The 57671-nt window shown below is 62.9% G+C and carries 49 protein-coding genes, 2 tRNA genes and 1 riboswitch (1 of these 52 only partly in view); of the genes, 29 read left to right on the top strand and 22 right to left on the bottom strand.

Features of this window, described 5'->3' with window-relative positions; genetic code table 11:
* On the bottom strand, positions 1-1178 hold the 5' portion of the coding sequence (ahcY, locus tag AC3WJP_RS07135) for an adenosylhomocysteinase (RefSeq protein ID WP_493720468.1). It extends 232 nt beyond the left edge of the window; only the first 1178 of its 1410 coding nucleotides appear in the window; the start codon lies at positions 1176-1178; its stop codon lies beyond the left edge, outside the window.
* A gap of 21 nt (positions 1179-1199) precedes the next feature.
* Positions 1200-1298, bottom strand: a riboswitch (S-adenosyl-L-homocysteine riboswitch).
* Between the two features lie 321 nt (positions 1299-1619).
* Here ahcY and AC3WJP_RS07130 point away from each other — a divergent pair.
* On the top strand, positions 1620-2015 hold the full coding sequence (locus tag AC3WJP_RS07130; RefSeq protein ID WP_493720469.1) for an acyl-CoA thioesterase: 396 nt from the start codon (positions 1620-1622) through the stop codon (positions 2013-2015).
* A gap of 103 nt (positions 2016-2118) precedes the next feature.
* Here the strand turns inward: AC3WJP_RS07130 and AC3WJP_RS07125 are convergent, their stop codons facing one another.
* Entirely contained in the window at positions 2119-3375 is a 1257-nt protein-coding gene (locus AC3WJP_RS07125; RefSeq protein WP_493720470.1) for a cation:proton antiporter, read from the bottom strand.
* Between the two features lie 183 nt (positions 3376-3558).
* Entirely contained in the window at positions 3559-4728 is a 1170-nt protein-coding gene (locus tag AC3WJP_RS07120) for an MFS transporter (protein WP_493720471.1), read from the bottom strand.
* Positions 4729-4916: 188 nt separating this feature from the next.
* Between AC3WJP_RS07120 and AC3WJP_RS07115 the strand changes: the two genes are divergently transcribed.
* A complete protein-coding gene (locus AC3WJP_RS07115; RefSeq protein ID WP_493720472.1) occupies positions 4917-5750 on the top strand; it encodes an EamA family transporter in 834 nt (277 codons plus the stop codon).
* A 27-nt stretch (positions 5751-5777) separates the two neighbouring features.
* Entirely contained in the window at positions 5778-6164 is a 387-nt protein-coding gene (locus AC3WJP_RS07110) for an MAPEG family protein (RefSeq protein WP_493720473.1), read from the top strand.
* A gap of 124 nt (positions 6165-6288) precedes the next feature.
* Here the strand turns inward: AC3WJP_RS07110 and AC3WJP_RS07105 are convergent, their stop codons facing one another.
* From AC3WJP_RS07105 to AC3WJP_RS07090, 4 genes are all read right to left on the bottom strand, one after another.
* Positions 6289-6681, bottom strand: a complete 393-nt coding sequence (locus AC3WJP_RS07105; protein WP_493720474.1) for a DUF1090 domain-containing protein — start codon at positions 6679-6681, stop codon at positions 6289-6291.
* 81 nt (positions 6682-6762) lie between these two features.
* Positions 6763-8472, bottom strand: a complete 1710-nt coding sequence (ligB, locus tag AC3WJP_RS07100; RefSeq protein WP_493720475.1) for an NAD-dependent DNA ligase LigB — start codon at positions 8470-8472, stop codon at positions 6763-6765.
* A 174-nt stretch (positions 8473-8646) separates the two neighbouring features.
* Positions 8647-9837, bottom strand: a complete 1191-nt coding sequence (gene metK, locus AC3WJP_RS07095) for a methionine adenosyltransferase (protein ID WP_493720476.1) — start codon at positions 9835-9837, stop codon at positions 8647-8649.
* 18 nt (positions 9838-9855) lie between these two features.
* The gene (locus tag AC3WJP_RS07090; RefSeq protein ID WP_493720477.1) at positions 9856-10851 is read right to left on the bottom strand and encodes an ArsR/SmtB family transcription factor; all 996 of its coding nucleotides are present in this window, start codon (positions 10849-10851) and stop codon (positions 9856-9858) included.
* Positions 10852-11061: 210 nt separating this feature from the next.
* Here AC3WJP_RS07090 and tkt point away from each other — a divergent pair, with 210 nt between their 5' ends.
* The 7 genes from tkt to fba all read left to right on the top strand — a co-directional run bounded on the left by tkt (position 11062) and on the right by fba (position 17811).
* Positions 11062-13059: a transketolase gene (gene tkt / locus AC3WJP_RS07085; protein WP_493720478.1), complete on the top strand. Its 1998-nt coding sequence runs from the start codon at positions 11062-11064 to the stop codon at positions 13057-13059.
* Between the two features lie 236 nt (positions 13060-13295).
* Complete coding sequence (gene epd / locus AC3WJP_RS07080; RefSeq protein ID WP_493720479.1) at positions 13296-14354, top strand: erythrose-4-phosphate dehydrogenase; 1059 nt, start codon at positions 13296-13298, stop codon at positions 14352-14354.
* A 12-nt stretch (positions 14355-14366) separates the two neighbouring features.
* Positions 14367-15530 carry a phosphoglycerate kinase gene (locus AC3WJP_RS07075; protein ID WP_493720480.1) on the top strand — a complete coding sequence of 388 codons (1164 nt, stop codon included), beginning with the start codon at positions 14367-14369 and terminating at the stop codon, positions 15528-15530.
* A 32-nt stretch (positions 15531-15562) separates the two neighbouring features.
* The gene (locus AC3WJP_RS07070) at positions 15563-15790 is read left to right on the top strand and encodes a hypothetical protein (RefSeq protein ID WP_493720481.1); all 228 of its coding nucleotides are present in this window, start codon (positions 15563-15565) and stop codon (positions 15788-15790) included.
* Positions 15791-15987: 197 nt separating this feature from the next.
* Positions 15988-16200 carry a hypothetical protein gene (locus AC3WJP_RS07065; RefSeq protein ID WP_493720482.1) on the top strand — a complete coding sequence of 71 codons (213 nt, stop codon included), beginning with the start codon at positions 15988-15990 and terminating at the stop codon, positions 16198-16200.
* 36 nt (positions 16201-16236) lie between these two features.
* A complete protein-coding gene (locus AC3WJP_RS07060) occupies positions 16237-16593 on the top strand; it encodes an MliC family protein (RefSeq protein ID WP_493720483.1) in 357 nt (118 codons plus the stop codon).
* Between the two features lie 153 nt (positions 16594-16746).
* Positions 16747-17811, top strand: a complete 1065-nt coding sequence (gene fba, locus AC3WJP_RS07055; RefSeq protein WP_493720484.1) for a class II fructose-bisphosphate aldolase — start codon at positions 16747-16749, stop codon at positions 17809-17811.
* A 71-nt stretch (positions 17812-17882) separates the two neighbouring features.
* Here fba and AC3WJP_RS07050 read toward each other — a convergent pair whose 3' ends face one another.
* Positions 17883-18554 carry a polysaccharide lyase family 7 protein gene (locus tag AC3WJP_RS07050; RefSeq protein WP_493720485.1) on the bottom strand — a complete coding sequence of 224 codons (672 nt, stop codon included), beginning with the start codon at positions 18552-18554 and terminating at the stop codon, positions 17883-17885.
* A gap of 458 nt (positions 18555-19012) precedes the next feature.
* Between AC3WJP_RS07050 and AC3WJP_RS07045 the strand changes: the two genes are divergently transcribed.
* The 4 genes from AC3WJP_RS07045 (at position 19013) to AC3WJP_RS07030 (ending at position 23047) form a co-directional block, all read left to right on the top strand.
* Positions 19013-21133 (top strand): putative bifunctional diguanylate cyclase/phosphodiesterase, encoded by a 2121-nt coding sequence (locus tag AC3WJP_RS07045; RefSeq protein WP_493720486.1) that lies wholly within the window; start codon positions 19013-19015, stop codon positions 21131-21133.
* An 82-nt stretch (positions 21134-21215) separates the two neighbouring features.
* A complete protein-coding gene (locus AC3WJP_RS07040; protein WP_493720487.1) occupies positions 21216-21722 on the top strand; it encodes a M48 metallopeptidase family protein in 507 nt (168 codons plus the stop codon).
* 19 nt (positions 21723-21741) lie between these two features.
* Positions 21742-22038, top strand: coding sequence for a winged helix-turn-helix domain-containing protein (locus tag AC3WJP_RS07035; RefSeq protein ID WP_493720488.1), 297 nt, complete (start codon positions 21742-21744; stop codon positions 22036-22038).
* A gap of 238 nt (positions 22039-22276) precedes the next feature.
* Positions 22277-23047 (top strand): substrate-binding periplasmic protein, encoded by a 771-nt coding sequence (locus tag AC3WJP_RS07030; protein ID WP_493720489.1) that lies wholly within the window; start codon positions 22277-22279, stop codon positions 23045-23047.
* 9 nt (positions 23048-23056) lie between these two features.
* On the opposite strand, the gene yccS is transcribed toward AC3WJP_RS07030, so the two are convergent.
* From yccS to AC3WJP_RS06980, 10 genes are all read right to left on the bottom strand, one after another.
* Positions 23057-25243, bottom strand: a complete 2187-nt coding sequence (gene yccS / locus AC3WJP_RS07025; RefSeq protein WP_493720490.1) for a YccS family putative transporter — start codon at positions 25241-25243, stop codon at positions 23057-23059.
* Between the two features lie 175 nt (positions 25244-25418).
* Complete coding sequence (locus AC3WJP_RS07020) at positions 25419-26597, bottom strand: BaiN/RdsA family NAD(P)/FAD-dependent oxidoreductase (RefSeq protein WP_493720491.1); 1179 nt, start codon at positions 26595-26597, stop codon at positions 25419-25421.
* Positions 26598-26713: 116 nt separating this feature from the next.
* Positions 26714-28093 (bottom strand): ATP-dependent RNA helicase DbpA, encoded by a 1380-nt coding sequence (dbpA, locus tag AC3WJP_RS07015; protein WP_493720492.1) that lies wholly within the window; start codon positions 28091-28093, stop codon positions 26714-26716.
* 60 nt (positions 28094-28153) lie between these two features.
* On the bottom strand, positions 28154-29578 hold the full coding sequence (gene mdtD / locus AC3WJP_RS07010; protein WP_493720493.1) for a multidrug transporter subunit MdtD: 1425 nt from the start codon (positions 29576-29578) through the stop codon (positions 28154-28156).
* A 112-nt stretch (positions 29579-29690) separates the two neighbouring features.
* Entirely contained in the window at positions 29691-31022 is a 1332-nt protein-coding gene (locus AC3WJP_RS07005; protein ID WP_493720494.1) for a TldD/PmbA family protein, read from the bottom strand.
* The gene (locus AC3WJP_RS07000) at positions 31022-32464 is read right to left on the bottom strand and encodes a TldD/PmbA family protein (protein WP_493720495.1); all 1443 of its coding nucleotides are present in this window, start codon (positions 32462-32464) and stop codon (positions 31022-31024) included. Before AC3WJP_RS07000 ends, AC3WJP_RS07005 begins: the two co-directional genes overlap by 1 nt.
* Positions 32465-32486: 22 nt before the next feature.
* Complete coding sequence (locus AC3WJP_RS06995; RefSeq protein WP_493720496.1) at positions 32487-34265, bottom strand: cyclic-di-GMP receptor FimW-related protein; 1779 nt, start codon at positions 34263-34265, stop codon at positions 32487-32489.
* Positions 34266-34473: 208 nt separating this feature from the next.
* Entirely contained in the window at positions 34474-35343 is an 870-nt protein-coding gene (gene asd, locus AC3WJP_RS06990; RefSeq protein ID WP_493720497.1) for an archaetidylserine decarboxylase, read from the bottom strand.
* Positions 35344-35346: 3 nt separating this feature from the next.
* Positions 35347-36162: a rhodanese-like domain-containing protein gene (locus AC3WJP_RS06985; RefSeq protein WP_493720498.1), complete on the bottom strand. Its 816-nt coding sequence runs from the start codon at positions 36160-36162 to the stop codon at positions 35347-35349.
* Between the two features lie 45 nt (positions 36163-36207).
* Entirely contained in the window at positions 36208-37728 is a 1521-nt protein-coding gene (locus tag AC3WJP_RS06980) for an HDOD domain-containing protein (protein ID WP_493720499.1), read from the bottom strand.
* A 148-nt stretch (positions 37729-37876) separates the two neighbouring features.
* Between AC3WJP_RS06980 and motA the strand changes: the two genes are divergently transcribed.
* A complete protein-coding gene (gene motA / locus AC3WJP_RS06975; protein ID WP_493720500.1) occupies positions 37877-38728 on the top strand; it encodes a flagellar motor stator protein MotA in 852 nt (283 codons plus the stop codon).
* A 3-nt stretch (positions 38729-38731) separates the two neighbouring features.
* Positions 38732-39736, top strand: coding sequence for a flagellar motor protein MotB (gene motB, locus AC3WJP_RS06970; protein ID WP_493720501.1), 1005 nt, complete (start codon positions 38732-38734; stop codon positions 39734-39736).
* A gap of 113 nt (positions 39737-39849) precedes the next feature.
* Here the strand turns inward: motB and rsgA are convergent, their stop codons facing one another.
* Complete coding sequence (gene rsgA, locus AC3WJP_RS06965; protein WP_493720502.1) at positions 39850-40881, bottom strand: small ribosomal subunit biogenesis GTPase RsgA; 1032 nt, start codon at positions 40879-40881, stop codon at positions 39850-39852.
* Between the two features lie 160 nt (positions 40882-41041).
* Here rsgA and orn point away from each other — a divergent pair, with 160 nt between their 5' ends.
* The gene (gene orn, locus AC3WJP_RS06960) at positions 41042-41584 is read left to right on the top strand and encodes an oligoribonuclease (RefSeq protein WP_493720503.1); all 543 of its coding nucleotides are present in this window, start codon (positions 41042-41044) and stop codon (positions 41582-41584) included.
* Between the two features lie 86 nt (positions 41585-41670).
* Here orn and queG read toward each other — a convergent pair whose 3' ends face one another.
* Complete coding sequence (queG, locus tag AC3WJP_RS06955; protein WP_493720504.1) at positions 41671-42738, bottom strand: tRNA epoxyqueuosine(34) reductase QueG; 1068 nt, start codon at positions 42736-42738, stop codon at positions 41671-41673.
* A gap of 66 nt (positions 42739-42804) precedes the next feature.
* On the opposite strand from queG, the gene AC3WJP_RS06950 reads away from it, so the two are divergent.
* From AC3WJP_RS06950 to AC3WJP_RS06895, 12 genes are all read left to right on the top strand, one after another.
* Entirely contained in the window at positions 42805-43677 is an 873-nt protein-coding gene (locus AC3WJP_RS06950) for an NAD(P)H-hydrate dehydratase (RefSeq protein WP_493720505.1), read from the top strand.
* Positions 43665-44135 (top strand): tRNA (adenosine(37)-N6)-threonylcarbamoyltransferase complex ATPase subunit type 1 TsaE, encoded by a 471-nt coding sequence (gene tsaE, locus AC3WJP_RS06945; protein WP_493720506.1) that lies wholly within the window; start codon positions 43665-43667, stop codon positions 44133-44135. The genes AC3WJP_RS06950 and tsaE overlap by 13 nt, the downstream gene beginning before the upstream one ends.
* Before the next feature lie 5 nt (positions 44136-44140).
* Positions 44141-45565, top strand: a complete 1425-nt coding sequence (locus AC3WJP_RS06940) for an N-acetylmuramoyl-L-alanine amidase (RefSeq protein ID WP_493720626.1) — start codon at positions 44141-44143, stop codon at positions 45563-45565.
* Positions 45562-47496, top strand: coding sequence for a DNA mismatch repair endonuclease MutL (mutL, locus tag AC3WJP_RS06935; protein ID WP_493720507.1), 1935 nt, complete (start codon positions 45562-45564; stop codon positions 47494-47496). Before AC3WJP_RS06940 ends, mutL begins: the two co-directional genes overlap by 4 nt.
* Position 47497: 1 nt before the next feature.
* Positions 47498-48469 (top strand): tRNA (adenosine(37)-N6)-dimethylallyltransferase MiaA, encoded by a 972-nt coding sequence (miaA, locus tag AC3WJP_RS06930; RefSeq protein WP_493720508.1) that lies wholly within the window; start codon positions 47498-47500, stop codon positions 48467-48469.
* 91 nt (positions 48470-48560) lie between these two features.
* Complete coding sequence (gene hfq / locus AC3WJP_RS06925; RefSeq protein ID WP_493720509.1) at positions 48561-48824, top strand: RNA chaperone Hfq; 264 nt, start codon at positions 48561-48563, stop codon at positions 48822-48824.
* 12 nt (positions 48825-48836) lie between these two features.
* Complete coding sequence (gene hflX / locus AC3WJP_RS06920; RefSeq protein WP_493720510.1) at positions 48837-50138, top strand: ribosome rescue GTPase HflX; 1302 nt, start codon at positions 48837-48839, stop codon at positions 50136-50138.
* A 96-nt stretch (positions 50139-50234) separates the two neighbouring features.
* Positions 50235-51413 carry an FtsH protease activity modulator HflK gene (hflK, locus tag AC3WJP_RS06915; RefSeq protein ID WP_493720511.1) on the top strand — a complete coding sequence of 393 codons (1179 nt, stop codon included), beginning with the start codon at positions 50235-50237 and terminating at the stop codon, positions 51411-51413.
* Positions 51413-52279 (top strand): protease modulator HflC, encoded by an 867-nt coding sequence (gene hflC / locus AC3WJP_RS06910; protein ID WP_493720512.1) that lies wholly within the window; start codon positions 51413-51415, stop codon positions 52277-52279. Before hflK ends, hflC begins: the two co-directional genes overlap by 1 nt.
* 286 nt (positions 52280-52565) lie before the next feature.
* A complete protein-coding gene (locus AC3WJP_RS06905) occupies positions 52566-53753 on the top strand; it encodes an ATP phosphoribosyltransferase regulatory subunit (RefSeq protein ID WP_493720513.1) in 1188 nt (395 codons plus the stop codon).
* Between the two features lie 54 nt (positions 53754-53807).
* Positions 53808-55100 carry an adenylosuccinate synthase gene (locus AC3WJP_RS06900; RefSeq protein ID WP_493720514.1) on the top strand — a complete coding sequence of 431 codons (1293 nt, stop codon included), beginning with the start codon at positions 53808-53810 and terminating at the stop codon, positions 55098-55100.
* A 139-nt stretch (positions 55101-55239) separates the two neighbouring features.
* Positions 55240-57174 (top strand): methyl-accepting chemotaxis protein, encoded by a 1935-nt coding sequence (locus AC3WJP_RS06895; RefSeq protein ID WP_493720515.1) that lies wholly within the window; start codon positions 55240-55242, stop codon positions 57172-57174.
* 157 nt (positions 57175-57331) lie between these two features.
* Here AC3WJP_RS06895 and AC3WJP_RS06890 read toward each other — a convergent pair.
* Both AC3WJP_RS06890 and AC3WJP_RS06885 read right to left on the bottom strand, forming a co-directional pair.
* Positions 57332-57418, bottom strand: a tRNA-Leu gene (locus AC3WJP_RS06890).
* A gap of 174 nt (positions 57419-57592) precedes the next feature.
* A tRNA-Leu gene (locus AC3WJP_RS06885) sits at positions 57593-57671 on the bottom strand.

The following is a 57671-nucleotide window of genomic DNA, read 5'->3' as shown; positions in this document are numbered from 1 at the left end:
TTGGCGAACGAACCGTCCATGATGCGGCTTGGGTGACCCGTGGCGTTGCCCAGGTTCACCAGGCGGCCTTCGGCCAGCAGGATCAGGTAGTCGTCGTTCTGGGCGTCGAACGCACCAGCACCGGTGCGGTGGATCTTGTGCACCTGCGGCTTGACCTCTTCCCATGCCCAGTTCTTGCGCATGAAGGCGGTGTCGATTTCGTTGTCGAAGTGACCGATGTTGCAGACCACGGCACGCTTTTTCAGGGCCTTGAGCATGTTCGAGTCGCAGACGTTGACGTTACCGGTGGTGGTGACGATCAGGTCGATCTTGCCCAGCAGGGCCTTGTCGATGCTGCTTTCGGAACCATCGTTGATACCGTCGATGAACGGCGACACCAGTTCGAAACCGTCCATGCAGGCTTGCATGGCGCAGATCGGGTCGACTTCGGTGACCTTGACGATCATGCCTTCCTGACGCAGCGACTGGGCCGAGCCCTTGCCCACGTCGCCGTAGCCGATCACCAGGGCTTGCTTGCCCGACAGCAGATGGTCGGTGCCGCGCTTGATGGCGTCGTTGAGGCTGTGGCGGCAACCGTATTTGTTGTCGTTCTTGCTCTTGGTCACCGAGTCGTTGACGTTGATGGCCGGGATTTTCAGCTCGCCCTTGGCCAGCATGTCCAGCAGACGGTGCACGCCGGTGGTGGTTTCTTCGGTCACGCCGTGGATTTTTTCCAGCATGGCCGGGTATTTGTGGTGCAGCAGTTCAGTCAGGTCGCCACCGTCGTCGAGGATCATGTTGGCGTCCCATGGCTGACCGTCCTTGAGGATGGTCTGCTCCAGGCACCACACGTACTCCTCTTCAGTTTCGCCCTTCCAGGCGAACACCGGGATACCGGCAGCGGCGATAGCGGCAGCGGCCTGATCCTGAGTGGAGAAAATGTTGCACGACGACCAGCGCACTTCGGCACCCAGGGCAACCAGGGTTTCGATCAGCACGGCGGTCTGAATGGTCATGTGGATGCAGCCAAGGATTTTCGCGCCGTTGAGTGGTTGCTCACCGGCATATTTGCGGCGCAGGCCCATCAGTGCTGGCATTTCCGATTCGGCGATGATGGTTTCACGACGGCCCCAGGCAGCGAGGGACATGTCGGCCACTTTGTAGTCGGAAAAATCTGCAGGCGTGATTACAGCGCTCATAAAGAGCCTCCATTCGTAGTGTGCGAATGGGCGCCGTTGTGCGTTTGTGCCGGCAAGTCCGGCGATCAACGCCCCATCCGAGCCTGACAGGATAGACCTGCTGCAGCGCCCCTCGGACAGGTGGCGGGAACGGCCCGGTTGAAGAGAGGGCCGTCGAAGTGAAGCGAGGGGGATTATATATGGGCGGGCAGTGCTTCCCAAGGGTTATGTGCAAATCCTGCCGGGTGGTGGGTCGCCTAGTCCTGTAGCGAGGGGGCTTGCCCCCGACTGGCGTGCCAATCCTCTCGCGATCTTTGAACCACCGGATCGGGGGCAAGCCCCCTCGCTACCCCGCGCTGTGGCAGCGCTGCCTAATCGACCCCATAGACAAACGCCATATAGAGTCACGCCGTCGTGTCTGCGATGATGGTCGCATCCCCGGTCGAACAGTCAGGAGCGAGCATGAATTTCCACACGCGCAAATGGGTCAAGCCCGAAGACCTCAACCCCAACGGCACGCTGTTCGGTGGCAGCCTGCTGCGCTGGATCGACGAAGAGGCGGCCATCTACGCTATCGTCCAGCTGGGCAATCAGCGGGTGGTGACCAAGTACATCTCGGAGATCAACTTCGTCAGCGCCTCGCGCCAGGGCGACATCATCGAGCTGGGGATCACCGCCACCGAGTTCGGCCGCACCTCCATCACCCTGACCTGCGAAGTGCGCAACAAGATCACCCGCAAGAGCATCCTCACGGTCGACAAACTGGTGTTCGTCAACCTCGGTGAAGACGGCCTGCCGGCGCCCCACGGGCGCACGCAAATTCGCTATATCAAGGATCAGTTCGAGCAGCCTGAGTAGCCGTTACCCTTGTAGCGAGGGGGCTTGCCCCCGATAGGCCGGCACTGACACAAAGCGGTGTCCCAATGCCGGCCTATCGGGAGCAAGCCCCCTCGCTACAGTGTCAATGCCCGGCGTTTTCCGATGCGGAGGCGCGTGTCACCGATTTCACCAGCGGCCCGATGGTCAAACCCTGCAGCAGGATCGACGACAGCACCACGATGTAGGTGATACTTAGCACCAGGTCACGTTCCGGACCCAGTGGCAGGGCCAGCGCCAGGGCGACCGACACCCCGCCGCGCAAACCACCCCAGGTCAGCACCCGGATGGTCCCGCGCGGCACCGTGCGCCAGCGCCGCAACAGGGCGATCGCCGGTGCCACGGTGAGCCAGCGCGACAGCAGAATGGCCACCGCCAACAGGCCCGCAGCGCTCAGGTGCAGCCACGAGAATGGCAACAGCAGCAACTCCATGCCGATCAGCGCAAACAGCAGCGCATTGAGAATATCGTCCAGCAGCTCCCAGAAACCGTCCATATAGCGGCGGGTCATGTCGTTCATCGCCAGGTTGCGCCCCAGATTGCCGATGATCAGGCCCGCCACCACCATGGCGATCGGCGCCGACACATGCAGCTCTGCGGACATCGCCGAGCCGCCGATCACCAGCGCCAGTGTGAGCATCACTTCAACCTGATACTGCTCGATGCTCTTGATCATGCGATACACCACATAACCGATCAGCCAGCCGAACAGCACGCCGCCCACGGCCTCGTGCACGAACAGCATGGCGGTGGCGCCCAAGGTCGGCGTCTCGCCCAATTGGGCGATGCCCAGCAGCACGGTGAACACCACTACGGCGGTGCCGTCGTTGAACAGCGACTCGCCGACAATGGTGGTCTTCAGCGGCTTGGAGGCGTTGGCCGTACGCAACACGCCGAGCACCGCGATCGGGTCCGTGGGCGAGATCAGCGCGCCGAACAGCAGGCAATAGAGAAAGCTCACATGCCAGCCGAACAGGCCGAAAATCCAGAATGCCAGGGTGCCGATCACGAAGGTGGCGATCAGTACGCCAAAGGTCGCCAGCAAACCGATCGGCCAGCGGTAGCTTTTCAGGTCGGCCAGGTTGACGTGCAGAGCACCGGCGAACAGCAGGAACGACAGCATCCAGTTCATCAGCAGATCCCCGAAGTCGATCTGGCCGATCAACGCCCGCACTTGATCTTCCAGGCCGGGAAAACCGAGAAAGCTCAGAACCTGCAGAATCAACGAAAACAGCATGGCAGTGACCATCACCCCGATGGTCGGGGGCAGGCCGATAAAGCGGAAATTCACGTACGTCAGGAGGGTGGTCAAACAGATAAACGCGGCGACAAGCTCAAGCATCAGACATCCTGTAGCAGTTGCATAAAAAATACATGAAAGCACATATGGCCGGCCTGCGCCGATCCTGTGGAGAAGGGGCTTGCTCCCGAGAGGCCGGCACTGGTTCACCTTGGGGTGTCAGCCGAGGCCTCTCGGGAGCAAGCGCCCTCTCCACCGAATCAGCCCGCGAGCGCCGACATCAGCTCAAGGCGCCGTCTCTGCCTGTGCAGCCCAATGCGGCTGGCGATAGATGAAATACGCCGCGGTCAGCAACGTCATCAATCCACTCGCGGCGCCCACCCAAGGCAGTTGCGCGAGATTGGCGCCACTGGCAACCACCGCCCCGCCGAGCCCGGCACCCAGCGCATTGCCGAGGTTGAAGGCGCTCTGGTTGAGGGTCGAGCCGAGGTTGGGCGCCTCCACCGCCTGGTCGATGATCAACAACTGCAGGATCGGGCACAGCGCGAATGCGGCCACACCCCACAGCACCAGCGATATCGCCGCTGGAATCACCGAGCGGCTGGTCTGGGTGAACATCACCATGACCACCACCACGGCAATCGCCATGGCGATCAGCGCCGGCAGCAACTTGGTGTCCGCCAGGCGCCCGCCCAGCAGACTGCCACCGGTGAGGCCGACGCCGAACAGCAGCAGCATGATGGTCACCGCATGGGGACCGATGCCGGTGACGTCCTGCAGGATCGGGGCGATGTAAGTGAACACGCTGAACAGGCTGGTGGAAGCCATCACGCTCATGGTCAGCGGCAGCAACACGTTGGGTTTGCCCAGCACCTTGAACTCGCTCATCAGGTTGCCGCGCTCCATGGTAATGAAGCGTGGCAGCCAGATGGCCTGGGCGATCAGCGCGATGATACCGATGGCCGATACCGCCCAGAAGGTCGCACGCCAGCCGGCGACCTGGCCCAGCGCCGTACCCAGCGGCACGCCGAGCACACTGGCGAGGGTCAGGCCGGTGAACATCAAGGCGATCGCCTGGGCCCGCTTGTTCGGCGCCACCAGGCCGGCGGCCACCACCGAGCCGATGCCGAAGAAGGCACCGTGGCAAAGCGCCGTGACTACCCGCGCCGCCATCAGCGAAATGTAATTGGGGGCGACGGCGCACAGCACGTTGCCGAGGATGAACATCCCGGTCATGCCCAGCAGGGTCGCCTTGCGCGGCATGTTGGCGGTGGCGACCGCCAGGATCGGCGCACCGAACACCACGCCCAGGGCATAGCCGGTAATCAACAGGCCGGCACTGGGAATGCTGACGCCCAGGTCGGCCGAGACTTGCGGAAGCAGCCCCATGATGACGAATTCCGTGGTGCCGATGCCGAATGCGGCGATGGCCAATGCATATAAAGCGAGTGGCATGCGGAGTGATCCCTATGGTTGATACGATCAGGCGTGCGCATGCCGACGGCCCGAACGGGCGAAGGACTTATTGGAATTGTTGCGAAGCGCTACTGAATATGACGGATTAAGGCCTAGTATATCGGGCCGATAAATGGGGGCGACCTCAGGAACGCCTCATCCGCTCACACGACAACAAGGAACTTTGCGTGCTCGCGACAACGCTGGTACTGATTGCCGCCGTCCTTCATGCGACATGGAACACCTTGGTCAAGTTCAGTGCCGAACGGGTGCTGGTGATTGCAAGCATGGACGCCGTGGCACTGGTCTGTGCGTTGCTGCTGATGCCCTTCGTGCATATCCCGCCTGCGCAAATCTGGCCCTGGATGCTGGCGTCGGCTGGTTTCGAATTGCTCTACCGCTATCTGTTGATCAAGGCCTACCGCGTCGGTGACCTGGGCCTGGTGTACCCGTTGATGCGTGGCCTGTCGCCGGTGGTGGTGCTGGGCTTGACCCTGCTGTTCGCCGCCGAGCCGCTGACGCATCGGCAGGTGATCGGTATTCTGCTGATCCCTTGTGGCATGGCGGCGTTGCTGTGGCAGGGCGGCGGTGGCGATCGCTTGCCGTGGAAGCTGCTGCCGGTGGTGGGGCTGATCGGCCTGAGCATCGGTTGTTATACGTGGCTCGATGGTCAGGCGCTGGCCCGCTGGGGCAACACTCTGGATTATCTCGGCTGGCTGACGCTGATCAGCGCCTGGCCGTTTCCGCTGTATGCCGTGGTGCGCCAGCGTTCGGCGTTTCGCCACTTCTGGCAAAGCCAATGGCGCCTGGGCGTAGCGGTAGGGGTGTGCGTACTGGCCAGTTACGCGCTGGTGCTGTGGGCAATGGCCTTGGGGTCGGTAGCCGAAGCGGCGGCGCTGCGTGAGGTCAGCGTGATACTGGTAGTACTGTTCGGCATGCGCTATCTGCGAGAACCTTTCGGCGGTCCGCGCCTCCTGGCCTGTGCCTTGGTGCTGGCGGGCATGCTGATAATGAAACTTTGATGATCAACTGAAGACAAGGAAATCCTGATGACTGTCGCCTTCTGGTGTGTATTGATTGCGATCCTACTGCCCATCGTCTGTTCGTCGATCGCCAAGTACGGGGGCGGCAAATTCAATCTCGGCAATAACCATGACCCGCGGGCCTTCCTCAATGGCCTGCAAGGTTTGCCCAAGCGCGCCCATGCCGCTCAGCTCAACAGCTTCGAAGCGATACCGGCATTCGCCGCGGCGGTGATCATTGCCGATATCGTCGGCAACGCCGCGCAAACCACCATGGATGTGCTGGCGGTGGCGTATATCACCAGTCGGCTGCTGTACATCATCTTCTATCTGGCGGATCTGCCGATGCTGCGGTCGCTGGTGTGGTTCGTGGGGTTGGGGATTGTGGTGAGCTTCTTTTTCGTGTCGATCTGATTGGTTGGCTGATTGCGCCGGCCTCTTCGCGGGCAAGCCTGGCTCCTACAGGTGCAGGCTGATCCTTAGTCGTGCACTTGTGGGAGCAAGGCTTGCCCGCGAACGGCCGCAAGCTCACCGCGGATTACTTGTCCAACTCGCTCATCGCATCCTGCAATTCCTTCTGCGATTCAGCCAGCTTGGCCTTGCGCTTGCCGATCTTGTCGGCATCGCCTTTCTGGGTCGCCTCGGCCAGATCCGCCTGACGCTCGCTCACCTCATGCTTGGCGTCGGCAATCTTCTTCTCCCGCTCCTGACGCAGCGATGCGTCAGTGCAGTGGGCATTCACTTCATCCAGCGCCTTTTGCAGACCCGCCTGCTGATGATTGTTGTCGTGCGCGCGGGCGTAGTCGATCTGAGTCTGCAGATTGGCCTTCTTGGCGGCGCAGCCCTTGAGTGCAGTGGCGTCGGCCGCGAGGGCAAGAGGCGTGAACAATCCACAGGCGGCAAGCAGTGCTACACAAGACAAGGTTTTCATCGTGAATCCTCGGGGGAAAGTGTTTCTATTGAAGACCAGGATCGGGCGGGCGTCTTTAGGACAAAACTGAAAATCACCGCTTCAGTGAAAACCGTCGACCTTCGCTTCAGCTAGCTGCATCGCCAGTCTCTGAACCTCTGGATGGTTGAAAAAATCCCCAAGCTGCTGCGCCCGCAAGGCGCCGATCCCGGGCACGGCCTGCCACTGTTGCGGGCTGTAGGCGACCAACTGTTGCCAGCGGCTGCCACTGACAGCTTCATCCATGGGACTTGGCAACGCCTTCACGGACGGCACGCCGAGCGCCATCAGCCATCGGCTGAACGGTTGCTCGCGAGCCTGGGCGAAGGCGTTGAGCAAACGCTCGCGGCTGGCGTCCTTGATACCGGGTATGTCCTGCAAACCCGCAGCATCCAGCGTCAGCCAGTCCAGCAGCCCCTCCACCTTGCCGTTGGTGATCAAGGTATCCCAGGCGCCAGGGCCAACGTGCGCCATCTTCAATCCCTGCTTGCCGCCGAGCCAGGTCAGCCGCGCTCGGAATTGCTGGGCGCAATCGACCGATGCGCGCCAGCAACTGAGCGGATGATAGTGCTGAGGATCAGGCGCGCTGACCGCCGCACGAGCCGGGCTGCGCCATACCACCCCGGCAAAGCGCGGAATGGTCAGCCCGGCCAGATCGACCGCGACCTGATCACCGGGCTGCACATCCTGGTGTTCCCAGCGTTGCAGCGAGGCCATGCTCACCCGGCGCACCTGGCGATCATCCAACTGCACCGCCTCCAGCTCCAACACCGGGGTGATCCGACCGGTGCGGCCGATGCTGAAGGTGACCTCCCGCACCCTGGCCAGCGCTTGCGCGACCGGATATTTCCACGCCGCAATCCAGAACGGCACCTTCGCCTCCCAGCGCTCGGCGGGTGGCCGCTGGCCCTGACGCAGAATCAGCCCGTCACTGGCGAAGGGCAGGGCGGCGGCGTGCCAGTGGTTGTACCAGCGCAAGGCATCGTCGAAGCGCTTGACCGGCTCGGTATAGGCTGAAGACTCCGGAAAACCCAGCGCCTTCAACCCCGCCAGCCGTTCAGGCAGTTGCGCCGGCCCCGCCGGCCAGTCCCACACGAACAACCCCACCACCGAGCCCTGCTCGGCGCTCAACACCTTGCGCGCCATCAGCCCCGCGACCTTGCCCCGGGCGTTGCTGCTGCCGGCTTTGGCCTGAACATGATCGTCCAGCCGCCAATACAACTCGCCCTGCAGCACCAGATCGATCGCCTGCGGCAGCGCTGCGGGGATCGCCGCGACGGACCTCGCCGGCCGTGTCCAGTCATGCCCATGGCTACCATCTCCCCGGCTGAGCACCTGATGCAGCTTGCCTGCGCGGTACTCCAGCGTCACCGCCACCCCATCGATCTTCGGTTGTGCCCACACATCCTCACGGCCCTTGAGCCAGCCCCGTACCGCCGCTTCGTTGGCGAGTTTGTCGACACCGGTATGGGGAATGGGATGCCTGATCGGCCCCTTTGCGGTGGCCAATGGAGATTTCTCCGGCCCACTGCTGGCCGGGAAGCACTGCAGCCAAGCGTTCAACTGCAGGCGAGATTGATCGTAGATCTCGTCGGCAACGGCGGAGTCGCCGAGACGGTGGTAGCGGTCGTCCCAATCGGCGAGGCGGGATTGGAGGGTACGGATTTCGCTGGTGGCGCGGGTGGCGGACCAGTCGGGGCAGGGGGCGGCTTGCGCCGTGGCCGTGGCGAACATCAGGCAAGCGGCAAGTCCGGTGCGTAACGGTGTCAACATGGAGGAGCTTCCTTGCTCGCGGGGTTGATGCCAAGCATACAAACAGTCGCGCCTTGCGTGCCTCGCCAGAGCGTTACGGTATTTTTCCGTGTACAGATCCGAGTCTTTTCATCCGGCAGAAAAAAGCCCCGACCAGCATCACGCCAGTCAGGGCTCCTTCAACAACCGCGCCGCTTACAACTTGGCAGCAGCCCGCAGCGCTTCAGCGCGATCGGTCTTCTCCCAGGTGAACGCGGTGAAGGTGTCGTCCCCCACGGTCATCTCTACCGGCGTACGGCCGAAGTGGCCATAAGCGGCAGTCGCCTGATACATCGGGTGCAGCAGATCCAGCATGGTGGTGATCGCGTATGGACGCAGGTCGAAGTGCTCGCGGACCAGTTGCACGATCTTGCTGTCGCTGATCTTGCCGGTGCCGAAGGTGTTGATCGAGATCGAGGTCGGCAGCGCCACGCCGATGGCGTAGGAGACCTGGATTTCGCAACGGTCGGCCAGGCCGGCGGCAACGATGTTCTTGGCCACGTAGCGACCGGCGTAGGCGGCCGAGCGGTCGACCTTGGATGGGTCTTTGCCGGAGAACGCGCCACCGCCGTGGCGGGCCATGCCGCCGTAGCTGTCGACGATGATCTTGCGGCCGGTCAGGCCGCAGTCGCCCACTGGGCCACCGATGATGAAGTTACCGGTCGGGTTGATGTGGAACTGGGTGTCCTTGTGCAGCAGTTCGGCCGGCAGCACGTGTTTGACGATCAGCTCCATCACGCCTTCGCGCAGGTCGGCGTAGGAAACGTCCGGGTTGTGCTGGGTCGACAGAACCACCGCATCGATACCCACGACCCGACCGCCTTCGTACTGGCAGGTGACCTGGGACTTGGCATCCGGGCGCAGCCACGGCAGCAGGCCGCTCTTGCGCGCTTCAGCCTGGCGCTCGACCAGGCGATGCGAGAAGCAGATCGGCGCGGGCATCAGTACGTCGGTTTCGTTGCTGGCGTAGCCGAACATCAGGCCCTGGTCGCCGGCGCCCTGGTCTTCAGGACGGCTGCGGTCAACGCCTTGGGCGATGTCGATGGACTGCTTGCCGATGATGTTCATCACCGCGCACGTGGCGCCGTCGAAGCCGACGTCGGAGCTGTTGTAGCCGATGCCGGTGATGACGTTGCGCACGATGTCTTCGAGGTCGACCCAGGCCGAAGTCGAGACTTCGCCGGCGATGATGGCGACGCCGGTCTTGACCATGGTTTCGCAGGCTACGCGGGCGAACTTGTCTTCAGCGATGATGGCGTCCAGTACCGCGTCGGAAATCTGGTCGGCGATTTTATCCGGATGTCCTTCAGACACGGACTCGGAGGTGAAAAGGGAGTATTCGCTCATCTGGACTATTTCCTGAATTTACCGATGGTGAGTGTCGCCAGCCGGTCGCTGAAAATGGCGGACCTGGATCTGGAAACCATTACGTAAGCCCACATAGAGGCTTTCCCCGGGCACAAGGCCCGCAGCGGTGGCCCAACGGGCCAGATCTTCCTGTTCAAACCCTAGCCAGAGATCACCGCAGGCCTCCCTGGCCCATCCCTGGTTGTGGCTGCACAACTCGGTTACCAGCAGGCTGCCGCCGGGTTTCACGTGCTCGCCCAGTTGCACGAGTGCGTGGGCGGGGTCGCTGAAATGGTGCAGCACCATGTTCAGCACCACGCAGTCGGCCGCAAGGGCCGGTGCGCTCAAGGCATCGGCCAGGCGCAGTTCTACGTTGTTCAGTCGTTCGCGGGTGCAGACCTCCCGGGCCAGATCGAGCATCTCGGCGCTGTTGTCCAGCGCGGTGACCTGGGCGAAGCGGCTGGCCAGTTCGGGCAAAAAGCCGCCATCGCCCGGGCCGACTTCCAGCGCGCTGGCACTCGGCGCGAAGTTGAGCTTGTCGAGCAGCGCCAGCAGGCTGTCGCGGTACTGCGGCAGGCCGGCGATGAGGTCTTGCTGGGCGCGGAAGTTCGCTTCCATGCGCGAGAAGAAGTTTTTGCTGGCTGTCGCCCGCTGGCGCTGGACCAGGGCCATGCGCGCCTGCACGTCGCTGGGCAGGTCAAGGTCGTCGACTTCGATCAGCAGCGCCGCATGGATGCGCCCACCGGTGGCCGCGAGGTCGGGCAGGGCGCGGCGGTAGAAGATCGCGTTGGCCTCGCGGCGTGTCGCCACCAGGTCGGCCTGGGCCAGGACCTTCAAGTGGTGGCTCATGCCCGACTGGCCAATGGCGAAGATCTGCGCCAGTTCGAGTACGCCGAAGGAGTCACAGGCCAGCGCGCGCAACACATTCAGCCGCAGAGGATCGTTGCCGGCTTTGCACAGGGCAGCCAGGTCATCGAAGGGCTCGGGGCCGATAGTGGGAATTTGTAGGCTCATGGGATCGCAGTCTAGAGTCGAGCCGCGTGGCTCGCAAGGGCAATATCAAAAAGTTTTGATATTGCGTGATCGGCGGTGCCAACGGCCGGACGCCGCGTAAATCCGCAAAAAATCCGCGGGAATCGTTATCTCCGATTGCCCCATGGGCTCCGCCTAGGGGAAAATGGCGCTCTTTTTCGTTCTTCCTTACAAGCCTTCAGGAGATCAGCGATGCCCAGCCGTCGTGAGCGTGCCAACGCCATTCGTGCCCTCAGCATGGATGCCGTGCAAAAAGCCAACAGCGGCCACCCCGGTGCGCCGATGGGGATGGCAGACATCGCCGAGGTCCTGTGGCGCGATTACCTCAAGCACAACCCCGCCAATCCGTCGTTCGCCGACCGTGACCGCTTCATCCTGTCCAACGGCCACGGCTCGATGCTCATCTATTCGTTGCTGCACCTGACCGGCTACGACCTGTCGATCGACGACTTGAAGAACTTCCGCCAATTGCACAGCCGCACCCCGGGCCACCCGGAATTCGGCTACACCCCGGGCGTCGAGACCACTACCGGCCCGCTGGGTCAGGGTCTGGCCAACGCCGTGGGCTTCGCCTTGGCCGAAAAGGTGCTGGGCGCGCAATTCAACCGTCCTGGCCACAGCGTCGTCGACCACCACACCTATGTGTTCCTGGGCGATGGCTGCATGATGGAAGGCATTTCCCATGAGGTCGCTTCCCTGGCCGGCACTCTGGGCCTGGGCAAGCTGATCGCCTTCTACGATGACAACGGTATCTCCATCGACGGCGAGGTCGAAGGCTGGTTCACCGACGATACCCCCAAGCGTTTCGAAGCCTACAACTGGCAGGTGATCCGCAACGTCGACGGCCACGATCCGGAAGAAATCAAGACCGCCATCGACACCGCACGCAAGAGCGAGCAGCCGACCCTGATATGCTGCAAGACCACCATCGGCTTCGGTTCGCCGAACAAGCAGGGCAAGGAAGACTGCCACGGCGCCCCGCTGGGTGATGCGGAAATCGCCCTGACCCGCGAAGCGCTGAAGTGGACCTACGGCCCATTCGAAATCCCGGCCGACATCTACGCCGAGTGGAACGCCAAGGAAAAAGGCCTGGCCGCCGAAGCCGAGTGGGACCAGCGTTTCGCTGCCTACTCCGCCGCATTCCCCGAGTTGGCCAACGAACTGGTGCGTCGTCTGGCCGGTGACCTGCCTGCCGACTTCGCGGAAAAATCCGCTGCCTACATCGCTGAAGTCGCGGCCAAGGGCGAGACCATCGCCAGCCGCAAAGCCAGCCAGAACACCCTCAACGCCTTCGGCCCATTGCTGCCGGAAATCCTCGGCGGCTCGGCTGACCTGGCCGGTTCCAACCTGACCCTGTGGAAAGGTTGCAAGGGTGTCTCGGCCGAAGACGCCAGCGGCAACTACATGTACTACGGCGTGCGTGAGTTCGGCATGAGCGCCATCATGAACGGCGTGTCTCTGCACGGCGGCCTGGTGCCTTACGGCGCGACCTTCCTGATGTTCATGGAATACGCCCGCAATGCCGTGCGCATGGCCGCGCTGATGAAAAAGCGGGTGATCCATGTCTACACCCACGACTCCATCGGCCTGGGCGAAGACGGCCCGACGCACCAGCCGGTCGAACAACTGACCAGCCTGCGGACCACGCCGAACCTGGACACCTGGCGCCCAGCCGACGCGGTGGAGTCCGCCGTGGCCTGGAAGCACGCCATCGAGCGCAAGGACGGCCCTTCGGCGCTGATCTTCTCTCGCCAGAACCTTCAGCATCAGGTGCGTACCGATGCGCAGATCGCCGACATCAGCCGTGGCGGCTATGTGCTCAAGGACTGCGACGGCGAGCCGGAGCTGATCCTGATCTCCACCGGTTCCGAAGTGGGCCTGACCGTTCAGGCGTACGACAAGCTGACCGAGCAAGGCCGCAAGGTGCGTGTGGTGTCGATGCCGTGCACCAGCGTGTTCGAAGCCCAGGACGCCGGCTACAAGCAAGCGGTGCTGCCGTTGCAGGTCAGTGCGCGGATCGCCATCGAAGCGGCCCATGCCGACTACTGGTACAAGTACGTGGGCCTGGAAGGTCGCGTGATCGGCATGACCACCTACGGTGAGTCGGCGCCGGCGCCAGCGTTGTTCGAAGAGTTCGGCTTTACCCTGGAGAACATCCTGGGCAACGCGGAAGAGCTGCTGGAAGACTGATCCTCTGCGGGGCTTGGCTTGTTGGCGATGGTGATCTTCAGATCGCTTCGCGGGCAAGCCTTGCTCCCACTGGGTTGGCAGATCGAGCGGCGCGCTCCTGCGGGAACAAGCTTTGCTCTTACTGGGTTGGCAGATCGAGCGGTGTACTCCTGTGGGAGCGAAGCTTGCTCGCGAAGAGGTCCTCCCAAACGACGCAATATCCTAGCTACCCCTCGAATTCACATACGAGCTCGACCATGCCTCAGCCACGCCCTTTCAAAGTTGCTCTCAACGGTTACGGTCGCATTGGCCGCTGTGTGTTGCGAGCGCTGTACGAACGCGGCAGCGAAGCGGGCTTCGAAGTCGTGGCCATCAACGATCTGGCCGACATGGCCAGCCTCGAATACCTGACGCGCTTCGACTCCACCCACGGGCGTTTTCCCGGCAAGGTGGCGATCGATGGCGATTGTGTGCAAATCAACGGCGATCGCATCCAGGTGATGCGCAGCGCGACCCCGGAAGGCATCGACTGGCGCGCCCTGGGCATCGATCTGGTGCTCGAGTGCTCCGGCGCCTACCACACCCGCGAAGACGGCGAGCGCTTCCTTGAAGCTGGCGCGCCGCGGGTGCTGTTTTCCCAGCCTATGGCCAGTGAAGCCGACGTCGACGCCACCATAGTGTTCGGCGTCAATCAGGCCTGCCTGACCGGCAGCGAACGCCTGGTGAGCAACGCTTCCTGCACCACCAACTGCGGTGTGCCGCTGCTTCGCCTGCTGGATCAGGCCCTGGGGCTGGAGTACGTCTCCATCACTACCATCCACTCGGCCATGAACGACCAGCCGGTGATCGACGCCTATCACCACGAGGATCTGCGCCGTACCCGCTCGGCATTTCAGTCGGTGATTCCGGTGTCCACCGGCCTGGCGCGCGGTATCGAACGTCTGCTTCCGGAACTTGCCGGCCGAATTCAGGCCAAAGCAGTGCGCGTGCCGACGGTCAACGTGTCTTGCCTGGATATCACCTTGCAGACCGCTCGGGACACTGACGCCGTGGAGGTCAACCGGATCCTGCGCGAGGCCGCCACCAGCGGCCCGCTGCACGGCCTGCTGGCCTACACTGAGCTGCCCCACGCCAGTTGTGATTTCAACCATGATCCGCACTCGGCCATCGTCGATGCCAGCCAGACCCGCGTGTCCGGCCCTCGGTTGGTCAACCTGCTGGCCTGGTTCGACAACGAATGGGGTTTCGCCAATCGCATGCTCGACGTCGCAGAGCACTATCTGCACGTCATAAACCAACAATCTCCAAAGGCATGAAGGACTGACTCAATGACCGTGTTGAAGATGAGCGACCTCGATCTCAAGGGTAAGCGCGTACTGATCCGCGAAGACCTCAACGTGCCCGTCAAGGACGGCAAGGTCACCAGCGATGCGCGGATCGTCGCATCGCTGCCGACCATCAAGCTGGCCCTGGAAAAAGGCGCCGCGGTGATGGTCTGCTCGCACTTGGGGCGCCCTGTCGAAGGTGAGTTCTCTGCCGAGAACAGCCTCAAGCCGGTAGCGGACTACCTGAGCGAGGCGCTGGGCCGTGACGTGCCGCTGGTGGCCGACTATCTGGGCGGCGTCGAGGTCAAGCCCGGCGACGTGGTGCTGTTCGAGAACGTGCGCTTCAACAAAGGCGAGAAAAAGAACGCCGATGACCTGGCCCAGCAATACGCCGCTCTGTGCGACGTGTTCGTGATGGACGCCTTCGGGACTGCTCACCGCGCCGAGGGCTCAACCCATGGCGTGGCCAAGTTCGCCAAGGTTGCCGCCGCAGGCCCGCTGCTGGCGGCCGAGCTGGAAGCGCTGGGCAAGGCGCTGGGCGCGCCGGCCAAGCCGATGGCGGCCATCGTCGCGGGCTCGAAAGTGTCGACCAAGCTCGACGTACTCAACAGCCTGAGCACTATCTGCGACCAATTGATCGTCGGCGGCGGCATCGCCAACACCTTCCTCGCTGCAGCGGGTCACAAGGTCGGCAAGTCGTTGTACGAGCCGGATCTGCTCGACACCGCGCGCGCCATCGCCGCCAAAGTCAGCGTGCCATTGCCGGTGGACGTGGTCGTCGCCAAGCAATTCGCCGAAACCGCCGAGGCTACCGTCAAGGACATCGCCGATGTGGCTGACGATGACATGATTCTGGATATCGGGCCGAAAACGGCGGAGAACTTCGCCCAACTGCTGAAAACTTCGAGAACCATCCTGTGGAACGGCCCGGTCGGCGTGTTCGAGTTCGATCAGTTCGGCAACGGCACCAAGGTGCTGGCCAAGGCCATCGCCGAGAGCTCGGCCTTTTCCATCGCCGGCGGTGGCGACACCTTGGCGGCGATCGACAAGTACGGCATCGGCAGTGATATTTCCTACATCTCCACTGGCGGTGGCGCGTTCCTCGAGTTCGTCGAGGGCAAGGTCCTGCCAGCGGTGGAAATGCTCGAACAGCGCGCCAAGTCCTGACTGACATGAACAGTGGACCAGGGAATCTCCCGATGTTCAAAAGCCTGCCGGCGGCGCTGCTGATCGCCCTGCTGGCGGGTTGCTCCAGTACGCCGGCGGACCAGGCGGTAACGCCCGCGAAGGCCGAAGTGGCCAAACCCAACGGCGGCTGCGCGCAGTCCGACTGGCAGGCGCAGACCGCTCCGGTGATCAGCAAGCGCCAAGGCAACGAGGCGCTGGAAAAGTACAACAGCGAAGAGCCCGGTAACGGTTGCCACTAGGCAACCACTGACCCGGAATACGGTCCTACCCTACAGGTACCGATATTCGCGCGGATGCTGTTGTAGCGAGGGGGCTTGCCCCCGATGGGTTCTGTCGGTTGCATTGATGTCGTGCGCAGAGTTATCGGGGGCAAGCCCCCTCGCTACAGGTCTGCCGGGCTCGGCTTTGGATCAGGGATGGGCTGGAGGCAATTGCGATGAAGACGTCGACGGGTGTGCTGGCGAGCGGTGTGTTTTTGGCTGTACTGATGGTGACCGGATGTTCCGGGCCGAATGGCGCGAAAAGTGCGTGTGAAGTCTTCAGTCCGGCGACGGTCACGGTTCCGACCTCGCAAAACGATCAGCGCGTGGCGACCAATGCCACGGGTGTCCAGAGCGAAGCCGGCGGCCGGGAGCAGAACTGTAACTAGGTGCCACCGGTCGGTGGCGGCCAGCGAGGAGAGGCAATGAAAGGATCGATCGCCCCGGCGATGTGTGCAGTGCTGGGGATGACCCTGCTGGCCGGTTGCAGCACGTGGTGGCCGTCATGGCCGTCGTCTGCGGCGGTATCCGAACCGGCTCCGACGCGCTGGGTCTGTGACAGCCAGGTCGAAGTGTTCTGGCGGTACACCGATGCGGCGCGCGGTAAGGTCGATGTGCGTCTGGGAGGCAAAGACCAGGTCTATCACCTGTCAACCGAGCCCGGCGCCGATGGCCAGATGTTCAGCGATGGCGTGCTGGCGTTCAACGTCAATGACGATCAGGGCCTGGTGTACTGGGTCGCTACCAATGATCTGATTGGCCGAGGCTGCAAGGCGCCCTGAAGCAAGCTCCGTGAAAATCGGGTCTCACCGGTCAAGTGCCGCGCGGTGACCGCACGGTGTTAACCGCAACACTGCAATGCCAATATTGAACAGCGGCCGCCAATACGGCAGGCTTGCACGATTAACGACCCTGGATCGGGAGATACAAATACAATGGCACTCATCAGCATGCGCCAGATGCTGGACCACGCAGCCGAGTTCGGCTACGGAGTCCCCGCTTTCAACGTCAACAACCTTGAACAGATGCGCGCAATCATGGAAGCCGCGGACAAGACCGATTCGCCGGTTATCGTTCAAGCCTCGGCGGGTGCACGCAAGTACGCGGGTGCTCCGTTTCTGCGCCATTTGATTCTCGCCGCGATCGAGGAATTCCCGCACATCCCGGTGTGCATGCACCAGGACCACGGCACCAGCCCCGACATCTGCCAGCGTTCGATCCAGCTGGGTTTCAGTTCGGTGATGATGGACGGCTCCCTGGGCGTCGACGGCAAGACCCCGACCGACTACGAATACAACGTGCGCGTGACCTCGCAGACCGTCTCCTTCGCCCACGCCTGTGGCGTGTCGGTAGAAGGCGAGCTGGGCTGCCTGGGTTCGCTGGAAACCGGTCAGGCTGGTGAAGAAGACGGCGTTGGCGCCGAGGGCATCCTCGACCACAGCCAGATGCTGACCGACCCTGAAGAAGCGGCCGATTTCGTCAAGAAGACGCAGGTCGATGCCCTGGCCATCGCCATCGGTACCAGCCACGGCGCCTACAAGTTCACCAAGCCGCCTACCGGTGACATCCTGGCGATCGACCGCATCAAGGAAATCCACAAGCGCATCCCCAATACCCACCTGGTGATGCACGGTTCGTCCTCGGTACCTCAGGACTGGCTGGCGATCATCAACGAGTACGGTGGTCAGATCAAAGAGACCTACGGCGTGCCGGTCGAAGAAATCGTCGAAGGCATCAAGTACGGTGTGCGCAAGGTCAACATCGATACCGACCTGCGTCTGGCCTCCACCGGTGCGATCCGCCGCTTCATGGCGCAAAACCCGAGCGAGTTCGACCCGCGCAAATACTTCTCTGAAACCGTGAAGGCCATGCGTGACGTGTGTATCGCTCGTTACGAAGCCTTCGGCACCGCAGGCAACGCTTCCAAGATCAAGCCGATCTCTCTGGAAGGCATGTTCCAGCGTTATGTCTCGGGTGAATTGGCCGCCAAGGTCAACTGATTCCTGCAGGCCTAAAAAAACCCCGCGAAGTGCGGGGTTTTTTATTTGAAACGTCCATGCCTCGATTTTCCTTAACCCTGGGTGTGACCGATCACCAGTTTGGAGAAGGAAGTCGAGCCGCCTTCGGTGGCGTATCCGGTGTTGTCCTGAACATAGACGCCAGCCTTGAAGTACAGCGGCTTGACCGCCCAGGCCGGGTCGACCTTGGTGTTCCACTTGAAGTTGTAGGCGGTCACGCTCAAGGTGCCGGATTTGGTCAGGTGGATCATGTAGTTGAGGTTCTTCTTCATCGGCACGCCGGTGGCGATGGTGATGACGGTTGGGTCATCCTGGCCGGGAGTCTGCCGCAACTTGGCGACGATGTTGCCGGTGCCGAGTTTTTCCTTGTACTGGTATTCCACTTTCAGCAGTGGCTCGTTGCTGCCGTTGACGTGGATCTGGCCGATCACGACTTTGCCGGACGACGGTACCTGGTTGACCATCATGGTGGCGGTCAAGGTGTTATCGGCGGCGGTATACAGCCAATTGTGCACGGAGCCGTCGGGATTGGTCTCGCGCAGCTCGCTGCGAGGGTAGATGGCGCTGGCGGTCTTGCTGCCCGTGACCGGTGCCCAGAAGAACAGGGTGCCGGTGTCGGCATGGAAGTATTCGTCTTTGAAGCCCTTGACCAGTGTCGGGGTATCAACGGTGGTAGCGACGCTGCCGACGGGAATGCTGAGGTTCCAGGTGGATAAATCGATCATTGGACTACCTATATGGTTAATTTATGGCGGCACGGACGCCGGATATAAAATTCGAACTTGCCGCGTCGAGAGTTGTCAGAGGCGGCGTCTTTTCCACAGGACCTAGAATATCGATTTGACGAGCGTTCGCCATTATGATGGCGCCAGCCGTTTGTCGACCTCGTGTAAGCCTTTGATTACAGAGTGTCAATCGCCTGACCGTTTATCGGGCGTCAGTTTTTGAGCGCCAATGATGGCACTATTTGGCTGACGCGCCGGTCCATAAGGGTCTAGAGTCAGAGAAAGCTTTAACCCGCGAAAACGCCTCCCTCTGGGCGCCTTTAGCGGTTTGCGTGGTACGGAATCTCGCTTTTTATCGATGTTGCACTGGCCGCTAAGGCTGATACCGTAAAGACACGGATACGCTTGATAGAAGGCGCCGATGTAAGCCGACTGGCCCTCAACACAAGAGAAGCAGCATGGAATGCGCGCAACCCAAAAATACTGAAGGTGGATCGACCCTGCTCGTCGTCGACGATTACCCTGAAAACCTGATCAGCATGCGGGCGCTGCTCGAGCGTCAGGACTGGCAGGTCGTCACGGCTGCGTCAGGCGTCGAGGCATTGGGCGTATTGCTCGAACAGGAAGTCGATCTGGTGCTGCTGGATGTACAGATGCCCGGCATGGACGGTTTCGAGGTGGCGCGCTTGATGCGCGGCAGCCAGCGGACCAAGCTCACGCCGATCATCTTTCTGACCGCCAACGAGCAATCCCAGGCCGCAGTGCTCAAAGGCTATGCCAACGGCGCCATCGACTATCTGTTCAAACCTTTCGATCCGCAGATTCTGCGGCCCAAGGTTCAGGCCCTGCTCGAGCAACAGCGCAACCGCCGCGACCTGCAGCGCCTGACCCGCGATCTCGAAGCCGAACGTGCGTTCAATCAGTCGGTGCTGGAAAACGCCGCCGAGGGCATTCTGGTGGTCTCCGAAAACGGCTCGATCCGTTTCGCCAATCCGGCGATATCCCGGTTGCTGGGCGCTACCCTGGCGGAGCTGCAAGGCAGCTTCCTGCAAGAGCACGTACAAAAACCGGCGCCGCTGGTGTGGGAGGAGTCGGATTTCTTCCGCGCCTACAGCCTGCGCGACACCCTGCGCATCCATGACGCCTTTCTGCGCAACCACGCCGGGCAGCAGATTCCCGTCGCGCTCTCCTGCGCGCCGCTGCCCCTCGAGCAGAAAGCCATGGTGGTGACGGTGCAGGACATGTCGGTGGTGCGCAACCTGCACCAGCAGCTGGAATACCAGGCCGTCACCGATCCGCTGACCGGGCTGCTCAATCGTCGCGGCTTCTATCAGACCGTTGACAGCGCGCTGGTGCGCAACGAGCGTCAGGACAAGACCCAGGCCCTGCTTTATCTGGATCTGGATGGTTTCAAGCGCATCAACGATACCCATGGCCATGACGCCGGAGATCGGGTACTGCGCTGGGTCGCGGAGCAACTCAAGGAGTGCTTGCGGCCCTATGACATCATCGCGCGCATGGGCGGTGACGAGTTCACCGCGTTGCTGGATACCCTCGAATACCCCGAGCAGGCCGCCAAGGTCGCGGAAAAGATCATGGAGCGGGTGGCAACCTTGCAGGAAATCGACGGCATCGAGGTTTCCCTCGGGGTGAGCATCGGTATCGCCACTTACCCCGAGAGCGGCCATCATCTTGACGGTTTGATGCGTGCCGCCGACATCGCCATGTATGCCGCCAAGCAGGCGGGGCGTCAGCAGTATCGTTATTACGATCAAGACATGAACGTTCGTGCACGTTCGCGGATGCTGCTCGAAGAAAGCGTGGCCATGGCCATCGAGAATCATGACTTTTCCCTGGTGTATCAACCGCAAGTCTCGATTGCCGATGGGCGTTTGCGCGGTTTCGAGGCGTTGCTGCGTTGGCAGCACCCCAGCGTCGGCGATGTGCCGCCCGGTCTGTTCATTCCGCTGCTGGAGGAGGCACGGCTGATCAGCCGGCTGACCAGCTGGATCTATCAGCAAGGCGCGGCGCAGCGCAGCGCCTGGAATGCCACCTTTCGCAAGGAGTTGGTGCTCAGCATCAGCTTGAGCAACGCGCAGTTCAGCATGCCCAACCTGGTGACCGAGTTGCAGCGAGCCATTGCCGACAATCATCTGTGTGCCGATCAGCTGGAAATCGAAGTGGTCGAGGCGTCGCTCATGCACAACCCGGCGCATGCCCGGGAACAACTGCAGCAACTCCACAGCCTGGGGGTGAAGATTGCCCTGGACGATTTCGGCAGTGGCAACTGCTCGGTGAAAATGCTTCGCGACCTGCCCATCGATACCCTCAAGCTCGATCGCCAACTGATTTCCCGCCTGCCCGATTCGGCGCACGACGCGGCGATGGCCAAGGGCATCATCGAAATGTGCCTGGCCTTCGATATCACGGTTATCGCCGAGGGTGTCGAAACCCACGAGCAATATCAGTGGCTGCGAGACAACGGCTGCCAGTTCGTGCAGGGTTTCGTGGTGGCCAGGCCGATGACCTCGGCTGATGCCGGGCAGTTTTCCGAGCCGTTCCGGTGGGCGTTGCACTAGGCGCGCGGCAAGAGTCAGGGGCGATGCGCAGTGGCGCTCGCCCCGGTAGACTGACGGCTGATCCTCGGCCAGTCATCGCGCAATGAATCCTTTGAAGTATCTGCAAGCCTATCCCTCATCGCTGCAAGAACAGGTCCGCCAGATGATCGCTCAGGATCGCCTGGGGGATTATCTGCGCCAGCGCTATTCTCAGCGCCACGACGTGCAGAGCGACAAGGCGCTGTACAGTTACGCCCAAGGCTTGAAGCAGGAACACCTGCGCAATGCGCCGAATATCGACAAGGTGCTGTTCGACAATCGCCTGGACCTGACCCACCGCGCGCTGGGCCTGCACACGGCCATTTCGCGGGTGCAAGGTGGCAAGCTCAAGGCCAAGAAGGAAATCCGCATCGCCTCGCTGTTTCGCGATGCCGACCCGCAATTCCTGCGCATGATCGTGGTGCATGAGCTCGCGCACCTCAAGGAGTCGGACCACAACAAGGCCTTTTATCAACTGTGCGAGTACATGCAGCCCGGCTACCAGCAGCTGGAGTTCGACCTGCGCCTGTACCTCACCTTTCGCGATCTTCCGGCGCCCGACCGGCCCTGACCCCAAAAAGGCTTTCGCAATGGATGTGAGCAAGACCAAAACCAGCTTTTATCGCCGCTTGTACGTGGCCTGGCTCATCGATAGCCAAACGGCCAGCAGTGTCCCGGCGCTCACCGAGGTCACTGGGATGCCGCGGCGCACGGCTCAGGACACCATCGCAGCGTTGGCCGATCTCGACATCGTCTGCGAGTTCGAGCAGGGCGATGGCGCGCGGCAGAACGCCGGTTGCTACCGCATTCGTGACTGGGGCGCAGTGCAGCCACAATGGATCGAGGCCAACTTGGCCGGCATCAAGGCGGTGCTGGGCTATCCCTGAACGAGGGCAATAGGGGCCGGCGCTTACTAGCTGTCCTGAAAGATGGTCTATCACCGACCCTCGGGCATTAATGTAACGAAATTGTCTCAGTCCCCGGCTAATTGCCATCACCGGGCTATGCTCGCGCGTTGTTCTTTGTGTAATCTGGGTTGGCTACCCGGTGCATCGATTCCCCTGGGCCGACTGGCCCGTGGACAAAGACAACGCAGGGCGCGGGCCCGTTGATAGGATCAAGAGCATGGGGCGTTTGCATCGAGCCTGTTGTTCACTGGGATTGGGTTTGTTGGTGCCATGCCTGCTGGGGCTGATGTTGCAGATGCCGGCGGCCCAGGCGCAGACGCTCCGATTGGTGGCTGACGCCTGGCCGCCTTTCACTGACGCGACCATGGTCAATGGCGGTTTGGCGACCGACCTGGTCACCCGGGCACTGGTGCGGGCCGGCTACGCCACGCAATTCGAACAGGTGCCTTGGGCGCGTGCCCTGCAGGGTGTGGGCGAAGGGCGCTACGACGTGCTGGTCAACGCCTGGTTCAGCGATGATCGTACCCATCTTGGCCAGTTTTCCGCGCCCTATCTGATCAACCGTATCCGCCTGGTGCGGCGCAAGGGCGACACTCTCGGGTTTCAGGGCGATATCAATACGCTGCATGGTCAGTCCGTGGCGGTGGTCCGTGATTACGCCTACTCCCCTGGTTTCGATGCCGACGAGCAAATCACCAAAGTGCCTGTGCACAATTTTTCGATGGCCGTGCGCATGCTCGCCGCCGGTCGCGTCAACCTCACCCTCGAAGACGAATACGTTGCGCGCTACTACCTGCAGCAGGAGTCGCCGAAAGTGCGCGGCGCCGTCGAATTTTTCGGCCAGCCGCTGACGGAAAACACCCTGCACATCCTGGTCAGCCTGAAAAATCCTCAGCATGACCAGATCGTCGCCGGCTTCGACTCGGCCATCGCCTCGATGAAAGCCGATGGCAGCTACGCCCGGCTGATGCACGATTACGGCATGTAGCGCTGCGGCTCAGGCAGCCTTCTCGTGTTCCTTGATCAAATGCGCCGCCATGGTCCGCAAGGGGCCAAGTTGCCGGCAGATCATCGCCAACTGGCTTTGCACCAGGCGCTGGCCTTCATCGATTTCGTCGGGCATCTGCTCCAGCTCGTTGGCCAGCGCTTCTTCGGCATCGCTGTGCACCGCCACCGCGGTCTTGTTGACCAGGCTGTTGGCGATTTCGTCGATGCTGCCTGACAGCGTCTCCCCTGCGCCCTCGATCAGATGCCTGCGCACCGGCTCCGGCAGTTCGGTGCCGCGGTGTGCGCCCAGGCCCGACAGATAGCTGAGCAGGGTGTGGGACAGCACCAGAAAGCGGAAGCCGACGTCGGCTTCTTTGCGAAAGTGCCCTGGCTCCATCAGCATGTTGGCCAATGTGGTGGAGAGCGCGGCGTCGGCGTTGTGCGCGTTGCGCCGGGCCAGGCGGTAGGCGAGGTCGTCGCGCTTGCCTTGCGCATACTGCTGCATGATCTGGCGCAGATAGATGCTGTTGCAGGTAAGGGTGTTGGCCAGCACCTTGTTGAGCTTGCGACCCTGCCAGTCGGGCAGGAACAGGAACACCGCCATGCCGGCGATCAGGCTGCCGATCAGGGTATCGAACAGCCGCGGCAGGAACAGCCCGTAGCCGTCGCCCGTCTGGTTGAAGCAGAACAGCACCATCAGCGTGATACCGGCGGTGGCCACGGTGTAGCGGGTGGTGCGATTGACGAAGAACACCAGCCCCGCGAGGATCGCGAACAGCGACTGCACCAGCGGGCTGGGGAACAGATCGAACAGCGCCCAGCCGATGGTCAGGCCCACGGCGGTCCCGAGGATCCGCTGTCCCAGCTTGCGCCGCGTGGCGCCGTAGCTCGGCTGACAGACGAATACCGTGGTGAGCATGATCCAGTAGCCCTGGTTGGGGTGAATCAAATGCACCATGGCGTAGCAGATGACCAGCGCCAGCGGCAGGCGCAAGGCATGGCGGAACAGCAGGGAGGTGGGCGTGAGGTTCTGGCGGATGCGTGCCCAATAGTCCTTCAATCCCCGTGGCGAGCGATCCAGCAGGCTGCTGTCGGTGTTGTCCGCCAGTTTGTCCGGGTTGCTGGCGTCGCTGAGCAGGCGATCCAGGGTTGCAAGGTTGTTGGCCAGGGCCCGCAGCGAGCGCAGCAGTCCGCGCCAGGCCGGATTGTTCTGCTCGCGAAGGAAATTCAGCGAGGCGTGCAGATCGTCCAGCGCCTCGGCGAAGTTGGCGTCGTAGTTGAACGGCTGGCGCAGCTGGATCGACTCCGACAGGCGCCGGCACGCCGCCCCTTGCTGGCGCAGCAGGCGCTGGCAGCGATACAGCACATCGCTATGAAAAAACGCTTCGGTCAGGGCGTTGTAGGGGTAGTGCGAGGAGCTTGCCCGTTCGTGGATGTCCTGGGCCAGAAAGTACAGCTTCAGGTAGCGGCTTACCTTGGACCCCGGCCGCGTGCTGCCGACCCGGTGCAGGATGATTTCCTTGGAGGCGTTGAGCGCCGCCACCACGCGGCCGTTCTGCTTGGCCAGCTCCAAACGCCGGGCTTCGATGTCGAGGCCGCGGATGGGTTCGAACAGCGAGGACTTGAGCTTGAGGTATTGGCCCAGCTCGCGGAACAGTCGGGCCAGGCTCTGCTGCACCGGCTGGTTGGAGAACAGCGCCTGCCACAGGACCGAGAGCATGCCGTACCAGCCGGCACCCGCGACCAGCAACATGGGCTCGTGCCAGAAATCCGTGACCTCGCCGCCGCGCTGGTCGACACCGATCATGGTGTACACCGAGAGGATCAGCGTGGCATAGGCGATGGCGCCGTAGCGTTCGCCCAGCGAGCCGAGCATGGTCAGGGCGAAGGCCGCCACCGCCAGGGCGCAGACGAACAGGATTGGATAGGGAAATAACAGCTCTACCGCCAGTGCGCCTACGCTGAAGCACAGTAGCGTCACTATCAGGGCGGTCAGACGGCCTTGCCAGTTGTCGTCTGTCTCGGCCAGAGCGCTGGCGATAATCCCCAGAAACAACGGGATCAGCAAGCGCATCTCGTTCTGCCACCAGCACAGCGCCATGCTGCCGGTCAGGGCGATGAATACCCGCACGCTATAGCTGAACTTGTCGAGCGCCCATACGCGGCGCAGGGTCTGGCGAAAAGAGGTCGATGCCATGGGGTGGGGCGAACCAGTGGGGCAGAGGGAGCTATCTTAATGGAGGCAGCAGTAGGGCCGATACAGAAAAAATCCCACATGTAGCGAGGGGGCTTGCCCCCGAAAAATGATCGAGACACCTCGGAGTGCCTGATCCACCGAATCGGGGGCAAGCCCCCTCGCTACAGGAAGATCATCAAACATACTGCGCCGCCGCGTACCCCGAGGCCCAGGCCCACTGGAAGTTGAAGCCACCCAGATGTCCGGTCACGTCCAGTACTTCACCGATAAAGTACAAGCCGGGGCTTTTCAGCGATTCCATGGTCTTGGACGACACCTCACGGGTATCGACACCGCCCTGGGTCACCTCGGCTGTGCGATAGCCCTCCGTCCCCGCCGGTACCAGGCGCCAGGCTCCCAATTGCCCGGCAATTTCAGCCAGTTGCGCCGGGGTGTACTGCTTCATCGGCCGCGACTCGAACCACAGGTCGGCCAGCAGCGTGGCCATCTTCTTGGTGAAAACCTCGCTCAGCAGCGTCTTGAGCTCGCTGTTGGGGCGCTCGGCTTGCTGCTGCGTCAGCCAGTCCAGGGCATCGACATCTGGCAGCAGATTCAGCTCGATGCTGTCGCCCGGCTCCCAGAACGACGAAATCTGCAGAATCGCCGGGCCGCTGAGCCCGCGATGAGTGAACAGCAAGTTCTCGCGAAAGCTCCGGTCGTTGCAACTGGCCACGCAGTCCACCGAGGTGCCGGACAGCTCGGTGCACAGCGATTTCAACTGATCGGTGATGGTGAAAGGCACCAGACCCGCGCGGGTCGGCAGCACGCTGTGGCCGAATTGCCGGGCGATCTGGAAGCCGAAGCCGGTGGCGCCGAGGGTAGGAATCGACAGGCCGCCGGTGGCGATCACCAGCGACTGGCAAGCGAACTCGCCGGCACTGGTGGCGAGTCGGTAGCCGCTTTCGGTTTTTTCGATCGATTCCACATTGGTGTCCAGGCGAAGATCGACTTTGGCATCGCTGCACTCGTTCAGCAGCATCTCGAGGATGTCGCTGGACTTGTTATCACAGAACAGCTGGCCGAGTTTCTTCTCGTGGTAAGGCACACCGTGCTTGGCCACCAGTGCGATGAAGTCCCATTGGGTGTAGCGCGCCAGGGCCGACTTGCAGAAATGCGGATTCTGCGAGAGAAAATTGCTCGGTTCTGTGTACAGGTTGGTGAAATTGCAGCGCCCACCTCCCGACATCAGGATTTTCTTGCCGGCCTTGTTGGCGTGATCCAGCAACAGCACCTGACGGCCGCGTTGAGCGGCGCTCAGGGCGCACATCAGGCCGGCGGCACCCGCGCCAATGATGATGACTTCGGTAAAGCGCACTGCGGAGTTCTCCAGAAAAAATCACTGTAGCGAGGGGGCTTGCCCCCGAAAATAGCCAACATACCGAGGTGCACCTGACACACCGAATCGGCGGCAAGCCCCATCGCCACAGGCGTTCAGAGAATCTTCACCTTCAGCGAACGACCCTTGATCTTGCCGCTATTGAGGCGCTGTACCGCCTGTTTGGCCACATCGCGTTCCACCGCCACATAGGCCTGAAAGTCGAAAATAGCGATCTTGCCCACTTGGGTGCCAGCGATCCCGGCGTCACCGGTCAAGGCGCCGAGAATGTCCCCGGGGCGTACCTTGTCCTTGCGCCCGGCGCCGATCAGCAGGGTCGACATCGGCGGCAACAACGGCGCGCCTCCCTTGGACACCAACTCGCTCAGCGGCGCCCAGTTGAGCGGCGACTTCTGCAGCTGTTCGATGGCCTGGGCGCGATGCGCTTCCGACGGCGCTACCAGGCTGATGGCCATGCCGCTTTCGCCCGCACGCCCGGTACGGCCGACGCGGTGAATATGGATTTCCGAATCACGCGCCAGCTCGACGTTGATGACCATGTCCAGGGCATCGATATCCAGCCCGCGGGCGGCGACATCGGTGGCCACCAGCACCGAGGTGCTGCGGTTGGCGAACATCGCCAGGACCTGATCGCGATCACGCTGTTCCAGATCGCCATGCAAGGCCACGGCGCTGAAACCCTTGGCTACCAGGTGCTCGACCGTTTCCTGGACCTGCTGCTTGGTAAAGCAGAACGCCACGCAGGACTGCGGTCGGAAGTGCCCCAGCACCTTGGTCACGACGCTCATGCGCTCGTCCGGGGAAATTTCGTAGAAACGCTGCTCGATCTGGCTGTCGGCATGCAGCGATTCGGCCTTGACCTGCTGCGGATCGCGCATGAACTTGGACGAAAGCTGCTTGATGCCGACCGGATAGGTGGCCGAGAACAGCAAGGTCTGACGGCGCGCCGGGGTCTGCTCGATGATGTCGGCGATGGCGTCGTAGAAGCCCATGTCGAGCATGCGGTCGGCTTCGTCCAGCACCAGGGTGTTGAGGCCGTCGAGCACCAGCGAGCCCTTGCGCAGGTGCTGCTGGATGCGCCCGGGGGTGCCGACGATGATGTGCGCGCCGTGCTCCAGCGAGGCGATCTGCGGGCCGAAGGACACGCCGCCGCACAGGGTCAGCACCTTGATGTTGTCTTCGGAGCGCGCCAGGCGACGGATTTCCTTAGCCACCTGGTCGGCCAGCTCGCGGGTCGGGCACAGCACCAGCGCCTGGCAGCCGAAGTAGCGCGGATTGATCGGGTTCAGCAAGCCGATCCCGAACGCGGCGGTCTTGCCGCTGCCGGTCTTGGCCTGGGCGATCAGGTCCAGGCCCTTGACGATCACCGGCAAGCTCTGCGCCTGGATTGGCGTCATCTGGGCATAACCGAGCGATTCGAGGTTAGCCAGCATGCCGGCAGACAGCGGCAAAGTGTTGAAAGCGGTGTTGGTCACGGGACGGCCCTGCAAAAAAAGCAAAATGTCGCGTAGTGTAACAGCCCGTGACCCATGACCCTATGCTTCGATTTCCGCTTCCTTACGGGGCGTCCCGCTGCTGGGCTTGTTCGACAGCTGGGCGAAGATCGCCGCCGCCAGCATGGTCATGATGCCGATGGTCAAGAATGTCAGGTGGAAGGCCTCCACGGTGGTGGTGCCGTCGATGCCCACCGAAGTGCTGAACCCGCCGAGCAGCGCTCCGGCGCAGGCCACGCCCAGGCTCATGGCCAGTTGCGCGACCACTGACAGCAGGCTGTTGCCACTGCTGGCGTCGGCGTCGTCGAGGTCGATCAGGGTCACGGTGTTCATCGCCGTGAACTGCATCGAGTTGACCGCCCCGAGCATTGCCAGCTGCACCAGCAGCAAGCCATAGGGCGTCGCCGGCGTGACCAGACCGAGGCTGCACAGCAGCAAGCCCAGCAGTAAGGTGTTGCCGGTGAGGATGACCCGGTAGCCGAATCGCTCGATCAGCGGCTTGGCGATCGACTTGGCAACCATCGCCGCCGCCGCCAGGGGAATCATGCTCATCCCGGCTTCGGACGGCGAATAGCCCATGGCCACTTGCAGCAACAGCGGCACCAGGAACGGCAGAGCACCACCGCCCAGGCGTGCGAACAGGTTGCCGAGGATGCCCACGGCGAAACTGCGGGTGCGGAACAGCGTCGGCGAAAACAGCGGATTGTCGATGTGCCCGGCGCGCAGCCAGTACGCCGCCAGACACGCCATGCCGGCGAACAGCAGCAGCATCACTCGCAGGTGTGGCAGGTGCAGTTCGCCCAGGCCTTCCATGGCAATGGTGATCAGCACCATGGCCGCGCCGAACAGCAGGAAGCCGACGCCGTCGAAGGCGGTGCGGGTGCTGCCGCGCAGGTCCGGGAGGATCTTCCAGATCGCCCAGCAGCCGATCGCGCCCACGGGCAGGTTGATCAGGAAGATCCAGTGCCACGTCAGGTATTGCACCATCCAGCCGCCCAGCGTCGGCCCGATCAGCGGGCCGAGCAGGCCGGGTACGGTGATGAAGCTGAGGATGCGCACCAACTCCGAGCGCGGATAAGTGCGCAGCACCACCAGCCGCCCCACCGGCAGCATCAGCGCGCCGCCCAGCCCTTGCAGAACGCGCGAGATCACCAGCACGTCGAGCGTGTGCGAGAGGGCGCAAGCCAGCGAACCGAGGCTGAACAAGAAGATGGCGCTGAAAAACACCTTCTTGGTGCCGAACCGGTCGGCAATCCACCCGGAACCGGGGATCAGCAGGGCTACCGTGAGCATGTAGGCGATCACCACCGACTGCATGCGCAGCGGATTTTCCGCCAGATCGCGGGCCATGGCCGGCAATGCGGTGTTTAGAATGGTGCCGTCCAGCGATTGCATAAAGAACGCGATGGCCACCACCCAGGGCAGCCAGCGGGCGGTGACGGGGTCGAGCGGTGGTTTTGTGGGCATGTTGGCTCTTGGTCTTGTTGGAAGCACAAAGGTAGCGAGGGGGCTTGCCCCCGAAAAATGGCCGGGGCACCCTAGAGGGCCTGATACACCGAATCGCAGGCAAGCCTCCTCGCTACAGGGTCAAGGTAATGGCTTTGATCAGCGCCCCCGGCAGATGGCTCGAAGACGTCCGTCGTTCACTGTAAGTACTGGTGGAAAGCATCATCTCGCGCTCTACGGTCAAGGCTTCCAGCTGTTCACCGAACAAGCTATAGAGGCTGTCATCGAAACGCATGGTGCTTACCGGCGCCTGAATGCGGCCGTCTTCGACCCAGAAGGTGGCGAATCGCGTCAGGCCGGTCATCCGCGCGGCAGGCAGGTCCGAGTAGTTGAGGTACCACAGGTTGCTGATGTACAGCCCGGTACCCAAACGTTGCAGGATGTCCTGCTGGCGCAGATCGCCGGCGGCCATCTCCAGCGCGCTGGGGTATTCACCGCCGCCGGCGCCGTTGCATTGCAGACCGTATTCGCTGGCGCTGCGGGAATCGACCAGGCGCTCGCCGGCACGTCCCTGGCGGATCAGCACCAGGTCGTCGCGCGGATAGCCCTCTTCGGAAAAGCTCGGGCTCAAGGAGCCGCTGACCTGTTCGCTGAGGGTGACCAGCGGGCTCAGTTGCTGATCGCCTTCGTAAAGGCGCTGCAGGGGGCTGTTCTTGCTGGCGATGGCCTGGGCGGAAAAACCACCCCAGCTGAGCATGCCGACCAGTTCGTCTACGGCCGCTGGCGCGAGGTAGGCGCGGTAACGGCCGGGCTGCAGGCTTTTGAGCGGCTGGGTCAGGTGTTGCAGTTGCTGGCGCGCGGCCTCGAGGCGCGATTCGAAGGCCACCTGCTGCCAGCGCTGGCCGGCGTAGTTGGCCTTGACCGCTTCACCATTGGCGTGGAACAGGCTCCAGTCCAGATTGAAACTGTTGGCCTGATGCCAGCCGACGGCGCCGTGGGAGTTAGCGAAGCCGCGGCTGATCGGGCCGGCGGCATAAATGCCCACCAGGTCGAGGCCGCCGGCAGCGGCGCAGATCTGCTGCACTACCGCGTTGGCATCGGGCAACGGCTGTTCGAGCACCATATGGCTCTGCCAATCGTCGTTGTTGAGTTGCAGATAAGGATCGGCCGGCAACAGCGGCAAGGTCGCCCGCAACGAGCGCAGGGCGTCGGCCAGACGCTGGCGATCGACGCCCAGGTGGCCGCTCAAGGCCAGGTGCAAGGTGGCCTGGCGGCCGTTGTCGATGAGTTTGAGGTCGACCTCAATCTGCGTCACATGCCCGGCCTGGCGCACCTGAGCATGATTGAAACGGATGAAATCCGAGGCCTCGGCGTTGTAGCCGAAGGTGAAGTGCGCCGGGGCATCGACCGACTCGCCGAGCCAATGCACCAGGGCCTGAAAATGGGCGAAGGATTCGTTATGCATCAGGCATCGCCTCCAAACACGTCGATCTGGCTGAATACGCAGGCCGGCGAGGCGTGGCCGACGTTGACCACCTGGTTGGGCTCACCCTTGCCGCAGTTGGGGGTGCCTAGTACCTCAAAGGTGCTCAGATCGCCCACGGCGCTGAGGTTGCGCCAGAACTGTGCGGAAATGCCGCGATAATTGGGATTCTTGACCACGCCTTTGAGCTCGCCGTTTTCGATCAACTGGCCCCATTCGCAGCCGAACTGGAATTTGTTGCGGGCGTCGTCGATCGACCAGGAGCGGTTGGTGGCCATCAGAATGCCGTGCTCGATGTCGCCGATCAGGCGTTCCAGCGGCTGGTCGCCGGGCTCGATGTTGAGGTTGGCCATGCGGTCGATGGGCGCGCGGTTCCAGCTGCAGGCGCGGCTGTTGGCGACCCCGGTCATGCCGCTGCGGTGCTGGGACAGCGCGCCGCCCAAGGGGCGCACCAGTACGCCATCACGGATCAGGAATTCCTTGCTGGCCGGGGTGCCGTCATCGTCGAAGCCGTAGCTGGCCAGTTGCTCGGGGATGTCGGGGTCGAAGGTGACATTGAGCAGCGGCGAGCCATATTGCAGGTGGCCGAAGTCCTCGACCTTGATGAAGCTGGTGCCGGCGTAGTTACGCTCGTCGCCCAGGATGCGGTCGAGCTCCAGCGGGTGGCCTATCGACTCGTGTATCTGCAGGGCCATCTGATCCGGCAGCAACAGCAAGTCGCGCGGGCCTTCGGGGGTATTGGGCGCAGCCAGCAGTTGCAGGGCCTGATCGGCGACCCGTGCCGCGGCGCCTTGCAGCCCGCAGCGCTGGATCACGTCGGTGCCACCCTGCTGGCCGAAGTTCTCCCGGCCAAGGCTGCGTGACTGGGTGTCCTGGCCGTCGTGGGCGGTGACGCTGATGCCGGGGTACACGAAACGCCAGGCCTGACGGATCTCGGCGCCGGCGCTGTTGAGGTAGATCTGCTCGACGTCACTGAGCCCGAGGCTGGCTTGCCAGCTCACCAGATGGCGATGCGCGGGGACGGCGGCGGACTCGGCGGCCAGCAGTGCATAGCAATCGCTCAGGGACGCAAACGGCGTTTCGATACCGGGTGAGCTGTAGTCGAAACGCCCTTGCGCGACCTCCTGGGTGGTCAGATCGAGCAGGGCGTGGGGCTTGATCGCGCGCGCCTGCTGCTCGGCGCGGCTGAGCGCCTGCTGCAGGCCTTGCAGGGAGAGATCAGGAGTGGCTGCGTAGGCCTCGACGCCGTTGACCCGCACGGTCAGCATCACCCCTTCATCGAGACTCAGGCTGGGCGGTTCGGCGATATTCTTGCGCACCGACAGATACTGGCGCGATCGACGCACGTAGCGAAGCGAGAAGAACTCCGCGCCCGTGCTCAGGGCGGCGAAGCGCTGCCTGAGTGACGCGGTGAAGTCGAACATGCTTGGCTCCTTTGGCGAATGGCTACAGGTCTTTCCATAGCGAATCAAAATCATCTTCCGGCGCTGCACCGCCCGTGGTGCCCGGGACGCTGCCCGGATCAGCCGGTTGCTCGAGGGCGCGGTATTCGAACTGATTGAAGCTGCCGGTGCTGGCGACACGCTTGCCAAGGCCGGCGCGACTTTCGTCGCCGTTGGTGTTGATCACCACCTTGTTGCCCTCCTGAAAGGGCAGGCGCGGTGCCAGCAGGGTGGCGGGGATATCGATGGCGCGGATTTCCGGCAGCAGCAGGCCGCGCAGGTATTGGCTGTTGGGCTCATTGGTGCGCACCAGTTGCAGTCCGCACGGTTGAGCATTGGGGGCGACCAGTTCGATGCCCATTTGCGTGCCGCCGCTGCGCACCTGGCGCACCCAGCGCACCACGGCGATGCTCCAGCCCTGGGAAGGCGCGTCTTGAATGCCGACCATCTCGCCGGCCTGCAACTGCGCCGGCACGTCTTTCAACCAGGCCAGGCAGTAACCGCCCGGACTGTGATTGACGATCTGCAGCACGTAGGTGGGGTAGTCCTCCGTGGTGCTGGCGCTGTTGACGCTCTCGCCGGCCGCGCCCGGCTGGCTGTACTGGATCTCTTCGAAGCCCGAGCTCATCTTCTCGGCATCGAACGCATGGCCCCAGGTGTCCGGCGTCGTCACGGCGCCGAACTCTGCGGCACGGCCGGCCGGGCGCCGCAGGATATCGCTGAACGAGCGCTCGCCGCCGAGGTGGTAGTGCAACGAGCTCATGCCCACGCACAGGGTCAAGGTGCCCTGGCCGGGGGTGCGCTGAAAGGTGCGCTCGGCCACGTCGCCCCAGGCCGCCGCGACCAGTTGCAGCAGGTCGCTGCTGATGCCGTTGGGCATCGACAGCCTGGATTGACTGCGCTGTTCGGCGGGTAGCTCGAGGTAGGTCTTGATCGCTGCGGCCAGGGGTTGCGGGTCCAGGCCGGGCAGGTTGGCCACTTGCTCGTCGGTGAACAGGGTCTTGTAGCGCGGCGGGCCGTCGACGCCGGGGGCAATGGCGAACAGGCTCGACGGCTCGCTGGCGGGCTGGAACCTGACCAGAGCGCTCCAGGCTTCCAGGGCCTCGGCCAGCTTGGAAATGGCGCTTTGGCGCATCTGGTTGCAGCGCGAACTGCCCAGCAGCAAGGCGCAGGCGTAGGTCTGCTCCGGGGTCATGCTGCGCGTCGCCAGCGCCAGTTGATCAGCGACCAGGGTGTTTTGCACCTTGTGCTCGCGGGCTATCTGATAAAGCTGGTGCAGTTCGAGCCACAGGCCCTCAGGGACCGGGCAGTACAGCAGGCTGGCGCGCACCAGCGGGCCGTTCAGGCAGTGCAGCGCGCGCTGGATGGCCACGGCGAGCAGTTGCACGCGGTCCTTGCCGAGTTTGGGCACGATATCGACGATGATCTGCTTGTAGCCGATGGCCAGTTGGTTTTGCAGGGCCTGGCACAGATTGGCGACCTTGCGCGCGCGCTCATCCAGAACGATGGCCTGATTGAGGAAGTGCCGCTCCAGGTGCTTGCAGACGTAATAGACCTCGGGCCGCAGCAGTTCCAGCAGTTGCACGCGGTTTTCACTGGGGGTGACCAGCTGATTGAGTTCGGCCATGCCTTGGTACAACTGCCGCGCCATTTCCCCGATGTTTGCCTTCGGTAGCGCGGCAATCCAGCGTTTGAGCTCGCGCGGGTTCGCCTCGCAGAAGCTCAGGCTCAACTGCGATGGCGTCGGTGCGCGCAACAACAGGTGGGGGCTGGGGCGTGACATCACTCAATTCCTGGTATTGATTGCAGCTCCACGTGCAAATAGCGACCCGGACGAGCGGGCGCACAGCGCTCGATCAACCGGCCTATCGCAGGGACTCTAGCAGTATTGCGAGCGCATCGCAGGATCACTGATGCTACATGGCAATTTGAGATCCGTGCGATCGTTTCGTTCATTACGGCCCGGCACCTGTGCAGGGCCTGCTGGGGGCTCATGGCCGGGCAGGCGATGCCAGGCCCTGGCCCATCCGCACCGGCGAACCGGCCGTCAGAGAATGCGCCCATTTTACCTGCTCTGGGCCAAACAGCACGATGGCGGTCGAGCCCAGCTTGAAACGGCCCAGTTCGGCGCCCTTTTCCAGATGGATCGGTGCCCGCGCGGCTTCGTCGTAGCGGAACGTCTTCAGCTCGCGCTTGGGTGGCGTCACCAGCCCGGCCCACACGGTCTCGACCGAGGCCACGATCATCGCGCCTACCAGCACCACGGCCATCGGCCCGCGTTCGGTGTCGAACAGGCAGACAACGCGCTCATTGCGGGCAAACAGCTCGGGGACGTTTTCGGCGGTGGTCTGGTTGACCGAGAAGATCCGCCCCGGCACGTAGACCATTTCCCGCAGGGTACCGGCCAGCGGCATGTGCACGCGGTGATAATCCTTGGGCGACAGATAGACGGTGGCAAACTCGCCGCCCATGAACGGCGCGGCGTTGGCCTGGTCGCCACCCAGCAGCTCGAGCACGCTGAAGCTGTGGCCCTTGGCCTGGAAGATGCGGCCGTGCTCGATGGGGCCCAGTTGGCTGATGGCGCCGTCGGCCGGGCAGAGGATGGCTGCGGGTGTCGGGTCCAGTGGGCGCGCGTCGGGCTTCAGCGCGCGGGTGAAGAAGGCGTTGAAGTTTTCGTAGGCGGTGACGTCCTCGACCAGCGCTTCGGACATGTTGACCTGATAGCGCTTGGCGAACCATTGGGTGAAGGCATTCTTGAACCAGGGCGCACGGCATTCGGCGACGCAGCCCGCCAGACGCGACAGCAGGTGATGGGGCAGCAAGTACTGGCAGATGATGAACAAGCGAGATTTCATGGACATTCCTTAAACTTCGACCGGGGTGTCGGGGTGGTTGCCCCATTCGCCCCATGATCCGGCATAGCCTTTGACGCGCGGGTAACCCAGGTGCTTGGCCACCAGGTAGGTGAAGCCCGAGCGGTGGTGGGTCTGGCAGTGGGTGATGACTTCTTTCTCGGGGGTGATGCCGAGGCTGACGAGCACGGTAGCGATGTCCTGGCGAATGCGCAGGGAGCGCTCCTTGTCCATGCCGGCCGTCCATTCGTAATTGATGGCGCCGGGGACATGTCCGGCCTTGGCCGCGAGCACCTTGGCGCCGGAGTACTCCAGCGGGCCGCGGGCATCCCAGACAGCCACATCGGCAGCGCCCAGGCGACTTTGCAGGTACTCGCGGGTCGCGGTAGGGGCATCGTGCAGCGTGAGCGAGACTGGGCCACCGGCAGGGCTCGGGGTCATGCTGGACAGTGGCAGTCGCTCCGCTTCCCAGGCCAGCATGCCGCCATTGAGGTAGTGATAGCGCGTGTGGCCGATGACATCCAGCAGCCAAATGAACCGTCCGGCCCAGCCGCCGCCTTCGTCGTCGTAGACCACATAGGTGGCCTCGGCGTTGTGGCCGAGTTCGCCGAACAGCGCTTCGAGCGCCGCCTGGGTGGGCAGCAGACCCGGAGCGGGCGCTTGCCCCAGCTGGGTGCGCTTGGGATCGACGAAATGGGCGCCCGCGATATGCCCGGCCTGGTAGCGTGCCGCGCTGGAGAGGTCGACCAGAATCAGGCCCGGTGCATCCAGGCGCTCCTGCAGTTCGCAAGGCTCTATGACCAGCGGCAAACCGGAGAAATCAGGCATGTGCAATCACCACGTCGAGGGAAAGCCGCGATTGTAACGCAAGCATCAGCGGCTGCGGTTGCTAAAGGTGGTCAGGGCGCGTTCGATGCATTGTGCGGTCTTGCCGAAGGCCTGCACGGTGATCTCGGAAAACGGCCCGCCGCCTTGATCGGCCAGCAGGATCATGACCACCCGGCCGTTGCTCACCAGCGAGCGCACCAGCAGGTTATCGCCGCGGAACAGGGTGCGCAGGCTGGCGGGCAGCTTGGGCCAGTACTGGTCGTGGTTCTCCAGAGTGATACGGACTTGTCCGGCCTGGCGCGTCAGGTGCTGCAGCAGGGTGCTGTGGTCGATGTTCAGGGTCAGCTGCGCCGAAGGCTCCGGCAAGCCGGCAATCTGATGGACGCGCAGCTGGCTCATGGCCTTGTCGGTCATCAGCATCATGACGCGGCTCATGCCGCTCGCCACCAGCGCATCGCGCGCCCAGTTGGTCAGCTCCATGGCATTGTTGAAGCGGCTCGGTTCGGCCAGCAGCTCGGTGCAGAATTTGCTCCAGCGCTTGAGGTCATGGGCGCTAGGCGCCGCTGCGGCGACCATGCCCTTGTGCACCCGGCGTTGATCCCACGGCCAGAGCAAGGCGGTCGCCGGGTGCCAGATGCCCGGGCCGGCGTGGTTCTGGGCACTGGTGACGGCTTGCTGGTGCACCTGCTGTTGCAGATCGCCCAACGGCATTTGCAGGTACAGGCAGGTCAGGTACTGCCAGCGGGTGTTGTGCGGGCTGTCCCAAGCCTGTTGCGCCGACAGCGCCAGACCGTTGGCCAGCAGCACGGTATTGGCGGGCTGGTTGAGCCAGCGTCGCAGCTCCGGGTCGCTGTCGAGTTCCTGCTGTTGTTGCAGGCCCAGTTCGCGGTGCCGGGCGATGTGCATGACGCGTACCAGTTGCCGCCGCTCGGTCTGCAGCAGGCGATAGCCCTGGATGATCCACAGCGGCAGGCGCCACAGCTCGGCCAGGGCCTGGCACAGCTCCAGCAGGCGGATGCCGAACAGTTCGAGCTCGACCTTGGCCACCGGTTCGTTCTTGTGGATCACCCGCAGCTCCCACTCTTCGAGCAGCTTGGGGTGGCTGATCGCCAACGGCCACAATGGCGAGAGAAACAACAGGCTGCCCCAGTGGATCTCCTGCCACAGGCGCGCCAGCCGCGCGGCGAACAGGCCATTGGCCTGCTGGCTGGCGTGCAGGCTGATCATTTGCAGCTGGCGCAGGGCCACTGGCAGGTCCGCTGGTTCAACGGCCGGCAACGAGCGCAACAACTCGCCGGTGCGCTTGAGGCCCAGGCGATTGATGGCGACTTCCAGGCTCTCGGCAGGCTCCACCAGCCCGTTGCTGACCGCCATGTTGGCTTCGCGGATCACGCTCAGCACCAGCGCCGGGCTATCCTGCATGCGTTCGGCGATCTCACGCATCGAGCGGTTGCTATCGTTGATCGCGCTGCTGACCCGCTCGTGGGCCAGACGCGGCACCGGCAGGCGAATGCTGTTGAGCAGCTTGATCCAGGCTTGTAGCGTACGGGGTGTCTGCGGTGGCATGGGCACTTCACTGGCATGCGGGAGGGGGCAAACTGGTTTTTCATGTCGACTAACTATAGTCTGGCGCACCTCTGCCGATAAGTAGGGCATCTGAACTAAATTGCTTGTGCCCAGCCCCGTCCACGACTTCGTAAGTGTTTGCTAACCTATGGCTAAAATCATCGGCATCATCGTCGTAATCGCTAGTGTGCTAGGTGGTTACGTGCTGTCCCACGGTCAAATCGCAGCACTGATTCAGCCTTTCGAGGTGATGATCATTGGCGGCGCGGCGCTGGGCGCATTCCTGCAGTCCAACCCGGGCTACATGACCATGCACGTCTTCAAGAAAGCCTTGAAGATGTTCGGCTCGCGGTTCACCCATGCTTTTTACCTCGAAATTCTCAGCCTGATCTACGAGATTCTCAACAAGAGTCGTCGTGAAGGCATGATGGCCATCGAAGCGGACATCGAAGACGCTTCGGCCAGCCCGATTTTCGCCAAGTATCCGACCATCCTCAAGGATGAGCGCATGACTGCGTTCATCTGCGATTACCTGCGCATCATGTCATCCGGCAACATGGCTCCCCACGAGCTCGAAGGCCTGTTCGACATGGAAATCCTCAGCATGAAGGAAGAGCTCGAGCACCCGTCCCACGCGGTAACCGGTATTTCCGATGGCCTGCCGGGCTTCGGTATCGTCGCGGCGGTACTGGGGATCGTGGTGACCATGGCGTCGCTGGGCGACGGTGACAAGGCGGCGATCGGTGGCCACGTGGGGGCCGCGCTGGTGGGTACCTTCCTCGGTATTCTGGCGGCCTATGGATTCTTCGGCCCGTTGGCCCAGTGCCTGGCCCATGATGCCAAGGAAGAGGTCAACGTCTACGAGGCGATCAAGGCCTCACTGGTGGCTTCTGCCTCGGGCATGCCGCCGTCGCTGGCCGTGGAGTTCGGTCGCAAGGTGCTGTATCCAGCCCACCGCCCCAGCTTTGCCGAGCTGGAGCAAGCGGTTCGCGGTCGCTGATCCATGGAGAACAACCAGCCCATAATCATCAAGCGCGTCAAGCGCTTCGGTGGCGGACACCACGGGGGCGCCTGGAAAATCGCCTTCGCCGACTTCGCTACGGCAATGATGGCGTTCTTCCTGGTGCTGTGGCTGCTGTCCAACGCCACGCCGGAGCAGAAGATCGCCATTGCCGGCTATTTCAAGGACCCGATCGGCTTTACCGAAAGTGGCTCGCCCTATGTGATCGATCTCGGCGGTTCGCCACAGCTGGCGCCGGATTCCACGCTCAATCCCGAGCAGGAAGTGTCCCCGGCCAAGCCCGAGACCCAGAAGAACGATACCCAGGACAACACCAGCAAGAACGACGAGGCGGTCGAGAAGCAACGCCTTGAACTGCTGCTGCAGGAATTGCAGACCAAGGTCGACGAGAACCCGCAACTGGCCAAGTTCAAGGACCAGATCCTGTTCGAGATCACCCAGGAAGGCTTGCGCATCCAGATCACCGATGCCGACAATCGGCCGATGTTCGACCTCGGCAGCGCGCGCCTCAAACCGTATTTCGAAGACATCCTGCTGGCCATGGCCGACACCATCAAGGCGGTGCCGAACAAGATCAGCATCAGCGGCCATACCGACGCCACGGCGTACAACAATGCCAATGGCATGGGTAACTGGGAGCTTTCGGCCAACCGTGCCAACGCCGCACGGCGTGCCTTGGTGGCGGGCAGTTATCCGGACGATCAGGTCGCGCGGGTAGTGGGTTTTGCCTCGTCGTCGCTGTTCGATCGCAAGAACCCGATGGACCCGATCAACCGTCGTATCGACATCGTGGTCTTGACCAAGAAGGCCGAGAAAGCCATCGAAGGCGAGCAGGGGCAGGATGACGGCAAAGAGGCGGCGCCGGCCAAGCCAGCACCAGGCCAGCCGGGCGCCTCGATCGAGCCAGGCCCGCCCGTGCAGCCGAATCAGGTACGGCAGAAGGTCAATATCTTCGATAACGGGCCGCTGAAGGGTACTTCGCCGTAATCATCAACCCTGTAGCGAGGGGGCTTGCCCCGATAGGCCGGCACTGACACACCGAGTCGGGTCAGCCAAGGCCTATCGGGAGCAAGCCCCCTCGCCACACTGAATTGCGGTGATCAGTAGGATTCCTGCGGCAAACTGGCGATGATCGAGCGATAGCTGTTCATCCGCTGCTGCTGCACCCGCCCATCCTCCAGCGCCTTGAGCAGCGCACAGCCAGGCTCGCGATCATGCTTGCAGTCGCGGAAGCGGCAAGTGCCGAGCAGGTCGGCGAACTCGATGAACCCCGCCTCGACATCCGCCCGGCTGACATGGCCCAGGCCGAATTCGCGAATACCCGGTGAGTCGATCAGCTCGCCGCCGCCCGGGAAGTGGAACAGCCGCGCCGTGGTGGTGGTGTGGGTGCCCTGACCGGACAGCTCCGACAGCGGCCCGACACGGGTCTGCACCTCCGGCAGCAGGCTGTTGACCAGCGATGACTTGCCCACCCCCGATTGCCCCACGAACACGCTGATGTGGCCATCCAGGCGCGCCTGCAGTTGCTGCATGCCGTCGCCGTGGTGCGCCGACACTTCCAGCAGCGGATAACCCAGCTGTCGATACACCGCCAGCAAGGCGTTGAGCGCCGGAGCGTTATGCTCGTCGATCAGGTCGGCCTTGTTCAGCAGCAGCAACGGATGAATCCCCGCATGCTCGGCGGCCACCAGATAGCGGTCGATGAGGTTGGCATGGGGCTCGGGCATCGGCGCGAAGACGATCACGATCAGATCGACATTGGCCGCTACCGGTTTTAGCTGGCCGCGGCTGTCGGGCCGGCACAGCTCGGTATTGCGTGGCAACTGCGCGACGATCACGCCGATGCCCTGGTTGCCGGCGCGCCAGACCACCTGGTCGCCGGTCACCAGCGCGGGCAGGTTGGCCCGCAAGTGGCAGCGGAAGACCTGGCCGATCAGCTCGCCTTCACGTGCCTCCACCTCGACCTGCACGCCGAAGTGCGCGATCACCAGGCCCACTTGCTCGGGGCCCAGCTCGCCGCCTTCCAGCGTTTCCAGCGTGTGAGATTCGCGTTTGGCCGCACGTGCGGCGCGCTCACCCTGGATTTTTTCGATGCGCCAGTTTTGGCGGCGGTTTAGCTGGCGTTTGGCCATGGGACTTCCACGTGAAGAGCAGTTTGAGGAGCAAAAGCGAATCGATGAAGCGCTCGCCTGCGAGCATGCAGTGACAAAAACCGCAGTAATGATCGAAACGGCGGCGAGTTTAGCACGCCCGGCTAGGCTAAACTGCGCAGCTACGCCGAGGAGCCTTACCATGCAAAACCCGCAGAACCTCATCTGGATCGACCTGGAAATGACCGGCCTCGATCCTGACCACGACGTCATCATCGAAATGGCCACCATCGTCACCGACAGCGAGCTCAACACCCTGGCCGAAGGGCCGGTGATCGCCATTCATCAGAGCGACGAGATCCTCGCCGGCATGGACGAGTGGAACACCCGCCAGCACGGCGGCTCGGGCCTGACCCAGCGCGTACGCGAAAGCACCATCAGCATGGCCGAGGCCGAGGCGCAGACCATCGCCTTCCTGGAGCAGTGGGTGCCCAAGGGCAAATCGCCGATCTGCGGCAACAGCATCTGCCAGGACCGGCGCTTCCTGTATCGCCACATGCGTGGGCTGGAGAACTACTTCCACTACCGCAACCTCGACGTCTCGACTCTCAAGGAGCTGGCCGCGCGCTGGGCGCCAGAGGTCAAGGACAGCTTCCACAAGGGCAGCACCCACCTGGCGCTGGACGACATCCGCGAGTCGATCGCCGAGCTGCAGCATTACCGCAAGCATTTCATCAAGTTCTGACCATCACCTGTAGCGAGGGGTCTCGCCCCCGAAAATCTGCCAGACAACATCCAGAGGGGGGCTATTTTCGGGGGCAAGCCCCCTCGCTACATCCGGGCGGCATGCTGGGCCAGCGCCCACTCTACATGCTCGCGCACCAGCGCCGATGGATGTTCGCGCCGAGCCTGCAGGGCTTCCAGTACCGGGATGGTCGAGGGTGCATTACCCAGCCCGACGGCCAGATTGCGCAGCCAGCGCTCATAGCCGGCGCGGCGCAAAGGCGAGCCCTCGGTGCTGCTCAAAAAGTGTGCTTCGTCCCAGAGGAACAGCTGCGCCAGATCCGCGTTGTCGAGGTTGTGTCGCGGGCTGAAGTCCGATTCCCCGGTGGGCCGCGCAAAGCGATTCCACGGGCAGACCATCTGACAGTCGTCACAGCCGAACACCCGATTGCCGATCAGCGCGCGCAACTCCACCGGGATTGCGCTTTTCAGCTCGATGGTCAGGTACGAGATGCAGCGCCGCGCATCCAGCACATAGGGCCCGACGAAGGCTGCCGTGGGGCAGATATCCAGACAGGCGGTGCAGCGCCCGCAGTGTTCGCTGGCGTGTGGTGGATCGACCGGCAGCGGCATGTCGACGAACAGCTCGGCGAGAAAGAAGTAACTGCCGGCCTTGCGGTTGAGCACCAGGGTGTTCTTGCCGATCCAGCCCAGCCCCGCCTGTTCGGCGATGGCCTTTTCCAGCACCGGAGCGCTGTCGACGAAGGCGCGAAAGCCAAACGGCCCGATTGCCGCCTGAATGCGCTCGGCCAGTTGCTGCACACGTTTGCGGATCAGCTTGTGGTAGTCGCGGCCCAGGGCGTAGCGGGACACGTAGGCTTTGTCGGGTTGCCCCAGTTGCTGGGCCATGCGGGTGTCGCCGGGCAGGTAGTCCATGCGCAGCGACACCACCCGCAAGGTGCCGGGCACCAGTTGCTCGGGGTGGGAGCGCTTGCTGCCGTGGGCGCTCATGTAGTCCATTTCGCCGTGGTAGCCGGCATCGAGCCAGCGCTGCAGGTGTTGTTCGTGCTCGCCAAGGTCCAGCCCGGCGATGCCGACCTGCTGGAAGCCCAGTTCGCGGCCCCACTCCTTGATGGAGTCGGCCAGGGCATGAAGATCGGCGGTATTGCTAGACATGCGAGGGAGGCAACCAGGGCTGAGGTGCGTATAATTCTGCCAGACATTGCTCCTGAAGGTTAAAGCATGCTGCCGCCCGACGACACACTCCCCGACGTATCGCCCGATCCTGTCCTGTTGACTGCCGCCACCACACCTGTGCTGACGCCGCGCGCGCCGGACAGCCACAAGGGCCAGTTCGGCCGCGTGCTGGTCATCGGCGGCGATCATGGCACCGGCGGCGCCAGCCTGATGAGCGCCGAGTGCGCCCTGCGCAGCGGTGCCGGGATGGTATCGCTGGCGACCCGGCCGGAACACGTCGCGGCGGCGCTGGTGCGCTTGCCGGAGGTGATGACCGCAGGCGTCAGTTCGGCCAACCAGTTGCTGGGCATGGTCGAGCAGGCCACGGTGCTGGCCATCGGACCTGGGCTGGGGCAGGGCAGTTGGGGGCACAGCCTGCTGTCGATGGCGGCGTGTTCCGACAAACCGCAAGTGTGGGATGCGGACGCGCTCAATCGCCTGGCGAGCGGAGCAGTCACCCTGCCCGCCGGCGCGGTGATCACCCCCCATCCCGGGGAGGCGGCGCGTTTGCTGGATATATCGATCAAACAGATCCAGGCCGATCGTCCTGCAGCAGCCCGTGCGCTGGCGAAAAAATATTCGTCGGTGGCGGTGCTCAAGGGCAGCGGCAGTCTGATTGCCTCGTCGGATGGACGGTTGGCGCAGTGCGATCATGGCCATGGGGCGATGGCCACCGCCGGCCTGGGCGATGTGCTCACCGGTCTGATCGCCGCCTTGCTGGCCCAGGGCATGGAATCGTTCGAGGCGGCCTGCCTGGGCGTCTGGCTGCATGCCCGCGCCGGGGAGCAGCAAGGCCAGCATGGCCGAGGTCTGGCCGCTACCGATTTGATCCCTGCCATTCGTCAGTTGCTCGAGGAACATGCACCGTGTCAGAAGTAACGCTGTATTTGCAGGGCGAAGAGGCGATGGAAGCCTTTGGTCGGCAGCTCGCGACCATCACCGCGGGCGTGGGGACGATCTTTCTCGTAGGCGATCTGGGGGCCGGCAAGACGACGTTGTCGCGCGGCCTGATCCGCGGCCTGGGGCATGTCGGCGCGGTCAAGAGCCCGACCTTCACCCTGGTAGAACCCTATGAAATCGGCGCCGTGAGGGCCTTTCACTTCGATCTCTATCGGCTGGTCGATCCAGAGGAGCTCGAATTTCTGGGGATCCGCGACTATTTCGACGGTGACGCGCTGTGCCTCATCGAATGGCCCCAGAAAGGTGCAGGCTTTTTGCCAAAGCCGGACCTGACCATTACCATAAGCGCGGCAGCGGCAGGACGATCGCTGCAGATAGCGCCGCAGACTGAGCGCGGCGTTGCGTGGTGTGCCGTTCTGGCACAGGAAATCACTTGATCATGATGGGGAAAGGTATGCGCATGCGCGCGTGGGTCGCGGCCGTTGGAGTATTACTGACGGCGGTGGCGGTCAATGCATTGGCCGCCTCGCAGGTCAAGAGCGTGCGGTTGTGGCGAGCCCCGGACAACACTCGGCTGGTATTCGATCTATCTGGGCCCGTGGAACACAGCGTATTCACCCTGGCGGCGCCCGATCGCCTGGTCATCGACATCAATGGTGCGACCCTGGGCGGTGCGCTGAATGTGCCGATGGCCAATACCCCCATCACCTCGATGCGTTCGGCGCAACGCACGCCGACCGATCTGCGCGTGGTCATCGACCTGAAAAAGGCCGTGACCCCCAAGAGCTTCGTGCTGCCCCCCAACCAGCAATACGGCAACCGGCTGGTGGTCGACCTCTACGACTCGCCCCAGGATGCCGAGCCGGCGCCGCCGTCGCCGCCGGTGGCCACGACCCCAGCCGTGCCAGTGTCGCCGGCCCAGCCGAATATCAAGCTGGAGCCGGTGCCCAACGGCAAGCGCGATATCGTCGTGGTCATCGATGCCGGCCATGGCGGTGAAGACCCGGGCGCCTCCGGTTCGCGCGGCCAGCACGAGAAAGACATCGTGCTGGGCATTGCCCGCGAACTGCAGCGCCAGATCAACCAGGACAAGGGCTTCCGCGCCGAATTGACGCGCACCGGCGATTACTTCATCCCGCTGCGCGGCCGGACCGAGATCGCCCGCAAGAAGGGCGCCGATCTGTTCATCTCCATCCATGCCGATGCGGCGCCTTCTTCGGCGGCCTTCGGTGCCTCGGTGTTTGCCTTGTCCGATCGCGGCGCGACTTCCGAGACCGCGCGCTGGCTGGCCGACAGCGAAAACCGTTCCGACCTGATCGGCGGCGCCGGCAACGTCAGCCTCGACGACAAGGACCGCATGCTCGCGGGCGTGCTGCTCGATCTGTCGATGACGGCGTCGTTGAGTTCCAGCCTCAACGTCGGGCAGAAAGTGCTCAGCAGCGTCGGGCGGGTCACACCGCTGCACAAGGCGCGGGTCGAGCAGGCTGGGTTCATGGTGCTCAAGTCCCCGGATATCCCGTCGATCCTGGTCGAGACCGGCTTCATCTCCAACGCCAACGAAGCCAGCAAGTTGCAGTCGGCGCAGCATCAACAGGCGCTGGCGCGGTCTATCCGCGCCGGGGTGCAGCAGTTCTTCCAGCAGAATCCGCCGCCGGGTACCTACATCGCCTGGCTGCGTGACAGCGGCAAGCTTGCGTCGCGCTCGGCCAGTGAACACGTGGTGCGCGCCGGTGAAAGCCTGCCGATGCTCGCTGCCCGCTACGAGGTGCCGGTGGCCAGCCTGCGCGCCACCAACAATCTGAAGAGCGACGAGTTGAAAATCGGCCAGACCCTGACCATCCCCAGCGCAGCCTTGGCGTCCCAATGAATACTACCGCCCGTATCGAGCTGCTCAGCCCGCGCCTCGCCAACCAGATCGCTGCCGGCGAAGTGGTCGAGCGCCCGGCTTCGGTGATCAAGGAGTTGCTGGAAAACAGCCTGGACTCCGGCGCTCGGCGCATCGATGTCGACGTCGAGCAAGGTGGTGTCAAGCTGCTGCGGGTGCGCGACGATGGCGGGGGAATCTCCAGTGATGACCTGCCGCTGGCCCTGGCCCGCCACGCCACCAGCAAGATCCGTGATCTGGATGACCTCGAACGGGTGATGAGCCTGGGCTTTCGCGGCGAGGCGCTGGCGTCGATCAGTTCGGTGGCGCGCCTGACCCTGACCTCGCGCACTCAGGATGCCGAGCAAGCCTGGCAGGTGGAAACCGAAGGCCGCGACATGGCTCCGCGGGTTCAGCCCGCGGCGCATCCGGTGGGCACCTCGGTGGAAGTGCGCGATCTGTTCTTCAACACGCCCGCGCGGCGCAAGTTTCTCAAGACCGAAAAAACCGAATTCGACCACCTGCAAGAAGTGATCAAGCGCCTGGCACTGGCGCGCTTCGATGTGGGCTTCCATCTGCGTCACAACGGCAAGACCGTGCTCAGCCTGCATGAGGCCCACGACGATACTGCCCGTGCCCGTCGCGTCGCCGCAGTGTGCGGCCCGGCGTTTCTGGAACAGGCGCTGCCGATCGAAGTCGAGCGCAATGGCTTGCATCTGTGGGGTTGGGTCGGGTTGCCGACCTTCTCCCGCAGTCAGGCCGACTTGCAGTACTTCTTCGTCAACGGCCGTGCGGTGCGCGACAAGCTGGTGGCCCACGCGGTGCGTCAGGCCTATCGCGACGTGTTGTTCAACGGGCGGCACCCGACGTTCGTACTGTTTCTGGAAGTCGACCCGACGGCCGTGGACGTCAATGTGCACCCGACCAAGCACGAAGTGCGTTTCCGTGACGGGCGCAGCGTGCATGATTTTCTTTATGGCACCTTGCACCGGTCGTTGGCGGATGTGCGCCCGGAGGATCACCTGCCGGCGGCAGCGGCCAATCCCGAGGCGCCGCGGCCCACCGGGCTGGACGCCGGGGAGTTCGGCCCCCAAGGCGAAATGCGCCTGGCGGCCAATCTGCTGGAGCCGACGGCTTCGGCGCCGACCTACGGCGCCGGGTTGCAAGGCAACTACGGTGGCAGCGGCTCGGGTGGCGGCAGCTCAGGCGGCGGCAGCTATGGCAATCAATACGTGCCCCGGCCCTCGGCCGCCTTGCCGGTCGCCGAGGCCCAGGCGGCCTATCGCGAATTCTTCAAGCCGTTGCCAGGTGATGCCGGCGCTCCCGCATTGCCCACCAGCGACGGCGATATCCCGCCCTTGGGCTATGCGCTGGCGCAGCTCAAGGGCATCTATATTCTTGCCGAAAACGCCCAGGGCCTGGTGCTGGTGGATATGCACGCCGCCCACGAACGCATCATGTACGAGCGCCTGAAGATCGCCATGGCTAGCGAAGGCCTGAGTGGCCAGCCGCTGCTGGTGCCGGAGTCCATTGCGGTCAGCCAGCGCGAGGCCGATTGCGCTGAAGAGCACGCCAGCTGGTTTCAGCGCCTGGGCTTCGAACTGCAACGCCTGGGCCCGGAAACGTTGGCCATCCGCCAGATCCCGGCGTTGCTCAAGCAGGCCGAGGCCAATCGCCTGGTGCATGACGTGCTCGCCGATCTGATGGAATACGGCACCAGCGACCGTATCCAGGCGCACCTCAACGAATTGCTCGGCACCATGGCCTGTCACGGCGCCATCCGTGCCAACCGGCGCCTGGCCATCCCGGAAATGAACGGCCTGCTGCGCGACATGGAAATCACCGAGCGCAGCGGCCAATGCAACCATGGTCGACCGACCTGGACGCAGATGGGCCTGGACGACCTCGACAAGCTGTTCCTGCGGGGGCGCTGAGATGAGTGCCTTGCCCCCCGCCATTTTCCTGATGGGGCCGACCGCTGCCGGCAAGACCGATCTGGCCATCGAGCTGACCAAGGTGCTGCCCTGCGAACTGATCAGTGTCGATTCGGCGCTGGTCTATCGCGGCATGGACATCGGCACCGCCAAGCCGTCCAAGTCCCTGCTGGCCGAGTATCCGCATCGCCTGATCGACATCCTCGACCCGGTCCAGAGCTACAGCGCAGCGGATTTTCGTCGCGATGCCCTGCAGGCCATGGCTGAGATCAGCGCCCGGGGCAACATTCCGTTACTGGTCGGCGGCACCATGTTGTATTTCAAGGCGTTGCTCGACGGTCTCGCCGATATGCCGGCCGCCGATGCGCAGATCCGTGAAACCCTCGAGGCAGACGCCGCGCGCGACGGCTGGCAGGCGCTGCACGAGCGGTTGGCCGCCGTCGATCCGGTGTCGGCGGCGCGAATCCACCCCAACGATCCGCAGCGTTTAATCCGCGCGCTGGAGGTTTTTCTGGTCAGCGGCGCGAGCATGACCGAGCATCGGCAACGACAAATCGCGCAAAGTACTGACGCAGGCGCTTCTGGTAGCGGTCAATTGCCCTATACTGTCGCCAATCTGGCGATCGCTCCGACGGATCGGCGGGTGCTGCATGAGCGGATTGCATTGCGATTCGGGCAGATGCTGGAACAGGGATTCGTTGACGAGGTCAAAACGCTGCGCGCTCGTGGCGACTTGCATGCAGGTCTGCCGTCGATTCGGGCAGTGGGTTATCGGCAAGTCTGGGATCATCTCGATGGCAAGCTGACAGCGGTAGAAATGCAGGAGCGGGGCATCATTGCCACTCGCCAATTGGCGAAGCGACAATTTACCTGGTTGCGCAGTTGGGCTGACTTACACTGGCTGGACAGCCTGGCTTGCGACAATCTGCCGCGCACCTTGAAATACCTGGGTTCGGTCTCCATATTGAGCTGAGTCCCTGCAATTGCCGTCTATCCTTGGGGGTGTGACGGCTAAAGCCATCATTTTTCGAATTATTCTATTGATCCTTAAAGGAGTGCGGCACATGTCAAAAGGGCATTCGCTACAAGACCCTTACTTGAACACCTTGCGTAAAGAAAAAGTGGGGGTTTCGATTTATCTCGTCAACGGTATCAAGCTGCAAGGCACGATCGAGTCGTTCGACCAGTTCGTCATCCTGCTGAAAAACACCGTGAGCCAGATGGTTTACAAACACGCTATCTCCACCGTTGTGCCGGTTCGTCCGATTCGCCTGCCTAGCGCCAGCGAAGACGGCGCTGAACATAGCAGCGAACCAGGTAACGCCTGATAGGAGTCTGCATTGTTCTTTGAGCGCCACGGCGGTGGTGAACGGGCGATACTCGTTCACTTGGATGGTCAGGACCCTGAGGCGCGTGAAGATCCGCAGGAGTTTCAGGAGCTGGCTGTCTCGGCAGGTGCCGATACCGTCGCGTTCGTGAGCGTGTCGCGACATCAGCCCACTGCCAAGTATCTGATAGGCAGTGGGAAGGTCGAAGAGCTGCGAGACCAGGTCAAGGCGGAACACGCCGACCTGGTGATCTTCAACCACACCCTCACACCCAGTCAGGAACGTAACCTCGAAAAAGCTTTCGAGTGTCGCGTGCTTGACCGCACCGGCCTGATTCTCGATATCTTCGCGCAACGCGCCCGCACCCATGAAGGCAAGCTGCAGGTCGAACTGGCCCAGCTCGAGCACATGAGCACGCGGCTGGTCCGCGGCTGGACTCACCTTGAGCGCCAAGGCGGCGGTATCGGCCTGCGCGGCCCGGGTGAAACCCAGCTCGAAACCGACCGCCGCCTGCTGCGCGTGCGTCTGCGCCAAATCAAGGCGCGTCTCGAAAAAGTCCGCAGTCAGCGCGAACAGGCCCGGCGTGGCCGCAAGCGCGCGGATATTCCTTCGGTATCGCTGGTGGGTTACACCAACGCCGGCAAGTCGACGCTCTTCAACGCGGTGACGTCTTCGCAGGTCTATGCCGCCGACCAACTGTTCGCCACCCTCGACCCTACCTTGCGCCGGCTCGAGCTGGCTGACGCCGGGCCGATCGTGCTGGCCGACACCGTGGGTTTCATTCGCCATTTGCCGCACAAGCTGGTGGAGGCTTTCCGGGCTACGCTCGAAGAGTCCAACAACAGTGATCTGTTGCTGCATGTGATCGATGCCCATGAGCCGGAGCGTGAACAGCAGATCGAGCAGGTGATGGCCGTGCTGACCGAAATTGGTGCACAAGGCTTGCCGATCCTCGAGGTGTATAACAAACTCGATCTGCTCGAAGGCGTAGAGCCGCAGATTCAGCGCGATGGCGATGGCAAACCGCAGCGGGCCTGGGTTTCGGCCCGTGATGGGCGCGGTCTGGACCTGTTGCGCCAGGCCATGGCGGAGCTGATCGAAGACGATCTGTTCGTCGGCACCTTGCACCTGGGGCAGCAATTCGCGCGTTTGCGGGCGCAGTTCTTCTCCGTCAATGCGGTGCAGAGCGAAACCCACGACGACGATGGCGCGAGCCTGCTGGCTGTGCGTTTGCCGCGTGTCGAGTTCAATCGGTTGATCAGCCGTGAGGGGCTGGAGCTCGAAGAATTCATCCAGCAACACACTTTGCAATAAATGCTTCGGCATCTGGTTATGCCGAGGTGACAGGCATTCTGTAGCATTGGCCGGCGCGCCGCGGGCGCGTCTTTGCTTTATCAGATGGAGAGCGCTATGGCTTGGAATGAGCCGGGTGGTGGCAATTCGAATAATCAAGATCCCTGGGGTGGCAAACGCCGTGGAGGCGACCGCAAGGGGCCACCGGATCTGGATGAAGCCTTCCGCAAGCTACAGGAAAGCCTGAACGGTTTGTTCGGTGGTGGGAAAAAACGCAGCGGTGATGGCGGTGGTCCGTCGTCGTCCAAAGGCGGTGGCTTCGGCTTGCTTGGCATTGGCCTGGCCGTGCTGGTGGCTATCTGGCTGTACAGTGCGGTCTACGTGGTCGACGAGCAGGAGCAGGCCGTGGTGCTGCGCTTCGGCAAGTACTACGAAACCGTGGGTGCGGGCCTGAACATCTACTTCCCGCCGTTCGATAAAAAGTACATGGAAAACGTCACGCGCGAGCGCTCGTACTCCAAGCAGGGGCAGATGCTGACCGAAGACGAGAACATCGTCGAAGTCCCGCTGACCGTGCAGTACAAGATCAGCAACCTCAAGGACTTCGTCCTCAACGTCGATCAGCCTGAAGTCAGCCTGCAGCACGCGACGGACAGCGCCTTGCGTCACGTGGTCGGTTCGACCGCCATGGACAAGGTCCTGACCGAAGGTCGCGAGCAGATGGCGGGTGAAATCAAGGAGCGTCTGCAGCGCTTCCTCGATACCTATCAGACCGGTATCAGCGTGACCCAGGTCAACGTGCAGAGCGCGGCAGCCCCGCGTGAAGTGCAGGAAGCCTTCGATGACGTGATTCGTGCCCGTGAAGACGAGCAGCGGTCGCGCAACCAGGCTGAAACCTACGCCAACGGCGTCGTGCCGGAAGCCCGCGGTCAGTCCCAGCGCATCATCGAAGACGCCAATGGCTACCGTGACGAAGTCGTCTCGCGGGCCAAGGGTGAGGCCGATCGCTTCACCAAGCTGCTGAGCGAATACCGCAAGGCCCCGGACGTGACGCGCGAGCGCCTCTATCTGGAGACCATGCAGGACGTCTACAGCAACACCAGCAAGGTGCTGGTCAGCGGCGACAAGGGCAACAATCTGCTCTACCTGCCGCTCGACAAGATGGTCCAGGGCAGCCGCAACAACAGCGGTGCGTCCTCGACGACGCCGGCTCCGGTGGTCGATTCGGCTGGTGCGCGTGCCGCCTCCGACTTGCAACAGCAGCAGCGTGAATTGCGTTCCAGGGAGAGTCGCTGATGAGCAATAAATCCGTGATTGTCCTGATCGTCGGGGTTGTCCTGGCGGTTGTCGCCTGGAACAGCCTGTACGTGGTGTCGCAGACCGAACGTGCCGTGCTTCTGCAATTCGGCCGTGTGGTGCAGGCTGATGTTTCGCCTGGCCTGCATGCGAAAATCCCGTACGTGAACCAGGTGCGCAAGTTCGACGCGCGGCTGCAGACCCTCGACGCGCCGACCCAGCGGTTCCTGACCCTAGAAAAGAAAGCCGTGATGGTCGATGCCTACGCCAAGTGGCGCATCAAGGACGCCGAGCGCTTCTATACCGCGACCTCGGGCCTCAAGGCCAATGCCGACGATCGTCTGGGGCGTCGTCTGGAATCCGGTCTGCGTGACCAGTTCGGCAAGCGCACGCTGCATGAGGTGGTGTCCGGCGAGCGTGATGCGCTGATGGCCGACATGACCGCCTCCCTGAACCGCATCGCCGACAAGGAGTTGGGCATCGAGGTAATCGATGTGCGGGTCAAGGCCATCGACCTGCCCAAGGAAGTCAACAAGAGCGTGTTCGAGCGCATGAGCACCGAGCGTGAACGTGAGGCTCGCGAGCACCGCGCCAAGGGTAACGAGCTGGCTGAAGGTATCCGTGCCGATGCCGACCGTCAGCGTCGTGTGCTGCTGGCCGAGGCGTATCGCGAGTCGGAAGAGGCCCGTGGTGATGGTGACGCGCAAGCAGCCGCCATCTATGCCAAGGCCTACTCCCAGGACCCTGAGTTCTACGGGTTCTATCGCAGCCTGCGTGCCTACCGCGACAGCTTCTCCAGCAAAGGTGATGTGCTGGTACTCGACCCAAGCAGCGATTTCTTCCAGTACATGAAGAAACCCAAGTAAAGGTCGCGGTCATCACGGCGAAGGGCTCCGCCGGGCGGCTTATCCGTCTGGCGGGGTGATCCTTGCGCAAAACGTGTGTATGATGCGGCAGCCGGGAAATTCCCGGCTTTTTTGCGTCTGCGATATCGATTGGCCTTTTACCGGGCCGAGCATCGGTAAAGATTTCGAGGATAGCGGCCTTCAGGGCTTGTGCGGTCTGCAACGACCGCCGTGCGCCTGCGCCGGTATCTGCTTCACTCAAGGCTCGGCTCAGGGCGGGCCGCCCGGATCAAAGGGGATTGGCGTAATGGCAACGGTAGACCGCTGGCTGCTGCCAGATGGCATCGAAGAAGTACTGCCGCCGGAGGCAGCGCGCATCGAAGTAGCGCGCCGCAAGGTGTTGGATCTGTTCCAGAGCTGGGGCTACGAGTTCGTCGTCACTCCGCATATCGAGTACCTGGAGTCGCTGCTGACCGGCGCGGGCCAGGACCTGGATCTGCGTACCTTCAAAGTGATCGACCCGCAATCGGGGCGGCAGATGGGCTTTCGCGCCGACATCACGCCGCAGGTCGCCCGCATCGACGCCCACACCATGCGCCGCAAGGGCCCCAGCCGCCTGTGCTATGCCGGTAGCGTGCTGCATGCCAAGCCGCGGGCGCTGTCTAATTCGCGCAGCCCGATCCAGTTGGGCGCCGAGCTCTATGGCGACGCCAGCCCGAGCAGCGATGTTGAAGTGATCAGCCTGATGCTGGCTATGCTTGATCTATGGCAGGTGCCGGATGTGCACATGGATCTTGGTCATGTCGGCATCTATCGCGGCCTGGCCCGCGCGGCCGGCCTGACGGGCGAAGTCGAGCAGCAGTTGTTCGATGCCCTGCAACGCAAGGCCATCGACGAAGTCGTAGACCTGACGGCCGGCTTGCCCGCCGATCTGGCGCGCATGCTGCGTGCCTTGGTGGGGCTGTGCGGTGGTCAGGAAGTATTGGAGCAGGCCCGAGAAGTGCTGGCCGATGCGCCGGCACCGGTCGTGGCGGCGCTGAAGGATTTGCTGGAAATCGCCGAGCGTCTGGCTGCGCGCTTCCCGCAGCTGCCGCTGTATTTCGACCTGGGCGAGCTGCGCGGCTACCACTACCACACGGGTGTGGTGTTCGCGGCGTTCGTGCCGGGTGTCGGCGTGTCGATCGCCCAGGGCGGCCGTTACGACGACATCGGTGCGGATTTCGGGCGCGCGCGTCCGGCCACCGGTTTTTCAACCGATCTCAAGAGCCTGGTGACATTGGGCAGCAACGAGATCGAGCTTCCGTCTGGCGGCATCTGGATGCCCGACAGCACGGACGCGGCGCTCTGGCAGATGGTCTGCCAGCTGCGTGGCGAAGGTCAGCGGGTGGTTCAGGCCTTGCCTGGGCAACCGGCGAGCGCCGCCCTGGAGGCGGACTGCGACCGGCAATTGATTCAGCAGAACGGGCTGTGGCAGGTTTTGCCGCTGGCTTCTTGAGTGTTCCTGCCGGCCGCAGCCGGCACCAAGTTTGCGCGAATGAGGACAAGTGTTATGGGTAAGAATGTCGTAGTCCTGGGCACCCAATGGGGTGATGAGGGCAAAGGCAAGATCGTTGATCTGCTGACCGAACATGCTGCCGCGGTGGTGCGCTATCAAGGCGGCCACAACGCCGGTCACACCTTGGTGATCAATGGCGAAAAAACCGTATTGCACCTGATTCCGTCGGGTGTGCTGCGTGAAGGCGTCGAGTGCCTGATCGGCAATGGTGTGGTGGTGGCGCCGGATGCACTGCTGCGCGAAATCATCAAGCTGGAAGAAAAAGGCGTGCCGGTGCGCGAGCGTCTGCGCATCAGCCCTTCCTGCCCGCTGATCCTGTCGTACCACGTAGCGCTGGACCAGGCCCGTGAAAAGGCTCGCGGCGAGCTGAAGATCGGCACCACCGGTCGCGGCATCGGCCCGGCCTACGAAGACAAGGTCGCGCGTCGCGGCCTGCGCATCGGTGATCTGTTCCACCGTGAGCGCTTCGCCTCCAAGCTGGGCGAACTGCTGGACTACCACAACTTCGTGCTGGTCAATTACTACAAAGAGCCTGCCATCGATTTCCAGAAGACTCTGGACGAGTGCATGGAATACGCCGAGATGCTGCGCCCGCTGATGGTCGACGTTACCGCCGAGCTGCACGAGCTGCGTCGCGCTGGCAAGGACATCATGTTCGAAGGCGCCCAGGGTTCGCTGCTGGATATCGACCACGGTACCTACCCGTACGTCACCAGCTCGAACACCACCGCTGGCGGTATCGCCACCGGTTCGGGTTTCGGTCCGATGTACCTGGATTACATCCTCGGCATCACCAAGGCCTACACCACTCGCGTCGGTTCGGGGCCATTCCCTACCGAACTGTTCGATGACGTCGGTGCCTACCTGGCCAAGAAGGGCCATGAGTTCGGTGCTACCACCGGCCGTGCCCGTCGTTGCGGCTGGTTCGACGCCGTCATTCTGCGTCGCGCCATCGACGTCAACAGCATCTCGGGCCTGTGCCTGACCAAGCTGGACGTGCTGGACGGTCTGGAGACCATCAACATCTGCGTCGGTTACAAGAACGAAGCCGGTGCGGTGATCGACGCGCCTACCGACGCCGACAGCTATATCGGCCTGGAGCCGGTGTACGAGCAGATGCCGGGCTGGAGCGAATCCACCGTCGGCGCCAAGACCCTGGAAGAGCTGCCTGCCGCCGCTCGCGCTTACATCAAGCGCATCGAAGAACTGGTTGGCGCGCCGATCGATATCATCTCCACCGGCCCGGACCGCGTCGAGACCATCGTTCTGCGTCACCCGTTTGCCTGATAGGTTGACTCGGTAGCAAACAAAGGGCCCTTTTGGGGCCCTTTGTCGTTTCTGCCCGCTGCGCGGCACAGGATTTGCTGAGACTATCGCCTGTTAAGTGCCATCATTTTAGTGGCGTCAACAAAATGAGGGTTCCTCGGTGTCGGCCATTCTTTCGTTGTTGCAGAGTCGTTTGTTGCGTCCGGTGTTCATTGCGCTCGGCATTGCCCTTTTGGTGCAGGTGCTGGTGGCGGTCGCCCTGACGCGGAGCACGGTGACAGCCCTGGAAGCGGATCTGGGCAAAAGCATGCAGGCTGACAGTCTGCGCCTGAGCGCCGAACTGGGGCAGGCCAGCGATGAGGTGCGCGGCAGCCTCGAGGCACTGTCGAGCAGCACCCGGCAGAAGCTCACGGCGGGTCTGTCGACGCGCCTGCAGGATGAGCAGAAGCAGCTACGCGCCACGCTGGAGAAGGACCTGCACGACTCGGCCAACGACATGGCCCAACTGCTCGCCTCGGTCGCGCCGCGCGCCATGTGGGACAACGATGTGCCGGCACTGTCGGAATTCGCCCGGCGCGCGCAGCGTAATCCGAACGTGCTGTTCGTGGTTTATGACGATGCCACTGGCGAGCACCTGACTCGCTATCTCAATCGCGATAATCCGATCAACCAGGCGCTGGTGGAGAAGGGCGCCGGCGAGCGCGCGTTGGACAAGGCGCTGGATGCTGCGCGCAGCGATCCGGCGGTGTATTACGTCGAGGCCTCCATCAGCCCCAATGGCGTGGAGATCGGCAGGGTGCGCATGGGGGTGTCCACGGCGTCTATCGATACCGAGCTCCAGGCGCTCGACAAGCGTTTTGCCGCGCTGATCGCCAGCGGCGATCAGCTGGTGGGAGACAGCCTGGGTTCGGCTGCCAGTGACAGTTCCAGGACGCTGCAAGGGCGGCTCAAGACTGCGCAGGACAGCGCCTCCAGCATGCAGGCCAATACCACCGCGGCGGTGCAGGAAGCGGCGAGTGCGTTGCGCTGGCGCATCGGTATGGGCTTGGCACTGGTTGGTCTGGGGGTGTTGCTGGTGCTGGCGGTAGTACTGGGGCGGCGGGTGGTCACCAAGCTGCATCTGTTGATTCGCGCACTCGATGACCTGGCGGCGGGCGAGGGTGACTTGACCAAGCGAGTGCAGCTCGACAGTCGTGACGAAATCGGCGACATGGCTGCGGCGGTCAATCGCTTCGTCGACAAGCTGCAGCCGATCGTGCGTGAGGCCGGCGATGTGGCGCTGCGCACCGGTGCCGAGATCGGCGCCTTGACGCAACGCAATGCGGGCGCCAATGCCGCCGCCGAGCTGCAGCGCGACGAGGTGGCGGCGAGCCTGCAGGCGTTGTCGAAGATGGCCGATGAGGCTCAGGCCGAGAGCCAGGCGATGCAGTCGGCCTTGGCGCAGGTGGTGGAGATTCGTCAGGCGACCGATGAAAACACCCGCGCGTCCGAACAGGTCGGCGGGCTCATAGAGGCCTTGGCAGGCCAGGTGCAGACCGGTTCGCGGGTGATCGAGCGGCTGGCCGAGCAAAGCCAGCAGATCGAAGTGGTATTGACGGTGATCCACGGCATTGCCGAGCAGACCAACCTGCTGGCCCTTAACGCGGCCATCGAGGCGGCGCGGGCAGGGGAAAGCGGTCGCGGCTTCGCCGTGGTGGCGGATGAGGTGCGGGCGCTGGCCAGCAAGACTCAGCGCTCCACGGGCGATATCCAATCGCACATCGGCGCGTTGCAGGCAGGTGCCAAAGAGGCGGTTGCGGCGATTGGTCAGGCCGGGCGCCAGGCAGATGAGGGGTTGCGGGTGCTGCAGGGCAGTGCGCGGTTGCAGCAGAGTGTGCAGTCTTCGGTGGAGCAAGTGCATGCCGCGATCGGCCTAGCGACCCAGGCGGCGGCTCATCAGGCGCAAGGCGCACAGGCGGTGAAGGGGCGGGTGGAGACCATTCATCTGCAGGCCGAACGGGCCGCGCAGCTGGTGCAGCAGACCACCGCCAGCAGTGTCGAGCTGGACAAATTGGCGGGGCAGCTAAAGGCCAGTATCGGGCAGTTCCGTGCTTGATCTGTAGCGAGGGGGCTTGCCCCCGATTGCGGTGTGTCAGCCATGGAGATGTCGCTGGCACTATTTTCGGAGGCAAGCCTCCTCGCTACAGGGTCGTCGGCACGTTTTCCGAATGGCAGAAACGCAAAAACCCGCTTTCGCGGGTTTTAGCTGAAGATGGTGCCCAGGAGAAGACTCGAACTTCCACGACCGTAAGGTCACCAGCACCTGAAGCTGGCGTGTCTACCAATTTCACCACCTGGGCATACAACGTCGCACTGCGTCGTTGTGGGCCGCACTATACGGAGGGCGTCTCACTCTGTAAAGCCCCCGCGCAAGGATTTTTGCATCGGGCCAAGTCATTGCCCGGAAACGCAAAAACCCGCTTTCGCGGGTTTTTGTGAGTGAGATCAAAGTAAGCTACTCTGCATCTCGAAATTGGTGCCCAGGAGAAGACTCGAACTTCCACGACCGTAAGGTCACCAGCACCTGAAGCTGGCGTGTCTACCAATTTCACC

This window comes from Pseudomonas sp. GW821-FHT01A09, from assembly GCF_058986725.1.
Note: the sequence above shows the minus strand (reverse complement) of the source record. Positions and strands in the feature narration are given on the sequence as shown.

Excerpts from the sequence above, each read along its gene's own strand:
- AC3WJP_RS07130 (WP_493720469.1), top strand. The coding sequence starts at position 1,620 with ATGAATTTCCACACGCGCAAATGGGTCAAGCCCGAAGACCTCAACCCC.
- AC3WJP_RS07125 (WP_493720470.1), bottom strand. The coding sequence starts at position 3,375 with ATGCTTGAGCTTGTCGCCGCGTTTATCTGTTTGACCACCCTCCTGACG.
- AC3WJP_RS07120 (WP_493720471.1), bottom strand. The coding sequence starts at position 4,728 with ATGCCACTCGCTTTATATGCATTGGCCATCGCCGCATTCGGCATCGGC.
- AC3WJP_RS07110 (WP_493720473.1), top strand. The coding sequence starts at position 5,778 with ATGACTGTCGCCTTCTGGTGTGTATTGATTGCGATCCTACTGCCCATC.
- AC3WJP_RS07105 (WP_493720474.1), bottom strand. The coding sequence starts at position 6,681 with ATGAAAACCTTGTCTTGTGTAGCACTGCTTGCCGCCTGTGGATTGTTC.
- ligB (WP_493720475.1), bottom strand. The coding sequence starts at position 8,472 with ATGTTGACACCGTTACGCACCGGACTTGCCGCTTGCCTGATGTTCGCC.
- metK (WP_493720476.1), bottom strand. The coding sequence starts at position 9,837 with ATGAGCGAATACTCCCTTTTCACCTCCGAGTCCGTGTCTGAAGGACAT.
- AC3WJP_RS07090 (WP_493720477.1), bottom strand. The coding sequence starts at position 10,851 with ATGAGCCTACAAATTCCCACTATCGGCCCCGAGCCCTTCGATGACCTG.
- tkt (WP_493720478.1), top strand. The coding sequence starts at position 11,062 with ATGCCCAGCCGTCGTGAGCGTGCCAACGCCATTCGTGCCCTCAGCATG.
- epd (WP_493720479.1), top strand. The coding sequence starts at position 13,296 with ATGCCTCAGCCACGCCCTTTCAAAGTTGCTCTCAACGGTTACGGTCGC.
- AC3WJP_RS07075 (WP_493720480.1), top strand. The coding sequence starts at position 14,367 with ATGACCGTGTTGAAGATGAGCGACCTCGATCTCAAGGGTAAGCGCGTA.
- AC3WJP_RS07070 (WP_493720481.1), top strand. The coding sequence starts at position 15,563 with ATGTTCAAAAGCCTGCCGGCGGCGCTGCTGATCGCCCTGCTGGCGGGT.
- AC3WJP_RS07065 (WP_493720482.1), top strand. The coding sequence starts at position 15,988 with ATGAAGACGTCGACGGGTGTGCTGGCGAGCGGTGTGTTTTTGGCTGTA.
- AC3WJP_RS07060 (WP_493720483.1), top strand. The coding sequence starts at position 16,237 with ATGAAAGGATCGATCGCCCCGGCGATGTGTGCAGTGCTGGGGATGACC.
- fba (WP_493720484.1), top strand. The coding sequence starts at position 16,747 with ATGGCACTCATCAGCATGCGCCAGATGCTGGACCACGCAGCCGAGTTC.
- AC3WJP_RS07050 (WP_493720485.1), bottom strand. The coding sequence starts at position 18,554 with ATGATCGATTTATCCACCTGGAACCTCAGCATTCCCGTCGGCAGCGTC.
- AC3WJP_RS07045 (WP_493720486.1), top strand. The coding sequence starts at position 19,013 with ATGGAATGCGCGCAACCCAAAAATACTGAAGGTGGATCGACCCTGCTC.
- AC3WJP_RS07040 (WP_493720487.1), top strand. The coding sequence starts at position 21,216 with ATGAATCCTTTGAAGTATCTGCAAGCCTATCCCTCATCGCTGCAAGAA.
- AC3WJP_RS07035 (WP_493720488.1), top strand. The coding sequence starts at position 21,742 with ATGGATGTGAGCAAGACCAAAACCAGCTTTTATCGCCGCTTGTACGTG.
- AC3WJP_RS07030 (WP_493720489.1), top strand. The coding sequence starts at position 22,277 with ATGGGGCGTTTGCATCGAGCCTGTTGTTCACTGGGATTGGGTTTGTTG.
- yccS (WP_493720490.1), bottom strand. The coding sequence starts at position 25,243 with ATGGCATCGACCTCTTTTCGCCAGACCCTGCGCCGCGTATGGGCGCTC.
- mdtD (WP_493720493.1), bottom strand. The coding sequence starts at position 29,578 with ATGCCCACAAAACCACCGCTCGACCCCGTCACCGCCCGCTGGCTGCCC.
- AC3WJP_RS07005 (WP_493720494.1), bottom strand. The coding sequence starts at position 31,022 with ATGCATAACGAATCCTTCGCCCATTTTCAGGCCCTGGTGCATTGGCTC.
- AC3WJP_RS07000 (WP_493720495.1), bottom strand. The coding sequence starts at position 32,464 with ATGTTCGACTTCACCGCGTCACTCAGGCAGCGCTTCGCCGCCCTGAGC.
- AC3WJP_RS06995 (WP_493720496.1), bottom strand. The coding sequence starts at position 34,265 with ATGTCACGCCCCAGCCCCCACCTGTTGTTGCGCGCACCGACGCCATCG.
- asd (WP_493720497.1), bottom strand. The coding sequence starts at position 35,343 with ATGTCCATGAAATCTCGCTTGTTCATCATCTGCCAGTACTTGCTGCCC.
- AC3WJP_RS06985 (WP_493720498.1), bottom strand. The coding sequence starts at position 36,162 with ATGCCTGATTTCTCCGGTTTGCCGCTGGTCATAGAGCCTTGCGAACTG.
- AC3WJP_RS06980 (WP_493720499.1), bottom strand. The coding sequence starts at position 37,728 with ATGCCACCGCAGACACCCCGTACGCTACAAGCCTGGATCAAGCTGCTC.
- motA (WP_493720500.1), top strand. The coding sequence starts at position 37,877 with ATGGCTAAAATCATCGGCATCATCGTCGTAATCGCTAGTGTGCTAGGT.
- motB (WP_493720501.1), top strand. The coding sequence starts at position 38,732 with ATGGAGAACAACCAGCCCATAATCATCAAGCGCGTCAAGCGCTTCGGT.
- rsgA (WP_493720502.1), bottom strand. The coding sequence starts at position 40,881 with ATGGCCAAACGCCAGCTAAACCGCCGCCAAAACTGGCGCATCGAAAAA.
- orn (WP_493720503.1), top strand. The coding sequence starts at position 41,042 with ATGCAAAACCCGCAGAACCTCATCTGGATCGACCTGGAAATGACCGGC.
- queG (WP_493720504.1), bottom strand. The coding sequence starts at position 42,738 with ATGTCTAGCAATACCGCCGATCTTCATGCCCTGGCCGACTCCATCAAG.
- AC3WJP_RS06950 (WP_493720505.1), top strand. The coding sequence starts at position 42,805 with ATGCTGCCGCCCGACGACACACTCCCCGACGTATCGCCCGATCCTGTC.
- AC3WJP_RS06940 (WP_493720626.1), top strand. The coding sequence starts at position 44,141 with ATGGGGAAAGGTATGCGCATGCGCGCGTGGGTCGCGGCCGTTGGAGTA.
- mutL (WP_493720507.1), top strand. The coding sequence starts at position 45,562 with ATGAATACTACCGCCCGTATCGAGCTGCTCAGCCCGCGCCTCGCCAAC.
- miaA (WP_493720508.1), top strand. The coding sequence starts at position 47,498 with ATGAGTGCCTTGCCCCCCGCCATTTTCCTGATGGGGCCGACCGCTGCC.
- hfq (WP_493720509.1), top strand. The coding sequence starts at position 48,561 with ATGTCAAAAGGGCATTCGCTACAAGACCCTTACTTGAACACCTTGCGT.
- hflK (WP_493720511.1), top strand. The coding sequence starts at position 50,235 with ATGGCTTGGAATGAGCCGGGTGGTGGCAATTCGAATAATCAAGATCCC.
- hflC (WP_493720512.1), top strand. The coding sequence starts at position 51,413 with ATGAGCAATAAATCCGTGATTGTCCTGATCGTCGGGGTTGTCCTGGCG.
- AC3WJP_RS06905 (WP_493720513.1), top strand. The coding sequence starts at position 52,566 with ATGGCAACGGTAGACCGCTGGCTGCTGCCAGATGGCATCGAAGAAGTA.
- AC3WJP_RS06900 (WP_493720514.1), top strand. The coding sequence starts at position 53,808 with ATGGGTAAGAATGTCGTAGTCCTGGGCACCCAATGGGGTGATGAGGGC.